At 30.2% G+C, this 57,671-nt stretch carries 56 protein-coding genes and 1 tRNA gene (2 of these 57 cut by a window edge); 35 read left to right on the top strand and 22 right to left on the bottom strand.

The window, feature by feature from the left end; genetic code table 11:
• From OIU80_RS08530 to OIU80_RS08510, 5 genes are all read right to left on the bottom strand, one after another.
• Window positions 1–114, bottom strand: the 5' end (the start) of a protein-coding gene (locus OIU80_RS08530; RefSeq protein ID WP_264286608.1) for a DUF6327 family protein. 141 nt of this gene lie to the left of the window's left edge; 114 of the gene's 255 nt are visible here — the first part of the coding sequence; it begins with the start codon at window positions 112–114; the stop codon falls past the left edge of the window.
• 3 nt (window positions 115–117) lie between these two features.
• Window positions 118–468, bottom strand: a complete 351-nt coding sequence (locus OIU80_RS08525; protein ID WP_264286607.1) for a competence protein — start codon at window positions 466–468, stop codon at window positions 118–120.
• A 146-nt stretch (window positions 469–614) separates the two neighbouring features.
• The gene (locus tag OIU80_RS08520) at window positions 615–944 is read right to left on the bottom strand and encodes a YtxH domain-containing protein (protein ID WP_264286606.1); all 330 of its coding nucleotides are present in this window, start codon (window positions 942–944) and stop codon (window positions 615–617) included.
• An 81-nt stretch (window positions 945–1,025) separates the two neighbouring features.
• Window positions 1,026–1,505, bottom strand: coding sequence for a hypothetical protein (locus OIU80_RS08515; protein WP_264286605.1), 480 nt, complete (start codon window positions 1,503–1,505; stop codon window positions 1,026–1,028).
• A 1,455-nt stretch (window positions 1,506–2,960) separates the two neighbouring features.
• Window positions 2,961–5,078, bottom strand: a complete 2,118-nt coding sequence (locus OIU80_RS08510; protein WP_264286604.1) for a glutamine--tRNA ligase/YqeY domain fusion protein — start codon at window positions 5,076–5,078, stop codon at window positions 2,961–2,963.
• 117 nt (window positions 5,079–5,195) lie between these two features.
• Here OIU80_RS08510 and folB point away from each other — a divergent pair, with 117 nt between their 5' ends.
• Both folB and OIU80_RS08500 read left to right on the top strand, forming a co-directional pair.
• A complete protein-coding gene (folB, locus tag OIU80_RS08505) occupies window positions 5,196–5,555 on the top strand; it encodes a dihydroneopterin aldolase (RefSeq protein WP_264286603.1) in 360 nt (119 codons plus the stop codon).
• 104 nt (window positions 5,556–5,659) lie between these two features.
• Window positions 5,660–5,730 (top strand) — tRNA-Cys (locus OIU80_RS08500).
• A gap of 358 nt (window positions 5,731–6,088) precedes the next feature.
• Here OIU80_RS08500 and OIU80_RS08495 read toward each other — a convergent pair.
• From OIU80_RS08495 to rnr, 3 genes are read right to left on the bottom strand one after another with little or no spacing between them, the layout of a single operon-like run.
• Window positions 6,089–6,766, bottom strand: coding sequence for a LysE family translocator (locus OIU80_RS08495; RefSeq protein WP_264286602.1), 678 nt, complete (start codon window positions 6,764–6,766; stop codon window positions 6,089–6,091).
• Between the two features lie 17 nt (window positions 6,767–6,783).
• Window positions 6,784–7,452 (bottom strand): head GIN domain-containing protein, encoded by a 669-nt coding sequence (locus tag OIU80_RS08490; RefSeq protein ID WP_264286601.1) that lies wholly within the window; start codon window positions 7,450–7,452, stop codon window positions 6,784–6,786.
• 26 nt (window positions 7,453–7,478) lie between these two features.
• Window positions 7,479–9,659, bottom strand: coding sequence for a ribonuclease R (gene rnr / locus OIU80_RS08485; RefSeq protein WP_264286600.1), 2,181 nt, complete (start codon window positions 9,657–9,659; stop codon window positions 7,479–7,481).
• Window positions 9,660–9,815: 156 nt separating this feature from the next.
• Between rnr and OIU80_RS08480 the strand changes: the two genes are divergently transcribed.
• Window positions 9,816–10,049 (top strand): putative signal transducing protein, encoded by a 234-nt coding sequence (locus tag OIU80_RS08480; protein WP_035628923.1) that lies wholly within the window; start codon window positions 9,816–9,818, stop codon window positions 10,047–10,049.
• Between the two features lie 765 nt (window positions 10,050–10,814).
• A complete protein-coding gene (rpiB, locus tag OIU80_RS08475; protein ID WP_264286599.1) occupies window positions 10,815–11,246 on the top strand; it encodes a ribose 5-phosphate isomerase B in 432 nt (143 codons plus the stop codon).
• Window positions 11,247–11,943: 697 nt separating this feature from the next.
• Here the strand turns inward: rpiB and OIU80_RS08470 are convergent.
• Window positions 11,944–12,255 carry a DUF1294 domain-containing protein gene (locus OIU80_RS08470; protein ID WP_264286598.1) on the bottom strand — a complete coding sequence of 104 codons (312 nt, stop codon included), beginning with the start codon at window positions 12,253–12,255 and terminating at the stop codon, window positions 11,944–11,946.
• A gap of 116 nt (window positions 12,256–12,371) precedes the next feature.
• Here OIU80_RS08470 and OIU80_RS08465 point away from each other — a divergent pair, with 116 nt between their 5' ends.
• Window positions 12,372–14,495 (top strand): Tex family protein, encoded by a 2,124-nt coding sequence (locus OIU80_RS08465; protein ID WP_264286597.1) that lies wholly within the window; start codon window positions 12,372–12,374, stop codon window positions 14,493–14,495.
• A gap of 74 nt (window positions 14,496–14,569) precedes the next feature.
• On the opposite strand, the gene tatA is transcribed toward OIU80_RS08465, so the two are convergent.
• Complete coding sequence (tatA, locus tag OIU80_RS08460) at window positions 14,570–14,755, bottom strand: twin-arginine translocase TatA/TatE family subunit (RefSeq protein ID WP_129540358.1); 186 nt, start codon at window positions 14,753–14,755, stop codon at window positions 14,570–14,572.
• 209 nt (window positions 14,756–14,964) lie between these two features.
• Here tatA and OIU80_RS08455 point away from each other — a divergent pair, with 209 nt between their 5' ends.
• From OIU80_RS08455 to OIU80_RS08430, 6 genes are all read left to right on the top strand, one after another.
• Complete coding sequence (locus OIU80_RS08455) at window positions 14,965–15,483, top strand: alpha-crystallin domain-containing protein (protein ID WP_264286596.1); 519 nt, start codon at window positions 14,965–14,967, stop codon at window positions 15,481–15,483.
• 3 nt (window positions 15,484–15,486) lie between these two features.
• Entirely contained in the window at window positions 15,487–16,974 is a 1,488-nt protein-coding gene (locus tag OIU80_RS08450) for a GH3 auxin-responsive promoter family protein (RefSeq protein ID WP_264286595.1), read from the top strand.
• Window positions 16,975–17,004: 30 nt separating this feature from the next.
• Window positions 17,005–18,684, top strand: a complete 1,680-nt coding sequence (locus OIU80_RS08445) for a DUF6909 family protein (protein ID WP_264286594.1) — start codon at window positions 17,005–17,007, stop codon at window positions 18,682–18,684.
• Window positions 18,685–18,828: 144 nt separating this feature from the next.
• A complete protein-coding gene (locus OIU80_RS08440) occupies window positions 18,829–19,812 on the top strand; it encodes a UDP-glucuronic acid decarboxylase family protein (protein ID WP_264286593.1) in 984 nt (327 codons plus the stop codon).
• Between the two features lie 51 nt (window positions 19,813–19,863).
• Window positions 19,864–21,165: an exopolysaccharide biosynthesis polyprenyl glycosylphosphotransferase gene (locus OIU80_RS08435; protein WP_319004964.1), complete on the top strand. Its 1,302-nt coding sequence runs from the start codon at window positions 19,864–19,866 to the stop codon at window positions 21,163–21,165.
• Window positions 21,165–21,929, top strand: a complete 765-nt coding sequence (locus OIU80_RS08430; protein ID WP_264286591.1) for a glycosyltransferase family 2 protein — start codon at window positions 21,165–21,167, stop codon at window positions 21,927–21,929. The genes OIU80_RS08435 and OIU80_RS08430 overlap by 1 nt, the downstream gene beginning before the upstream one ends.
• A 40-nt stretch (window positions 21,930–21,969) precedes the next feature.
• Here OIU80_RS08430 and OIU80_RS08425 read toward each other — a convergent pair whose 3' ends face one another.
• On the bottom strand, window positions 21,970–22,500 hold the full coding sequence (locus OIU80_RS08425; protein ID WP_264286590.1) for an ORF6N domain-containing protein: 531 nt from the start codon (window positions 22,498–22,500) through the stop codon (window positions 21,970–21,972).
• Window positions 22,501–22,541: 41 nt separating this feature from the next.
• Window positions 22,542–23,852, bottom strand: coding sequence for a phenylacetate--CoA ligase family protein (locus tag OIU80_RS08420; protein WP_264286589.1), 1,311 nt, complete (start codon window positions 23,850–23,852; stop codon window positions 22,542–22,544).
• A 133-nt stretch (window positions 23,853–23,985) separates the two neighbouring features.
• Here OIU80_RS08420 and purD point away from each other — a divergent pair, with 133 nt between their 5' ends.
• Complete coding sequence (gene purD / locus OIU80_RS08415; protein ID WP_264286588.1) at window positions 23,986–25,260, top strand: phosphoribosylamine--glycine ligase; 1,275 nt, start codon at window positions 23,986–23,988, stop codon at window positions 25,258–25,260.
• Here the strand turns inward: purD and OIU80_RS08410 are convergent.
• Window positions 25,252–25,482, bottom strand: coding sequence for a DUF6341 family protein (locus OIU80_RS08410; RefSeq protein ID WP_264286587.1), 231 nt, complete (start codon window positions 25,480–25,482; stop codon window positions 25,252–25,254). The genes purD and OIU80_RS08410 overlap by 9 nt on opposite strands.
• A 143-nt stretch (window positions 25,483–25,625) precedes the next feature.
• Between OIU80_RS08410 and OIU80_RS08405 the strand changes: the two genes are divergently transcribed.
• On the top strand, window positions 25,626–26,555 hold the full coding sequence (locus tag OIU80_RS08405; protein ID WP_264286586.1) for a DUF6427 family protein: 930 nt from the start codon (window positions 25,626–25,628) through the stop codon (window positions 26,553–26,555).
• On the opposite strand, the gene upp is transcribed toward OIU80_RS08405, so the two are convergent.
• Window positions 26,550–27,203: a uracil phosphoribosyltransferase gene (gene upp / locus OIU80_RS08400; RefSeq protein WP_129540368.1), complete on the bottom strand. Its 654-nt coding sequence runs from the start codon at window positions 27,201–27,203 to the stop codon at window positions 26,550–26,552. The genes OIU80_RS08405 and upp overlap by 6 nt on opposite strands.
• A 112-nt stretch (window positions 27,204–27,315) precedes the next feature.
• Between upp and OIU80_RS08395 the strand changes: the two genes are divergently transcribed.
• The gene (locus OIU80_RS08395) at window positions 27,316–27,921 is read left to right on the top strand and encodes a DUF4254 domain-containing protein (protein ID WP_264286585.1); all 606 of its coding nucleotides are present in this window, start codon (window positions 27,316–27,318) and stop codon (window positions 27,919–27,921) included.
• A gap of 39 nt (window positions 27,922–27,960) precedes the next feature.
• Window positions 27,961–28,968 (top strand): glycosyltransferase family 9 protein, encoded by a 1,008-nt coding sequence (locus OIU80_RS08390; protein WP_264286584.1) that lies wholly within the window; start codon window positions 27,961–27,963, stop codon window positions 28,966–28,968.
• 155 nt (window positions 28,969–29,123) lie between these two features.
• Here the strand turns inward: OIU80_RS08390 and OIU80_RS08385 are convergent, their stop codons facing one another.
• Window positions 29,124–30,176: a ferredoxin--NADP reductase gene (locus tag OIU80_RS08385; protein ID WP_264286583.1), complete on the bottom strand. Its 1,053-nt coding sequence runs from the start codon at window positions 30,174–30,176 to the stop codon at window positions 29,124–29,126.
• A 124-nt stretch (window positions 30,177–30,300) separates the two neighbouring features.
• Between OIU80_RS08385 and OIU80_RS08380 the strand changes: the two genes are divergently transcribed.
• The 12 genes from OIU80_RS08380 (at window position 30,301) to atpG (ending at window position 41,469) form a co-directional block, all read left to right on the top strand.
• Window positions 30,301–31,770, top strand: coding sequence for a DUF5687 family protein (locus tag OIU80_RS08380; RefSeq protein ID WP_264286582.1), 1,470 nt, complete (start codon window positions 30,301–30,303; stop codon window positions 31,768–31,770).
• 95 nt (window positions 31,771–31,865) lie between these two features.
• Window positions 31,866–32,561 carry an ABC transporter ATP-binding protein gene (locus OIU80_RS08375; RefSeq protein WP_264286581.1) on the top strand — a complete coding sequence of 232 codons (696 nt, stop codon included), beginning with the start codon at window positions 31,866–31,868 and terminating at the stop codon, window positions 32,559–32,561.
• Window positions 32,562–32,648: 87 nt separating this feature from the next.
• The gene (gene porW / locus OIU80_RS08370; RefSeq protein WP_264286580.1) at window positions 32,649–35,267 is read left to right on the top strand and encodes a type IX secretion system periplasmic lipoprotein PorW/SprE; all 2,619 of its coding nucleotides are present in this window, start codon (window positions 32,649–32,651) and stop codon (window positions 35,265–35,267) included.
• A 2-nt stretch (window positions 35,268–35,269) separates the two neighbouring features.
• Complete coding sequence (locus OIU80_RS08365) at window positions 35,270–35,662, top strand: bactofilin family protein (protein WP_264286579.1); 393 nt, start codon at window positions 35,270–35,272, stop codon at window positions 35,660–35,662.
• Complete coding sequence (locus OIU80_RS08360; protein ID WP_264286578.1) at window positions 35,640–35,867, top strand: AtpZ/AtpI family protein; 228 nt, start codon at window positions 35,640–35,642, stop codon at window positions 35,865–35,867. Before OIU80_RS08365 ends, OIU80_RS08360 begins: the two co-directional genes overlap by 23 nt.
• The gene (locus tag OIU80_RS08355; RefSeq protein ID WP_264286577.1) at window positions 35,867–36,250 is read left to right on the top strand and encodes a hypothetical protein; all 384 of its coding nucleotides are present in this window, start codon (window positions 35,867–35,869) and stop codon (window positions 36,248–36,250) included. Before OIU80_RS08360 ends, OIU80_RS08355 begins: the two co-directional genes overlap by 1 nt.
• Window positions 36,251–36,383: 133 nt before the next feature.
• Window positions 36,384–37,544: a F0F1 ATP synthase subunit A gene (gene atpB / locus OIU80_RS08350; RefSeq protein ID WP_264286576.1), complete on the top strand. Its 1,161-nt coding sequence runs from the start codon at window positions 36,384–36,386 to the stop codon at window positions 37,542–37,544.
• 40 nt (window positions 37,545–37,584) lie between these two features.
• On the top strand, window positions 37,585–37,788 hold the full coding sequence (gene atpE / locus OIU80_RS08345) for an ATP synthase F0 subunit C (protein ID WP_039113322.1): 204 nt from the start codon (window positions 37,585–37,587) through the stop codon (window positions 37,786–37,788).
• An 82-nt stretch (window positions 37,789–37,870) separates the two neighbouring features.
• Entirely contained in the window at window positions 37,871–38,362 is a 492-nt protein-coding gene (locus OIU80_RS08340; RefSeq protein ID WP_264286575.1) for a F0F1 ATP synthase subunit B, read from the top strand.
• 4 nt (window positions 38,363–38,366) lie between these two features.
• Window positions 38,367–38,900, top strand: coding sequence for an ATP synthase F1 subunit delta (gene atpH / locus OIU80_RS08335; protein ID WP_264286574.1), 534 nt, complete (start codon window positions 38,367–38,369; stop codon window positions 38,898–38,900).
• 39 nt (window positions 38,901–38,939) lie between these two features.
• Entirely contained in the window at window positions 38,940–40,517 is a 1,578-nt protein-coding gene (gene atpA, locus OIU80_RS08330) for a F0F1 ATP synthase subunit alpha (RefSeq protein WP_195737574.1), read from the top strand.
• 91 nt (window positions 40,518–40,608) lie between these two features.
• Window positions 40,609–41,469 (top strand): ATP synthase F1 subunit gamma, encoded by an 861-nt coding sequence (gene atpG, locus OIU80_RS08325; RefSeq protein WP_264286573.1) that lies wholly within the window; start codon window positions 40,609–40,611, stop codon window positions 41,467–41,469.
• 130 nt (window positions 41,470–41,599) lie between these two features.
• Here the strand turns inward: atpG and OIU80_RS08320 are convergent, their stop codons facing one another.
• The 7 genes from OIU80_RS08320 to OIU80_RS08290 all read right to left on the bottom strand — a co-directional run bounded on the left by OIU80_RS08320 (window position 41,600) and on the right by OIU80_RS08290 (window position 49,066).
• A complete protein-coding gene (locus tag OIU80_RS08320) occupies window positions 41,600–43,747 on the bottom strand; it encodes a peptidase domain-containing ABC transporter (RefSeq protein WP_264286572.1) in 2,148 nt (715 codons plus the stop codon).
• A gap of 129 nt (window positions 43,748–43,876) precedes the next feature.
• The gene (locus OIU80_RS08315; RefSeq protein ID WP_264286571.1) at window positions 43,877–45,019 is read right to left on the bottom strand and encodes an HlyD family secretion protein; all 1,143 of its coding nucleotides are present in this window, start codon (window positions 45,017–45,019) and stop codon (window positions 43,877–43,879) included.
• Window positions 45,020–45,356: 337 nt separating this feature from the next.
• Complete coding sequence (locus tag OIU80_RS08310; RefSeq protein ID WP_264286570.1) at window positions 45,357–45,812, bottom strand: CPBP family intramembrane glutamic endopeptidase; 456 nt, start codon at window positions 45,810–45,812, stop codon at window positions 45,357–45,359.
• 1,622 nt (window positions 45,813–47,434) lie between these two features.
• Window positions 47,435–47,644 (bottom strand): hypothetical protein, encoded by a 210-nt coding sequence (locus tag OIU80_RS08305; protein WP_264286569.1) that lies wholly within the window; start codon window positions 47,642–47,644, stop codon window positions 47,435–47,437.
• 242 nt (window positions 47,645–47,886) lie between these two features.
• Window positions 47,887–48,276 (bottom strand): hypothetical protein, encoded by a 390-nt coding sequence (locus OIU80_RS08300; RefSeq protein ID WP_264286568.1) that lies wholly within the window; start codon window positions 48,274–48,276, stop codon window positions 47,887–47,889.
• A complete protein-coding gene (locus OIU80_RS08295; RefSeq protein ID WP_264286567.1) occupies window positions 48,263–48,847 on the bottom strand; it encodes a hypothetical protein in 585 nt (194 codons plus the stop codon). Before OIU80_RS08295 ends, OIU80_RS08300 begins: the two co-directional genes overlap by 14 nt.
• A 63-nt stretch (window positions 48,848–48,910) precedes the next feature.
• Entirely contained in the window at window positions 48,911–49,066 is a 156-nt protein-coding gene (locus tag OIU80_RS08290; protein ID WP_264286566.1) for a hypothetical protein, read from the bottom strand.
• Between the two features lie 435 nt (window positions 49,067–49,501).
• On the opposite strand from OIU80_RS08290, the gene OIU80_RS08285 reads away from it, so the two are divergent.
• From OIU80_RS08285 to OIU80_RS08255, 8 genes are all read left to right on the top strand, one after another.
• The gene (locus tag OIU80_RS08285) at window positions 49,502–51,223 is read left to right on the top strand and encodes a helix-turn-helix domain-containing protein (protein WP_264286564.1); all 1,722 of its coding nucleotides are present in this window, start codon (window positions 49,502–49,504) and stop codon (window positions 51,221–51,223) included.
• A 355-nt stretch (window positions 51,224–51,578) separates the two neighbouring features.
• Window positions 51,579–53,285: a S8 family peptidase gene (locus tag OIU80_RS08280; RefSeq protein ID WP_264286563.1), complete on the top strand. Its 1,707-nt coding sequence runs from the start codon at window positions 51,579–51,581 to the stop codon at window positions 53,283–53,285.
• Window positions 53,286–53,500: 215 nt separating this feature from the next.
• Window positions 53,501–53,665 (top strand): lantibiotic dehydratase C-terminal domain-containing protein, encoded by a 165-nt coding sequence (locus OIU80_RS20905; RefSeq protein ID WP_404827363.1) that lies wholly within the window; start codon window positions 53,501–53,503, stop codon window positions 53,663–53,665.
• 64 nt (window positions 53,666–53,729) lie between these two features.
• Window positions 53,730–54,173: a GNAT family N-acetyltransferase gene (locus OIU80_RS08275; RefSeq protein WP_264286562.1), complete on the top strand. Its 444-nt coding sequence runs from the start codon at window positions 53,730–53,732 to the stop codon at window positions 54,171–54,173.
• A gap of 99 nt (window positions 54,174–54,272) precedes the next feature.
• Window positions 54,273–55,733 carry a lipopolysaccharide biosynthesis protein gene (locus OIU80_RS08270; protein WP_264286561.1) on the top strand — a complete coding sequence of 487 codons (1,461 nt, stop codon included), beginning with the start codon at window positions 54,273–54,275 and terminating at the stop codon, window positions 55,731–55,733.
• 38 nt (window positions 55,734–55,771) lie between these two features.
• Window positions 55,772–56,206: a dUTP diphosphatase gene (dut, locus tag OIU80_RS08265; protein ID WP_264286560.1), complete on the top strand. Its 435-nt coding sequence runs from the start codon at window positions 55,772–55,774 to the stop codon at window positions 56,204–56,206.
• Window positions 56,207–56,356: 150 nt separating this feature from the next.
• Entirely contained in the window at window positions 56,357–57,373 is a 1,017-nt protein-coding gene (locus OIU80_RS08260) for a sugar phosphate nucleotidyltransferase (protein WP_264286559.1), read from the top strand.
• Between the two features lie 46 nt (window positions 57,374–57,419).
• Window positions 57,420–57,671 carry the 5' portion of a tetratricopeptide repeat protein gene (locus tag OIU80_RS08255; protein WP_264286558.1) on the top strand. 1,098 nt of this gene lie beyond the right edge of the window, so the window shows 252 of its 1,350 coding nt (coding positions 1–252); it begins with the start codon at window positions 57,420–57,422; the stop codon falls past the right edge of the window.

The raw sequence follows: 57,671 nt of genomic DNA, 5'->3' as shown, positions 1-57,671 counted from the left end.
CTTAGTTTTTTGAACACTTAAAACTAACTTTTGATAATTAATTTGTTTCTCAATTTTTAGAATTTCCAGTTCCCTTTCAATTTCAGCGTATGATGAGTATTTTTTAGTTTCCATAATTTATTCATTAAAAAAGATTTCTGAAAATTTCTCTAAAATTGGTCCTTCTACCATTTTATCTTTTATAAATAAAATAAGAATCGTTGCTAGTAAATAGATCCCTCCTACTATAAGAAATCCAAAAGTATAACTGCCTAAAGCGGCACTAATTGCAAAAGCAGCTGCAACTGACCCAAACAACATAACCATGCTAAAGCAAAGTAAAATCAAAATAAACTTTAAAATTACTGTTGTAGATTTCATTGCAACTTTAAAACCCCATAATTTATAATAAGCGAGGTGACTATCAACATAAGATTTCGCCTGATCTTGAATATTTTCGGTATGTTCTTTAAACTCTTCAAAAGCCATAAATAACTATTTTAATTGATTTTGATAAAAAATACAAAGTACACAATGAAATCAATGTATTGTAATTCTTAAAATTAATTAAATTTTTTGAAACAATAACAATTTAAGTTCAATGTGTACTTTGCGAATGCCTAAAAAAAGGCTATTTATTTCTGAAGTTTAGCATTTTGAGTTTTCAAATCAGCTAATTTAGTTTCAAGAAATGAAATTACTTCTTCTGTTTTATAACTCATATTCGAAAGCAAGTTTTCATATGTTCCGTCTAAATCTTCTTTAGCATTTAAAAACTTATCACGTAATCCTTCTGTAGATGTTTCTAATTTATGTTTCAAATTATGTTTAGCATCATCAATTCCGTGTTTAATACGTCCTCTTGTTTTTGACCCTTTATCTGGTGCAAACAAAATTCCAATTCCTGCTCCAATCGCTGCACCTGTAAGAAGTGCCAATATTGTGTTTCCTGTGTTGTTTGACATAACTATAAATTTTAAAAGTTGATAATAAAGATAATCAAATTTATATAGATAAAATCCTATAAATAAATGTTTAATATAATTTTAATATACGTAAGCTATTGCTTGATACTTACCATCTGGCTTTTCTACAATTGTTACAAATGGATATCCATTATCTGCAGACTTAGTTTTGATGCGTCTTTCAGTATGTTCTTTTAATGCCAAAGGAGACTCCCCTTTTGTTTTTGTAGACAATCCTGAAAAATTTTCGACTTCTTTTAGTCCTATAGTTTGACTTGGTTTTAAAACTTTTACCAAACTATAATCTTTTTTGTCAGCCACTACAATTTTAGGAGAAATAGATTCTGATTTAGAACTTGCTTTTTCATTAAGTGAAGAAACGGCATATTTACTAATTGTAAATTGCTCTTGACTTCCATTTAACGAATAGTAAAGAAGATCATTATCTTGTTTTATATAATTAACATCTAATTGTTCTCCGTTATGTTTGATTATTTGATGAGTTTGCGAAAAAGCAAAACTCGTAAATAATATTCCTAGTATTAAAAATTTGATTTTCATAAATACAGCTATTAAGTTTATAATATAAAATTAAGCCTCAATAAAGTATATCATAAGAAATGAAATAAACAATTTTGAAAATAATCAAAAAATCAATTTAGGCGATTTTGATAATCATGAAATAAAATTGAAAAACACTTTAAAGAAAAAGTATTATCAAAACTAAATCACAATCTAAATACGAACGATAAATTAATTTTAAGAATTTCATCCAAAACTATTCCAAAACTAAAATTTGCATCAAGGTCAAATTCTGAAGTTTGAGAAATAATTTTGTAATCATAGCCCACTCCATTTTAATTTTAAAAAGAATAAATTCATTTTAAAAAAATTTACTTAATTGGCTTTTTATAAAAATAACACATTTATAGACATTTTTATGTTAACAAGCCGTTAAACCATCTTAATTAAGACAAAAAATTAAAATAAAGCTCGTTATTCAATCTTTTTTAAGAAACCAATATTAGAGTTATCCAATTTATAAAAACGTCTTAAAAACTACATATAGAAGCTGTTTTTAATCTATAAAAACTATAATAAAACAAAAATCAATAAAAAATATTAATAATAGGTAAAAATACAAATAATTTAATTTCATATAATTAAAACTGATGATTAATTTCCACCCTATTTTACATGATATCTTAATACTTTGTAGAATTCTATTTTTAGAGGAATCGAAATAATCTTAAAATTCCATTTTTAAAAATCAAAAAAGTAAAGTACTCACAAATTAAAAAAATGAATTGTAAATCGGGAAAAATGTATCAAAATGGGAAAGATCTTGTACTTATAAATATTTCAGTGTTAGCAATGGCAAAATCACCTTGAAATCAGGTCTAAAATTAAAATAAAGCACGCTAATCAATCCTTTTTTTAAAACCAATAATTGACTCATCATAATTTAAAAAACACCTTAAAATCAATATATGAAAGCTGTTTTTAATCTAAAAAAACTATATAAATACTAAAAACTATAATTAATTCTAATAATAGATAAAACATAAATTAAACATATTTTATATAACTAAAATTGATAATTAGTTTTCCTCTTATTTTATAAAAATTTATCGCTTAGTAGATTTTATTAAGTTGCAAATAATTTAATAATTCAAGTTTAAAAAAACAAAAAGTAAAATACTCCCAAATCAAAAAATTGGATTCAATTTTGAGTAAAACATACCAAAATTGAAAAGATACTGTACTTATAAACATTTCGATGTTAACAACGATAAGACCACTCTAAAATCAGATCAAAAATTAAAATAAGGAAGTCTAATTAATTATTTTTACAAAAACGACTATTATATTGACTGAATATTAAAAACGTCTTAAAATCAATTTATGAAGGTTAATTTTAATATACTAAAACTATAAAATTATTAATTTCAATAGATATTATAAATAATAAAAAAAGCGCTTATAAAAAACGCTTTTCGATAACTAAAATTGATATTATTTTTTTAACATTTCTTCCAAAAGTTCTTTTTCTCTATCAGAAGCATTTTTTGGAGGATTTGAATTTAATTTTTGAATTTCTTCTTCAAACTGATTTCTAAAATCTATTGTTTCCAAATCTCTTAAATTTAAAAGTGCTTTCGAACGTACATAAGTCGATTCACTTCTTAGTGACATGGTATATAATTTTTTAATTTCATCTTCTTCAAAATCTGAAGATTTCAAACTTGAATATTTAAGAATAAATTGAGCAAATAATAACGAACTTTTATTATTGTTAATATTCTTCTTCAATGAATTTTGTAATAAAGAAAAACTTGAAATAGCGGCTATACTCTCCCCTATTGCATTTTCAATTACCAAACGTTCAGGTTTTGTTTCTACTTTAAAATATTTGTTTATATCTTTTAAAGAATTATTTATACTATTTTCTTCTTTTTTACCTTTTTCTTCCCAAGCATCTTTTAATCCTACTGTCTTATTAAATACTAGTTTTGAAGCAGTTGAATCTTTATCAACAGTAAAATATCCTAAACGTTGAAACTGAAATTTATCTTCATTTTGAGCTGTAGCCAAACTTGGTTCAACAAATCCAGTAACAATTTCTAAAGAATTTGGATTTACAAAATCTAGGAAATTTTTATCTTTATAACTGTCTGGAGCTTCATCTATAAACAAACGATCATACAAACGAACTTCGGCTTCTACTGCATGAGCAATCGAAACCCAATGTAACGTTCCTGATACTTTACGTTGGCTAGCTTCACTTCCACTTCCACTTAAAGAATCTGTATCATAAGTAACATGAATTTCTAAAATATTACCTTCTGAATCTTTTATAACACTTTCTCCTTTAATGATATAAGCATTTTTAAGACGTACTTCTTTTCCTAATGTTAAACGGAAAAACTTAGCAGGAGCTTCTTCTAGAAAGTCTTCTCTTTCTATATATAATTCTCTTGAAAATGGCACTTTTCTAAATCCAGCTGTATCATCTTCTTGGTTATTTTCTGCATCAAGCAACTCTTCTTTTCCTTCAGGATAATTAGTAATTACCAATTTTACTGGATCTAAAACAGCCATTACACGAGGTGCAATTTTATTCAAATCTTCACGAATACAAAACTCTAAAACCGATACACTTATTAAATTATCACGTTTTGCAATACCTGTAGAATTAGCAAAATTACGTAATGAAGCAGCTGTATATCCTCTTCTTCTTAATCCAGAAATAGTTGACATTCTTGGATCATCCCAACCATTAACGTGTTGTTCCTTAACCAATTGTTGTAACTTTCTTTTACTTACAACAGTATGTGAAAGATTACGTCTTGCAAATTCTCTTTGCTTAGGACGTAATTTATTATCATCTATAATTTGGTCTAAAAACCAATCGTATAATTCACGGTGAGGCAAAAATTCAAGTGTACAAAATGAATGTGAAATTTCTTCTAGATAATCACTTTGTCCATGGGCCCAATCGTACATCGGGTATATTTTCCAGGCATCTCCCGTTCTATGATGATGTTTGTGTAAAATTCTATACATGATAGGATCACGCATCAACATATTAGTAGATTTCATGTCTATTTTTGCACGCAAAATATGAGTTCCTGCCTCAAATTCTCCGTTTCTCATTCTTTCAAATAAGTCTAAATTTTCTTCTACTGAACGATTTCTATAGGGACTATCTGTACCTGTAGTTGATGGAGTTCCTTTTTGAATAGCCATTTCTTCTGAAGATTGACTATCAACATAGGCTTTATCTTTTTTAATTAATAAAACTGCCCAATCATATAATTGCTGAAAATAATCGGATGCATAACGTTCTTCTGACCAAGTATAACCCAACCATTCAACATCTTTTTTTATTGCATCAACAAACTCTTGTTCTTCTTTTTCTGGGTTAGTATCATCAAAACGTAAATTTACAGGTGATTGATAATCAAGTCCTAATCCAAAATTTAAAGCAATAGAACTTGCATGGCCAATATGTAAATATCCATTTGGTTCTGGAGGAAAACGAAAATGAAGCTTATCTTTTGATAATCCTGATTTTAAATCTTCTTCTATGATTTGTTCAATAAAATTGAGTGATTTTTCTTCTGATGCCATTATTTATAGTAATTTTAGCAAAGATAAAAAAGTTTATAGTATTCGGTTTACAGTTTACAGTTTTCTTTGGAAACTTATCAGTAAATCTGAAACTTAGAACAAGAAATAAAAATTAAAATGGGAATTATTAAACTAAAAAATATCCGTACTTTTTCTTACCACGGATGTTTAATTGAAGAAGGAAAAATTGGATCTGATTATGAAGTGAATTTAGAAATTCATGCTAATTTAAGAAAATCTGCCGAGTCTGATCATCTTGCCGATACGGTTGATTATGTACATTTGAACAAAATTGTTGAAGAAGAAATGGCTATTAGATCTAAATTATTAGAACATGTTGCCAAAAGAATCATTACAAGGGTTCTTGATGAGATCCCAATGATAACAAAAACAATTGTTGAAGTTTCTAAAATTAACCCTCCTATTGGTGGTGATGTTGAGTCGGTTACAATTAGAATGAAAGAAACTAGAAAATAAAATTTAGAAGGTAAAATTATTTCTTTTTATAAAATTTAAAAATAGTTGGCTTTAAGTTTTTAAAATTTAAAGATTATAGTTACTTTTGCCATCCGTTCAACTACGGCGTCGTGGCCGAGCGGCTAGGCTGGGCTCTGCAAAAGCTCCTACTCCGGTTCGAATCCGGACGATGCCTCTAAAAGAGATACAGAAATGTGTCTCTTTTTTTTGTGCTTTATTTTTCTTCAATATTGTAAGACTGATAAGAGTCGAAGTCTTATATGAATCTGCTATTACCTTTGCAAAATTTTTGAACCAAGACTGTAAGAAACTTTAGTTTTATACAATCTTCTCATTTCGACGAAGGAGAAATCTTAGCAAGAAACTCCGTAATCTTTGTCGAGCTACTCGTAGAGATTTCTCCTTCGTCGAAATAACAAAAATGCACAGACCAACTTTAAACTTGAAATTTTACAAAAAGTTTTAAATGTTTTAAACATAAAAAAACCTCTCGTAATGAGAGGTTTAAAATTATATCTTGTAGTTATTAATAACTACTTTTCTATCTTTTCGAAAGCATGTTTTACCATTTCTTTTTCTTTAGGAAACCATCCTTGAACTATTAAAACAAATCCAAAAATCATTAAAACTATACTAATTCCTTTTTTAATTTTAAGAATATTTGAAGGTGTCATTTTAGATTTTAATTGCTTTGCTAAAACAATTTTTATACAATCTATAATTAAATAAGTTAGTACAACTGTTACAAAAAATGTCATCATTCTTGATGTTTGCATTTCTAATTTTGGTCCAATAGAAATAATTATTGCAACCCAAAAACCGAGTACTCCGATATTGATAACATTTAAGAAAAAACCTTTTACAAATAGGCTTCCATAGTTTCTTTTGATAATATCACGGTCTATTTCTTCGTCGTTTATTTTCGCTTCTTTCTTGAGTTGTATAAACGAAATAATACCGTAAGCCAACATGATTATACCTCCAAAGATAAAAAGGGCTGGTTTATCTTGTAAGCTTTTAATTAATCTATAACTTCCTAAATAAGCAATTGCTATAAAGAAAATATCTCCTAAAATTACACCTAGATCAAAAACTAATGCAGCTCTAAAACCTTTGGTAATACTAGTTTCTAGTAATATAAAAAATACCGGGCCTACCATAAAGCTTAAAAATACTCCCCATGGAATCCCTGCTATAATATCATTTATCATTAAAATACAATTTCGATTTATTCTTTTTCTTCAATCCTACCGCCTAGAACAGTTTTTTGGTTAATTTGTTTTGGTTTACCATAGATGTAAATATAGCCACCAGCATTCACTTTTGCATCAACCAAGGTAGTAGCATAGATTTCGGCATTTCCTCCCGCAGAAACGCTTATTGTCGTTTGTGAGGTATGTAATCCCTTTGCTCTTAAAATTCCTCCTGAACCTAAATTAGCAACTTGATTACTTGCTTCTCCAGATACTTTGATTGTTCCTCCAGAAACTGCTCTTACTTTTGCATTATCAACATCCAAAATTACATTGATTTCTCCTCCTTCTTTAGAATTTAAATCAATTGTTGTTTGTTTGAATGTTTCTTTACTAGAAACTATACTTCCTTCGCTTACATCGATGTTTTCAATACGTTTGTAATACAGTTGTATTGAAATATCATCCCCTGATAAAAGTTTAGGAAATGGCATTCTAAGTTTCAGTTCTCCATTTTTATTAACAACTTCTACTTCACTCTCTCTACTTCCTTTTATAACTATCTTATTTTCTGAGGAATGAATTAGTGTAATACTCAATTTATCGAAAACTTTAACTTTATCAAAATCTCCTAAATTTTTAGTTACCTGACCAAATGATACTTGTACAAATAAAATTGCAACTCCTATTAATAACTTTTTCATGTTTTTCTTTTTTAAATTATTACTTCTTATTCTGCTCTTCTTAAAAAATGAAAATCCAATTGTTTCTTAACTAAATCGGCATTTTTTACTTTAACATAAATCTCATCGCCTAATTGTAATATCTTATCTGAAGTAGCACCTACGAGTGCATATTGTTTTTCATCGAAAGTGTAATAATCATCTTTTATCTCTCTGATTCTTACCATTCCTTCGCATTTATTCGATACTATTTCTACATAAATTCCCCACTCAGTAACTCCTGAAATAACACCCAAGAATTCTTCATCTTTATGATCCTGCATGTATTTAACCTGCATGTACTTAATACTATCACGTTCTGCATTAGTAGCTAATCCTTCCATGTTTGAACAATGTAAACACTTGGTTTCGTATGTTTCTTCATCTACAGATTTTCCTCCATCCAAATAATATTGCAATAATCTATGTACCATTACATCTGGATAACGACGAATTGGTGATGTAAAATGGCTATAGTAATCAAAAGCTAAACCATAATGTCCAATATTATCTGTTGAATATTTGGCTTTACTCATACTTCTAATTGCAAGAGTATCAATTAAATTTTGCTCTTTTTTACCATTAACTTCTTCCATTAAAGCATTTAATGATTTCGATATATCTCCTTTATTTCGGAAATCTATCTTGTAACCAAATTTAGCAATTACCGATTGCATTGCAATTAATTTGTCTTCATTTGGTTCATCGTGAATTCTATAAACAAATGTTTTCTTTTGTTTACCAATGTATTCAGCAACTTTTCTATTTGCCAAAAGCATGAATTCTTCAATTAAATGATTCGCATCTTTTGATACTTTAAAATAAACCCCTTCTGGTTCTCCTTCTGCATTCAAATCAAATTTAACTTCAACTTTATCAAAAGAAATAGCGCCATTAGCCATTCTTTTCTTTCTCAAAATCTTAGCTAATTCATCTAGTTTTAAAGTGGCATTTACAATTTCATCCGAAACAACATACGAACTTCCTGTTATTGAGGTTTCCTCTGGAATTGTATTATCTTTTGTTTCAATGATATATTGTGCTTCTTCATAAGCAAATCGTTGGTCAGAGTATATTACTGTTCTACCAAACCATTGGTTAATAACTTGTGCATTCTCTGATACTTCAAAAACTGCCGAGAAGGTATATTTCTCTTCATTAGGACGTAACGAACAAGCAAAGTTTGATAACACTTCAGGAAGCATTGGTACTACTCTATCTACTAAATATACCGATGTTGCACGTTGATATGCTTCATCATCCAGGATTGTTCCTTCCTCCAGATAATACGAAACATCAGCAATATGAATACCAATTTCGTAGTTTCCGTTTTCTAACTTTTTGAAAGACAAGGCATCATCAAAATCTTTTGCATCTTTTGGATCTATCGTAAACGTAAGCGTATCTCGCATATCACGACGCTTAGCAATTTCACTTTCCTGTATAGATGTATCTATTTTTTGTGCATAAACCTCTACTTCTACAGGGAAATCTGAAGGTAAACCGTATTCAGCCAAAATAGCATGAATTTCAGTATCATGTTCTCCTGGTTTTCCTAAAACTTTAACTACTGATCCAAATGGACTATCGGCACGTTTTGGCCAATCTTCTATCGTAACTAATACAACATCACCATTTTGAGCCTCTCCTATTTTATCCTTAGGAATAAAAATATCGGTGTACATTTTAGGATTTGCTGTAGAAACAAAAGCAAAGTTGTTCTGAATGTCAATAACTCCAACAAAGTCAGTTTTATTTCTTTCTATTACTTCAATTACTTCACCTTCAGGTCGTTTTCCTTTTCTTCTGTTGTAAACGTAAACTTTTACTTTGTCTTTATCTAGTGCACGATTTAAATTATTTGTAGGGATAAAAACATCTTCGGTAAAATCTGGACAAATAAAGTAAGCTGTTTTACGACTTGTCATATCAATCGTACCTTCGTAATAATCCTGACTAACAGCTTTAATTAAATATTTTCCTGGTTCTGATTCTACAATCTTATTTTGAGATGCCAGAATCTTTAAATCTTTTATAATTTGATTGCGACTTTTAGTATCGTCTAATTCTAACTTCGCTCCTATTTGTTTGTAATTAAATGGTTTATTAGCATGTTGCGATAAAATTTTTATAATCTTACTTGAGAAATCTTTCTCATTCTTTATCGGTTTTCTAATTTTCTTACTCATATATCTTTTCTTATAAGGTTTAAAATTACAAAGAAGATATCAGATAATGCTTTTTAGGTTCCATTTTATTAAAAATATAACTTTCAATCACAGCTATCTATTGATTTTCAAAGGTCTTTTCTAATGCTCATTTCGTATCTTTACAAAAAGACCCTTATGCAAAGCTTTAAAACCATTGCTACATTCAATTATCTGCACGAAACAGTCGTTCTAAAACACTTACTAGAACAAGAAGACATTCCATACTACCTAGAGAACGAAATGACCTTATCGGTGGCTCCTTTTTATTCGGCAGCTTTGGGCGGAATCAAACTCAACGTTCACCCAGAGGATTTCGAAAGGGTTCAGGAAATTCTTGACAATCTCAATAATCCACTTTCAATCGTTTAAATTCAAATTCTCAATTTTTTTTTCTTTTCAATTTTTCAAAGTTGTCAACATATATTATATATATAAAAAAGAAAAATTTAAATTTAATTAATTTATGGTTGTTATTATAGTGTGTTAATATGTCATATAAATTTATTTTTAAAAGCATTGAAATGAAGTTTCTCTTAGTTATATAGAGTTATCAACATACTTATATTTAGTTAAAGGATTAGTTTCTAGGAGTTTTTAGATTTTAATTAACATTGGTTAACAACCAAAAATGAATTGGTTTTGTAGATAACTTCATATGTTCATTTTTGTTGAAAATGTACTTTTTGATATTGATAACTTTTCTAAAAATTCTCCAAACTTTATTAGGTTATTAAGTTCCAGTTTTGGATTAGGTTTTTTTATGACACAACCAAAAAAAACTTCTAATTTTCTTTCTGTAGTTATTAACAAAAGATGTTAATTTAAAGTTAACTGAATATCAACGAATTAGCTTTTGCTATTAACAATATAAAATTTTAACAAAAAAGATGTTTATTTTTCATTGATTACTAGATACTTATAGCATTGTTAATAATGTTAATAAGTGTTAAGTTTTTGATATAAAGTGAGTTATATATTAAGCTTTTTCTAATACAAATTTCATCAATAAGTACGAATTAGAAAAACTATGTTTTTAAAAGTTATTAAGGAATAATTTGTGAAAATTAGCGAAATTCGTGGCAACCATTTATTAATTGGTTAAATTTGCAGGACACAACTTAATATAACTTAATAATGAAAATTTCAATAGGAAACGATCACGCAGGACCAGAATATAAAAAAGCAATTGTTGCGATGCTTAAAGCAAAAGGATATGAGGTAACTAACTATGGTACAGATTCTGAGGATTCAGTAGATTATCCAGATTTTGGTCATCCTGTCGCTACAGATATCACTGAAGGTAAGGCTGATTTTGGAATTGTTATTTGCGGAAGCGGAAATGGAATTGCAATGACTGTTAATAAACACCCGAAAGTAAGAGCAGGTTTATGTTGGACTAAAGAAATCGCAGTTTTAACACGTTTGCACAATGATGCTAACATTATTAGTATTCCAGCACGTTTTACATCGATTCCACAAGCTGTAGAAATGGTTGAAGCATTTTTAAATACAGAATTTGAAGGTGGAAGACACCAAAATAGAGTAAATAAGATTGCTTGTCAGTAAAAAAGTCAAAAAAACGGGTGCTACGCACCAATAAAATAGTAAGCCGGGCGGATTTTAAAATTCACCTGGCTTTTTTGTTTAAAAATATTGGATTTAATTGCTTCATAAATAGGTAATTATAGAGTTATTAACAACGTAAAAACAACACTATTTATTAATCGATTCTATATATAAAACTACCCTTTTTAGATTATGATTATCAAGGACAGTTCAACTATTTTATTATAAAATATTATTTAGTTGTTTGATAAATAGTAGATTATAGAGTTATTAACAACATAGAAACAATACTATTTATAATGGATTATATAAACAAAACAGCACTTTTTAGATTGTAATTATCAAGGACAGTTCTACTATGTTGTTATAAAATGAGATTTACTCGTTTTATATCTAAGCAATAACAATGTTAATAATGAATATAATAGAAATGTTAGATTTAATTATTTGATAAATAAGCGTTTGTAGAGTTGTTAACAACGTAAAAACAATACTACTTATAATGGATTATATAAACAAAACAGCACTTTTTTGGATTGTGATTATCAAGGACAGTTCTACTATGTTGTTATAAAATGAGATTTACTCGTTTTATATCTTAGCAATAACAATGTTAATAATGAATATAATAGAAATGTTAGATTTAATTATTTGATAAATAAGCGTTTGTAGAGTTGTTAACAACAATAAAATAATACTATTTATTGTCACTTACCATAAACCAAGCAAGAGTTTCAGCATCACAGTAATAAAAAAATATAAGGAAAGCGATTATTACCTGAAGAAGAACAATACCAGCATATTTCATCATAAAAGAAGGTTTACTCGTTTTATGTCTAAATAGTATCATTGCTAGTAACAAACCCAATGAACCTCCAAGAGCTGTTATTACAAACAGTGTATTTTCGGAAATTCTGCGTTTATGTTTGACAGCCAAATATTTATCGTATCCTGCTAAGATAAAGGCAATAGTATTTACAATAAAAAAATATGGTAATAAAACTTTCATTGGCTTAAATTTAAGAACAAAGATATTATTTTAGCAGAATTATTGATTAATTTGCTGTTTCATTTTAATAAGTAAATTATATCAATTTATAATCAAGAAATTATTTCATTAAAAGCATGACTAATATTCAATTCATTGCGAAGACTGTTCAAACAGCAGCAATAAACATTCAAAACACAGTTAAATTACTAGAGGAAGATTGCACGATTCCGTTTATTTCCAGATATCGAAAAGATACAACTGGAAATCTTGACGAAGTCGTAATAGAACAAATTGCAAAACTTCAGAAAGACTATGAAGTTATTGTAAAACGTAAAGAAGCAGTTTTAAAATCTATAGAAGAACAAAAGTTACTTACTCCAGAATTAAAGCAAAAAATTGAACAAAGTTTTGATTTACAAGAGATAGAAGATTTTTATCTTCCGTTTAAAAAGAAAAAGAAAACAAAAGCTGATGTAGCACGTGAAAATGGGTTAGAACCATTAGCAAAAATCATTATGTCGCAAGGCAATGACGATGTTGATTTTATTTCGACACGATATATTAATGATAATGTTATTAATGAAGAAGCTGCTTTACAAGGAGCTCGTGATATCATTGCTGAATGGATCAACGAAAATATATATGTTCGTAAACAATTACGTAGATTATACCAGCGTAAATCGACAATTGCAACCAAGGTTGTAAAAACAAAAAAAGATGATGAGAATGCGCAAAAATTCAATCAGTATTTCGATTGGTCAGAACCGTTAACAAAAGCACCTTCACACCGATTATTAGCAATGCTTCGTGCTGAAAACGAAGGATTTGTAAAAATGAAAATTGAGGTTGACATTGATGAAGCGTATGATATTATTGATGAACTGGTTATAAAAGGTCAAAATAATACAACACCACATATACAATTAGCGATTGAAGATAGTTATAAACGGTTGTTGAATCCTGCTATAGGAAATGAGACATTACAAGAAGCCAAAGCGAAAGCTGATGCTAATTCTATTCAGGTTTTTGCTAATAATCTAGGACAGTTATTGCTTGCGCCACCATTGGGTGAAAAACGTATTCTGGCTATTGATCCTGGATTTAGAAGTGGTTGTAAAGTGGTTTGTCTAGACGAAAAAGGCGATTTGTTATACAATGAAACCATTTATCCGCACGCACCACAACATGAGGACGCTATGGCGATGAAAAAAATCCGCTCGATGGTAAATTCTTATAAAATTGACGCAATTTCTATTGGTAACGGAACAGCTTCGCGTGAAACGGAATTTTTTATCAAAAAAATCGCATTCGATAAACCAGTTCAGGTTTTTATTGTTTCTGAGGCAGGAGCTTCGGTATATTCGGCATCTAAAATCGCTCGTGATGAGTTTCCTAATTATGATGTTACTGTGCGAGGATCAGTTTCTATAGGAAGACGACTTTCGGATCCGTTGGCCGAATTGGTAAAAATCGATCCAAAAGCTATTGGAGTAGGACAATATCAACATGATGTTGACCAATCAAAATTAAAAGAAGAGCTGGATAATACCGTAATTCGTTGCGTAAACTCGGTAGGTATTAATATTAATACAGCGAGTAAACATTTATTGAGTTATGTTAGTGGAATAGGAGAGAAGCTTGCCGAAAACATTGTACAATATCGTTCTGAAAATGGCCCTTTTGAAGATCGTAAACAATTAAAAAAAGTACCTCGTTTAGGAGATAAGGCCTATCAGCAAGGAGCTGCTTTTATCAGAATAACCAATGCAAAAAACCCGTTGGATAATTCGGCAGTACATCCTGAAGCTTACGGTATAGTAGAGAAAATGGCTAAAGATTTAAAACTAACCGTTAATGATCTTATTGCCAATAAAGAACGTACAGCTTTAATTAAACCAGAGAATTATATCACGCCAGAAATTGGTTTATTGACATTAAAGGATATTATCAAAGAATTAGAAAAACCAGGTTTAGATCCGAGAAAATCAGCTAAGGTTTTTGAATTTGATCCGAATGTAAAAAGCATAAAAGATGTGAAAACAGGGATGATATTACCAGGAATTGTTAATAACATCACCAACTTTGGTTGTTTTGTTGACATCGGTGTTAAAGAAAGCGGTTTGGTTCACATTTCGCAACTTAAAGCAGGTTTTGTAAGCGATGTAAACGAAGTAGTAAAACTACACCAACATGTTGATGTAAAAGTAACTGAGGTTGACGAAGAGAGAAAACGTATTCAGTTAACGATGATATTATAAAACAAGAAATTCCAAATCCCAATAATATTTTATTGGGATTTGGAATTTATAAGACCTATAATTTATTAAATAAATTAAGCCGGTTTATCTTCTTCTTTTTCTTTCTTATCAGCTGGCTGATCATTGTCTTTAGCAGCGTTTTTGAATTCTTTAATTCCACTACCTAAACCTTTCATTAATTCTGGAATTTTTTTACCTCCAAAAAGTAATAAAACAACTGCTAATATAACAAGGATTTCTGTAACACCTAATCTTCCCATGATTGAATAGTTAATTGCCGGAGCAAATTTGTATATAATAAAGGCAAAGGTATACAGAATTAGTTAATATGAATTAGTTTTACTATAAAATATTTATTTTTAATCACGTTAAATATTTTATAAAATGCTATTTTAAAGGCTATCCTATTTATATTTTGACCGTTTTATCAACACTAATTATTATTATATTTGTCAATTAAAGTACCACAATGACCGAGAAAAGACTAAAAAGAATTAAATTCAGAAATAGATTATTTGTCAAAAACCGATTGGTTATTTTGAATGAGGATACATTTGAAGAGATCTTTTCTTTCAAGTTAAATCTTATGAATGTTTTTGTAGTTGCGACACTAGGGGCTATTTTTTTAATATTAATTACCACATTTATAATCGCTTTTACACCATTGCGTGAATTTATACCTGGATATTCATCAACGGAATTAAAAAGAAATGCAACCGAATTGGCTCTAAAATCGGATTCATTAACAGTGGCGTTAAAGAAAAATGAAACTTATATCAAAGCGATTCAAAAAGTGCTAACAGGCCAATTAGAATATGCTAAATTTAATAAGGATTCTATCTTATCAAGTGTTGATGTAAAAGAGGAAGATGTGAATTTAGCCCCATCCAAAGAAGAATTAAAATTGCGTGAGGAAGTGGCAAATGAAGAAAAAAAAGAAAACACTAGTTCTGTAAAAAAGAATAAAAGTGATAAAAAACAAAAATAAAGAATGTCTATAAAATCAGTCGCTGCAAAATTATTTGCCAGCAAAATTTATAATAACACGCAGACTTGGGCTAAAAAACCTGTTGAAACTCAACAGAAAGTTTTTAAGAGTTTAATAAAAGGGGCAAAAGATACTGAGTTTGGAAAAGACCACCATTTTGATAAAATAAAGACGTTTGAAGATTTTAAAAAGCAAGTACCTGTAAGAGATTATGAAGATTTAAAATCGTATATAGATAAAGTACAATTGGGTCAGAATGACATTCTTTGGAAAGGGAAACCACTTTATTTTGCTAAAACATCTGGAACAACTTCGGGAGCGAAATATATTCCGCTGACCAAAGAATCAATGCCTTATCATATTGAAGCTTCCCGAAATGCAATTTTACATTATATACATGAAACTGGAAAAACAGATTTTGTAGATGGAAAAATGATTTTTTTACAAGGAAGTCCAGAATTGATTGAAAAAAATGGAATTAAACTAGGACGTTTATCTGGAATTGCAGCTCATTTTGTACCAAAATATCTTCAAAAGAACCGCATGCCATCTTGGAAAGCCAATTGTATTGAGGATTGGGAAACTAAGATTAATGCAATTGTCGATGAAACAATAGATCAGGATATGACTATTATTTCTGGGATTCCATCTTGGGTACAAATGTACTTTGAACGTTTAGAAGAAAGAAGTGGAAAGAAAGTAGGGGATTTGTTCAAAAACTTTAATCTCTTTATTTACGGCGGAGTTAATTACGAACCTTATCGTGCAAAGTTCGAAAACCTGATAGGAAGAAAAGTAGATAGCATCGAGTTGTTTCCAGCTTCTGAAGGATTCTTTGCTTATCAAGATTCTCAAAAATCTAAAGGAATGCTTTTGTTATTGAACTCAGGAATTTTTTATGAGTTTATAAAAGCAGAGGAGTTTTTTAGTGACAATCCAAAGCGATTAACGATAGGAGAAGTAGAGTTAGGTGTAAATTATGTCTTGATAATATCTACAAATGCTGGGCTTTGGGGGTATAATATTGGAGATACTGTTCAGTTTACTTCTTTATATCCGCATCGTATTATTGTTTCGGGAAGGATAAAACATTATATTTCAGCATTTGGAGAGCATGTTATTGGCAATGAGGTTGAAAATGCAATGAAAGCAGCAATGGAAAACACCAATGTTCGAATTAATGAGTTTACTGTTGCACCACAAATTAATCCGATAGAAGGATTACCCTATCATGAATGGCTTGTAGAATTTGAAAATGAACCAGAAAATATGGCCACTTTTGCAGAAGCAATAGATGATGCCATGCGAAAACAGAATATTTATTACGACGATTTAATAACTGGAAATATTTTGCAGAAAGTGGTAATAACTAAAGTTACTAAAAATGGTTTTCAGGAATATATGAAATCACAAGGAAAATTAGGAGGACAAAATAAAATACCGCGACTGTCTAATAATAGAGATATAGCAGACGCATTAAATAAAGAATAAAGCTTAAAAAGTTTAAAAAATATAATTAGAATGAAAGAATCAAAAAACATTTCGAGATCAAGAGCACAAGAATCATCAGCTGCTATTGAAAAAATGTACATTACAATGCGCCACTTGTTTAACAGAGGTTTTTATAAACCAATGGGAATTTCGGGCGATACATTACGTGAAGCATTATTAGCTTTGCGACCAGAGATTTACGGAAATATTGCCGAAGAAAAAGTAGAGCTTAATGGGCTTTTATATGTTATAGAAAGACTTCCGATAGGAATTGAAGAATGTCGTTATATTAATCTAACTTCAGACGAAGGATATTCTAAATCACATTTTCAAGCAATTGTTCCTCCAAAGAGAAGAAGAAATTGTTACAGAATCGATGAGGAGCAAATGAACGTAGAAATTACGCGAGGACGCTCAGATATTTATGATATTTTGACACACTTGACTTTTATTTTTATTGAATCTCATAAAATTAGAAATAGAGTTCTATTAGATGATGGAGGTGAAGTTTCACGTGACTGGCTTAAGCTGGAACATGCAGTAATGCAAACAAAAAAGTTACCGCTTATAGAGAAAGAAAAGGCAATATCGCATGTTGCAAATATTTTAGGAAGAACATTTGAAGATGTTCTTAATATTTATGATGCTTTTGGTTCTGAAGCGGAACCAGATCGATTTTTGCATATTATTTATTGGTTAGGTAAACTAGCGATTGAAGAAGTTGTTGAAAATAATAAACGAACAATTACATTTAGTCCTATTTTGAGAGAGCGTTTAGGGCATCATATTCACGGAGAAATCTGGGCAACGAACATCAAGGAGGTTTTAAAAGCAAATTCGCTTTTAGACCGTCCTATACATGTTATTAGCGCTAATATGCACAGTGTGATGAATTCTATCTTTGCAACACCGGTTTTAAAAACTAAGTTCAAAGATAAATCTGATTTCTTTATTTATGAAGAATTAAGTAAATCAGGAGCAAATGCAATACGTAAAGATGTTGAAGCAATAGCTTTGAAAAATGGAATGATTTCGTTACCAGATTCTTCAGGAACTAATATCGATGTACAAATTTTTGATACAGCTAAGATTGACTGGTCTAAAACCGCATTTCCTAAAGCTGATTTAGAAGATAAGAAACCAGTAATCATTGTTATGGATTATGCGTTTGGTGAGCAAGCTTACGAAACAATCGATGAATTATTAAAACCATACAAAAAAGATACACTTCTTAACGTAAAATCGGTTTCGATTATGGGTAAAGCAGGGATTCTAGAAGGTGGTAAAGGAGATATAATGATTCCGACAGCACATATAAATGAAGGAACAGCAGATAATTACTTTTTCGAAAATGAATTAACAGGGGCAATGTTTCAAGGAAATGATATTGCAGTTTTTGAAGGGGCAATGGTTACCGTATTAGGAACATCATTACAGAACCGCGATCTATTAAAATTCTTCCATGAATCTACTTGGAGTGTTATTGGTCTTGAAATGGAAGGATCGTATTACCAAAAAGCGATTCAGTCAGCTTCAAAAATCAGAAAAAGTGTTCCACATGATATAAAGGTGAGATATGCTTATTATGCATCAGATAATCCATTAGAAACAGGAAGCACATTGGCTTCTGGAGGATTAGGAACAACAGGAGTTAAGCCAACTTATTTGATTACGATTAAAATCTTAGAGCAGATTTTTAACGTAAAATAATAACATTAGCATACAAAGGCACTTTTGTGCCCTTGATAAAATAAAAATAGATTTGCGATTAATGTTATCGCAAAGATTAGATTACAATATTTTAAAGAATGTAATTGAATTTATAAATTACATTTGGCACATACAAAAAATACAATGAAAAGAATTCTTATTACAGGAGCAGCAGGATTTTTAGGTTCACATCTTTGCGACCGTTTTATAAAAGAAGGTTATTATGTTATCGGAATGGATAATTTAATTACTGGTGATTTAAAAAACATCGAGCATTTATTTAAACTTGAAAGTTTCGAATTTTATCATCATGATATTACAAAATTTGTACATGTTCCTGGAGATTTAGATTATATACTACATTTTGCTTCACCAGCAAGTCCAATAGATTATTTAAAAATTCCTATTCAAACCTTAAAAGTAGGTTCATTAGGAACACATAATTTATTAGGTTTAGCACGTGTAAAAAAAGCAAGAATTTTGATTGCTTCAACATCTGAAGTTTATGGGGATCCTTTGGTACACCCACAAACAGAGGAATATTACGGAAATGTAAATACAATAGGGCCGCGTGGAGTTTATGATGAAGCAAAACGTTTTCAAGAATCTATCACAATGGCTTATCATACTTTTCACGGTGTAGAAACCAGAATAGTGCGTATTTTTAATACTTACGGACCTAGAATGCGACTTAATGATGGCCGAGTAATTCCAGCTTTTATTGGTCAGGCACTTCGAGGAGAAGATTTAACCATTTTTGGAGATGGTATGCAAACCCGCTCATTTTGTTATGTAGATGATCAGGTAGAAGGTATTTTCCGATTGTTACATTCTGATTACGTATATCCAGTAAATATTGGAAATCCAGATGAAATTACTATAAAAGATTTTGCAGAAGAAATTATAAAACTTACAGGAACAAATCAAAAAGTAGTTTACCATCCATTACCGATTAATGATCCATTACAACGACAGCCAGATACTACAAAGGCAAAGCAATTGCTTGGTTGGGAAGCTAAAGTTAATCGTGCAGAGGGAATGAAAATTACATATGATTATTTTAAGTCCCTTTCTAAAGAAGAGCTATCGAAAGAAGAACATAAAGATTTTTCAAATTATATAAGGTAGATGCGAACAAAAACAGGAAGATATTCAGGTTATATTAGGCCTTTCTCATATTTGATAGATTTAATTATCATCAATTTATTTGCGGTTTATATAATTGATTTTCCTGTTCACCAAATCATATTTCCTTTAGCTTTGAGCTTTGCTTGGGTTTCTATTGCTGTACACTTAGGTTTTTATGAGGTATATCGATATACTAAAGTAATTGCAATTTTAAATTGTGCACTTAAGCAATATGTTTTGTTTAGTTTAGTAGTTTTTGCATTAGCTTTTTTTTATTCAAAAAGAATAAGTTTACCTTCAGTAGTTGTATTTATTAGCAGCTCCTTTTTGGTGATATTAACCATTAAATTTTCTATTTATTTTTTCCTAAAAAAATTCAGGGTGCTATATGGAGGTAACTCCAGACGAGTAGTATTAATGGGGAATAGTAAGAGTGTTGCTCCATTGCAAAATTTTTTTACGGATAATTTAGATTATGGTTATAAGCTGATGCATATATTTGATATTGGGAGTGATAAAAAATGTCAAATTAATCAAATGCTAGATTTTGTTTTATTAAATAGAATAGATGAAATGTATTGTTCTATGATTGATTTATCACAACAACAAATGAGGGATCTTATTTATTTTGCAGATAATAATTTGAAGACATTAAAATTTATTCCTGACGATAAGCAAATATTTTTCAGAAATTTTATGTTTGAATATTATGATTATATACCTGTTCTTAAGTTAAGAAATATTCGGCTAGATGATAATTTTAATAAAGCTGTTAAGCGTATTTTTGATGTTGTTTTTTCTACTATAATTATAGTTGGAATACTTTCGTGGTTAATACCAATTATAGGAATTTTAATAAAATCAGAAACAAAAGGGCCAATTTTTTTCAAGCAAAAGAGGAATGGATTGAATAATAAAGAGTTTTATTGCTATAAGTTTCGATCGATGAAATTAAATGATGAAGCACATATAAATCTGGCTTCTAAAAATGATGAAAGAATAACAAAAATTGGTGCATTTATTCGTAAGACGAGTATTGATGAATTGCCACAATTTTTCAATGTTTTAATGGGTAATATGTCAGTAGTAGGACCAAGACCCCATATGTTAAGCGTAACAGAGGTTTATGCGCTTAAAATCAATAAATTTATGGTAAGGCATTTTGTTAAGCCAGGTATTACAGGATTAGCTCAAACGAGTGGGTTTCGTGGCGAAGTAGAATCGGATAAAGATATTATTAACCGAGTTAAATATGATATTTTTTATATGGAAAACTGGTCTATTTTGTTAGATATAAAAATAATTTTTGATACAATTTGCAATACGCTAAAAGGCGATGATAAAGCATATTAATGGATTTAGTTTCTATTTTAATTCCGACGTATAATTGTGAAAAATTCATTGATAAAACCATACAGTCTGTACAAAACCAGAGTTATCCTAACTGGGAAATTATTTTGGTTGACGATGCCTCGACAGATAATACAGTAGCAATAATAAAAGAATTTGCTCAAGCTGATAATCGAATCAAGATCATAGAATTAGAAAACAACTCAGGGAATGGTTTTGCTAGAAATATAGCTTTGAATAAAGCAAATGGAAGGTATATAGCATTTCTAGATGCTGATGATTTATGGTTTCCCCTAAAATTAGAAAAACAAATAAAGTTCTTAAAAGATAAGAATTTGCCTTTTACGTTTAGTTTTTATGAGTGGATTGATGAAGAGGGTAATGTTCTAAACAAAAAGATAGAAGCTCCATTAAACTTAACTTATCAACAATTGTTTTTTTGCAATTATGTAGGGAACTTAACTGCAATTTACGATGTTGAATTTTTCGGAAAAATTACAATCGAAGCTACTCAAAAAAGGCAAGATTGGCGCTTGTGGCTCACAATTTTAAAGCAAATTAAAGAAGCAGAACCAGTTCCAGAATTTTTGGCTTATTATAGGATAAGAAAAGATTCAATTTCATCTTCAAAGTTTAAATTAATCAAACATAATTTTGGCGTTTACAGGCGATTTCATGGATTTAATTTTATGGTTTCCTGTATTCTTATGACCCGATTTCTGTTCACTCAATTGGTTATAAAACCAAAATATATAAAGAGAGTTTAGTATTTCTCTAAGGTCACAATTTGTGACCTTAGAGAATTTATTATTTTTTATATCCAATTTTCACTCTTTCGCTTTCGTCTTCTTTTTTCTCAGTGAGTTCATCTAAATAAGAAAAGACCAATTCAATATTTTTATCATGATTCTCTAATTTCTTTTGAATCTGCAGAATATCTATTTTCATTTCGGTTGTGTCCAGAAGCATTTGTCTTACTTTCGTGAAAATACGCATGATTTGGATATTAGTTTGAATTGCTTTATCACTTTTTAGGACACTTGATAGCATCAAAACACCATGTTCTGTGAAAGCAAAAGGTAAATATTTTAAGTTAAATCCTCTGCCATTCTTCAAGGTCGCAATTTGCGACCTTGAAGAATTATACTCAACTTCAGTTAGTTGAAACATAAAATCTTCGGGAAATCTAGAGATATTTCTTTTTACTTGTTCGTTTAATCGTTTTGTTTCTATTCCATAAAGTAAATCCAGATCGCTATCCAGCATTACTTTTTGATTTCGGATAAAGTAAATTTTGTTAGAAACAGTTTCTTCAGAAAGCAGAGATTGATCGTCCATGAGTTTTAATTAAAAAAAACAAACGTAAGATTTTATCTATATTACAAACAAGATTTAAATTGTTTTAGCTTTCCGCGATTAGTTCTTTCTAAAACTGTTTTTCGGGTAAAAGTGAAGTTTAAATCAGGTTCAAGATAGAGAGCAATTGCAGTTTTAATTTTCTCAATTTGATTTTTATGGAGTTCATTATCACTAACATATTCTATTTCAAAAGAATCTATTTGAGTTTGTTTAATAATAAACTCTTTTACATTTCCGTCGTCTTCGATTATACTTTTGGTCACATAATAAAACGTTAATCCAGGTGATTTTTTACCGCTTGGTAAAACCGCAACATCATTGGTTCTGCCAATAAGTTTTTTAAGAATTGGCTTTTGCGAAGTGCTTTTTTTATCCAAAATTCCGATATCACCTATATCATAACGAATAAACGGATGCGCTTTGTTGAATAAAGAAGTGATTATAATTCTACCTTCAATTCCATTTGGAACAGGTTGATTATTTTCGTCCAGAATTTCGACAAAAAGAGTTTCTGCATTTATTTGCCATTCTTCATTAGGATTTTCAAAAGCAATTAAATCAAGTTCAGATGCTCCGTATTCATTAATAATCAGAATCCCAAATTGTTTTTTTAAAAGGTTTTTATCCGATTCAAAAAGCATTTCAGAAGTAACAAAACAAGCTTTTAAACTAGGACAGATATCTTTTAAGATGATATTCTTCTTTTCTAAAAACTTAGCAAACAAAACAATCGAACTTGTGTAGCCGTTGAGGTAATCGAATTTTTTGATTCGGAATTTTTGTAAAAACCGTTCTAAAACAATATCAGATAAATTAAAAATAGGAAACCGATAACGGTTGCTTAAAAAATCTTTAAAACGTTCTTTTTTGTTTCCAATAAAATCCATCGGAATACCATAAAAACGGGCTTGATACGAAGTATTAAAATTGATTCCGTGCCAACCAAAACGCATACTATTAGAAGCCCAGGTTAAAGCATGACAATATTTATCTTTTGCAAAAACAAAAGGAGTTCCGCTTGATCCAGAGGTTTTGTTGAGGTAAACGTTTTTTATAGAATAACCTTTAGATAGTCTTTCTGAAAGAGGTTTTTGCAAATTCTGTTTGTTCAAAATTGGTAAATCATTCCAGCTTTTGGTATTTATAGAACCAACCAATGCAGCATAAAAAGGATTGTTTTGCAAATGATAAGCAACGATTTCTTCTTTTTTATGCTGAATAAATAGAGCATGCTCTTTTTCAGAAAGCCCCATAATGGTATCCAATTCAGCTTTAGCTTCCTTAATTGGAAATCCATTTATAAGAAGAGAAAGATCAAAAAGTCGAAGCATTTGGAGGATAAATTTTATCAAAAATAATACTTACCAACAACTAAAAATCAAGAACCAACAACTTTTTAAAAATTAATTCTGTTTTAAGGTTAAAAGCAATTATTTTTGCACCACAACTAAATACAACTATACAATGACAATTTTACTATTGGGTTCAGGAGGAAGAGAGCATGCGTTTGCATGGAAAATGATTCAAAGTCCGCTATGCGATAAACTTTTTGTGGCACCAGGAAATGCTGGAACAGCTGGTATTGCTCACAATGTAAACATTAGTCCAACCGATTTTGAAGCAATAAAAACCTTAGTACTTGGGGAAAACATAGGTATGGTTGTCGTTGGACCCGAAGATCCATTGGTAAAAGGGATTTACGATTATTTTAAAAACGACGAAAGTTTAAAACATATTCCGGTTATCGGACCATCAAAATTAGGCGCACAACTTGAAGGAAGTAAAGAGTTTGCTAAAGAGTTTTTGATCAAGCACAATATTCCAACAGCAGCTTATGATAGTTTTACTGCAGAAACTGTAGAAAAAGGATGTGAGTTTCTAGAAACATTGCAACCTCCTTATGTTTTAAAAGCTGATGGTTTGGCAGCAGGTAAAGGAGTTTTGATTATTCAAGATTTAGAAGAAGCTAAAACTGAATTAAGAAACATGTTAGTTCATGAAAAATTTGGTACAGCGAGTTCAAAAGTTGTTATCGAAGAGTTTTTAGATGGTATCGAACTAAGCTGTTTTGTATTAACAGATGGTAAAAGTTATAAAATACTGCCTACAGCAAAAGATTACAAACGTATTGGAGAAGGTGATACAGGATTAAATACAGGCGGAATGGGAGCAGTTTCTCCAGTTCCTTATGTTGATGCTGTTTTAATGGAAAAAATCGAAACACGCATTGTTAAACCAACAATCGAAGGTTTCCAAAAAGACGGAATCGAGTACAAAGGTTTTGTTTTTATTGGATTGATAAATGTTAACAATGAACCAATCGTTATAGAATACAATGTAAGAATGGGTGATCCAGAAACTGAAGTTGTAGTTCCAAGATTAAAAACTGATTTAGTAGAATTGTTCTTAGCTGTTGCTAATGAAAAATTGGATACAATTTCTCTAGAGGTAGATCCAAGAAGCGCTACAACAATTATGGTTGTTTCAGGTGGTTACCCAGAGGATTTTGAAAAAGGAAAAGTAATTTCTGGATTAGAGAATATTTCAGATTCTATTGTTTTCCATGCAGGAACAAAGCTAGAGAATGACAATGTTCTAAGTAATGGAGGAAGAGTTTTGGCAGTGACTTCGTATGGAGACAACTTTCAAGAGGCCATAAAAAAATCTTATCAAAACATAGACAAGCTAAATTTTGATAAGATGTATTTTAGAAAAGATATTGGCTTTGACTTACTTTAAAAAAGAGTGAGCCGTAGTATCTTGATTTTCTGTTCCGGCTGCATCAAAAATGCGTAATTGTTTAATCCAATATACCATTGCAGCTGCACAGATAATCATGAAAATCCAATTAATTGTATTAGCACCAAACCATGATACAAGTTCTAATGAACGTAAAAAATCAAGTGGAGCAAATAAAATGTTTACGAATAAGTACTGTATTCCTTCAAAAAAAGCTGTCATAATTTATAAAATTATTTTGTTATTTATTGTTTTGTAACGCATTGAAGTTATAAATCCCGATAATCAGAATCTTTATTTCAAGTTGTTGGTTTCCTTTTTAAACAAGTATTATATTTACAGTCACAAAAGTATAAAATATCCTTATGATAACAAGTGTTTTTAAAAAATCTACACCATTAAATTATTCTTTGGTCGTAATTTTAATGCTGGTTTTCTTTTTCATCTATCAATTTCAAGATATTTCTTGGACAAAATCGCTTATTTCAGTTTCAGAAAAAATAAGCTTATTGATAGTTGTATTAGGATCGATGTTGGTAACAAATTTTGTGGTCAAGAAAAATGGGCTTAGTAAAGACAACGGTTACACGATATTTTTTTATTTATTGTTAACGTTATTTTTTCCATCAGCGTTTAACAATCCTACTATTTTACTTGCCAATTTTTTTGTACTATTAGCGCTTCGTCGTTTGTTATCATTGCAATCCCTTAAAGCTTCAAAAGAAAAAATATTTGATGCATCATTATGGATTCTATTGGCTTCTTTGTTCCAATTTTGGTGTATTTTATTTCTTATATTAGTATTTATATCAATAATTTTTCACGTTGCGGGTGATTATAGAAACTGGATTTTACCATTTATAGCTCTTTTTACTATAGCTACACTTTTTCTACTGGTATCTTTATTGTTTAATATTGATGTAATAACATTTTTCAAAAATCATGCATTGCTTGATTTTAGAATCAATTATTTCACCAATAACTACCAAAACGGAGCTTTGTCAATATATGTCGCAGTTGCTCTATTCTTAGTAGTTTCGTTGTTATTAACATTATCAAATAGACCATTGTTACTACATTCTTCTTATAAGAAAATTATAGCTTATTTCTTTATAGGAGTTGTTATATTTTTAGTATCTCCTAATAAAAGCAATGATTTGTTATTGTTTACAGTTGCACCTTTGGCTATTATGGGATCAAGTCATATTGAGTTTTCGCAAAATAAACTAAACAATGAAATCGTTTTTGGAGTCTTAATTTTGTGTAGTCTTTTTACCTTTTTCTCTCAACTATAATTTATTTCCATAGGCTAAGTCGCCAGCATCACCTAATCCAGGAACGATATAATTTTTCTCATTTAAGTTACTATCTAAGGCAGCAATCCATAAATGACAAGAATCTGGAAGATGTTTTTCTAGATAAGCAACACCTTCTGGAGCAGCAATTACAACAGCAAGATGCATTTCTTTGGGAGCACCATTTTGTATTAATTTTTCATAAACAGCAACAATAGACTGACCAGTTGCCAGCATTGGGTCAATTAATAAAACGGTTTTATTATTGATACTAGATAAGGCTTGATATTCGACTAAAATAACAAATTCATCATCATTATTAGGATGATGTCTGCATGCCGAAACAAAGCCATTTTCAGCTTCATCAAAGTAGTTTAAAAAACCAATATGTAAAGGTAAACCTGCACGTAAAATAGAACATAAAATGAGTTTGTCATCTATTTCAGTAGTGTTTTTAATACCAAGTGGCGTTTCTATTTCTACGTTTTTATAAGATAGATCTTTGCTTATCTCATAAGCCATAATTTCACCAATCCGCTCAATATTTCTTCGAAAACGCATGCTGTCGTTTTGAACTTTTATATTTCGTATCTGGCCTAAAAAGTGGTTCAATACGCTGTTGTTTTCGGATAAATAATGAATCTGCATGATGGTATTTTTTAATTTATTTTTAAATCTGATTTAAGATAAATAGATTTATGATTTGATATTTTTTTATAAAAGTATAAAAAGTATCTTTGTATCTATAAAAATTAAAGACATGTTTTCAAAATTAGCATATTCTGTATTCGAACAAAGCATCAAAGATTATCATAAATTTGATAATGTTGATCAGCCAATAAACAATCCATATCCTAAAGATAAATTTGAACATTTATTATATTTAAAAAACTGGATAGATACTGTACAATGGCATTTTGAAGATATTATTCGTGATCCAAATATTGATCCAGTAGCTGCACTTGCTCTAAAAAGAAGAATTGACGCTTCTAACCAAGAACGTACTGACATGGTAGAATATATCGATAGTTATTTTTTACAAAAATACAGCCATGTAAAAGTAAAAGACGGAGCTAAAATTAATTCAGAAAGTCCTGCATGGGCATTTGATAGATTATCTATCTTAGCTTTAAAAATTTATCATATGAATGAAGAAGCTACTCGTGCAGAAGCTTCACAAGAGCATAGAGATAAATGTCAGGAAAAACTAAATGTACTTTTAGAACAAAGAAGCGATTTGTCTACAGCAATTGATGATTTGTTAACAGATATTGAAAATGGAGATAAATTCATGAAAGTGTACAAACAAATGAAAATGTACAATGATGATGATTTGAATCCAGTTTTATACCAAAATAAAAAATAATTGGCAGAATTGTCCAATAAAATTAAGCATATAGCCGTCATGAGACTTTCCGCAATGGGAGATGTCGCCATGACGGTTCCTGTTTTACGCGCATTTGTAAAACAGCACCCGGAGGTTCAATTAACGGTAATTTCACGCCCATTTTTCAAACCATTTTTTGATGGCATACCTAACTTAACTTTTTTCGTTTTTGATGATAAAAAGCGTCATAAAGGTTTTATTGGATTGGTGCGTTTATATAAAGATTTAAAAGAATTGCATATTGATGCTTTTGCTGATTTGCATAACGTTTTACGTTCTAAAGTTGTCAGAACTTTTTTCGCTTTAAGCGGAAAGAAAACCGCTTTTGTTGATAAAGCAAGAGAGGCTAAAAAGGCATTAATGCGTGCAGAAAATAAGATCTTTAAGCAATTACCAACGATGTTTGAACGACACGTAAAAGTGTTTGAAGAACTAGGTTTTGCGGTGGATTTATCTAATCTTGAATTTCCTAAAAAAGCAGTTTTAAGTGCTGAAATTACAAACTTGATAGGAGAAAATTATCAAAAACTAATAGGGATTGCACCTTTTGCTCAATACGAATCTAAGGTTTATCCTTTGGATTTAATGCAGGATGTAATTGGTAAATTAGCTGAAAATAAAGAATATACAATCTTACTTTTTGGTGGAGGGAAAAAAGAAATTGAAATTTTAGAATCACTTTCTAAGCCATTTAAAAATGTAATAAATGTAGCAGGAAAAATTAAGTTTCAGCAAGAATTAAAACTGATTAGCAATCTTGATGTAATGCTTTCTATGGATTCAGGAAATGCTCATATTGCTGCAATGCTGGGTGTAAAAGTAATTACACTTTGGGGAGCAACACATCCGTATGCAGGATTCTTACCATTTAATCAAAAACTAGAAGAAGCATTGGTATCAAATAGGACTAAATTCCCTTTATTACCAACTTCGGTGTATGGAAACAAAATAGTTCCTGGTTATGAAGATGTAATGCGAACTATTTCGCCTGATAAAGTAGTATCTAGTATTCAGTCACAGTTGTAATAATTCAGTATTCAGTGGCAGTTTTTAGTATTCAGGGAGTCTTATTGTACATAGAAAACTAAACTTATAAAATAAAAAAAGAGTTTGCATTGCAAACTCTTTTTTTATGGATTTATTTTTATATTCAATAAATGTCTGAATACTGTGACAAAAGACTAAACATCGTCGTAATCTACATAAATAGATTCAGATGTTGGATGTGCTTGACAGGTAAGAATTAATCCGTCTGCGATTTCTTTATCTGTTAAAATCGAGTTCTTTTTCATCTCGGCAGTTCCCGAAGTTACACGAGCAAGACAGCTGCTACAAATTCCGCCTTGGCAAGAATAAGGAGCATCAATTCCTTGCTTTAAAGCAGCATCAAGAATGGTTTGTTTTTGAGACATTTCAAAAGAAACTTCCTCGTCATCAACAAGAACAGTAATTTTTGAATGTCCTTCTAATGAAGTATCAATTTTATTTTCTTGTGTAGAAGAAGTAAAAAGTTCAAATTTTATAGCAGATTCTTTTACATTTTTTTCTTTTAAAATTCCTGAAACCGTATTGATCATTTCTTCAGGACCACATAAATAGAATTTATCAAATTGTAATTCTTTATGCTTGTTGTTCAATACATAATTTACAGCCGATTTATCAATTCTTCCAAATAATGCATTTTCTACTTTAGCTTGACTAAAAACATAGTGTACAAATAAACGGCCTACATATTGTAATTGTAAATCGTGTAATTCTTGATGAAAAATAGTGTCTTCGACAGTTTTGTTTCCGTAAACCAATACAAATGAACTTTTTGGTTCGCTTTTTAAAACTGATTTTAGAATAGAAAGCACGGGAGTTATTCCGCTTCCAGCAACAAATGCAGCATAGTTCTTTTGTCTTTCTGGTTCAGGTTCAAATGTAAATTTACCTTCTGGCTTACCCACTTCAAGGACATCTCCTGCTTTTAGTTTTGTCGTTGCGAATTGAGAAAAAACACCATTTTTTACAGCTTTTACAGCAATTCGTAATTCGCCACTTTCTGGAGAAGAACAAATAGAATAAGCACGACGAAGCTCTTGGTTATCTAGTGTTAATCGTAAATTGATATATTGTCCTGCAACAAAAGTATAGTTTGATTTTAGTTCTTCAGGAACATTAAAAAGTATTGAGACTGCAGCAGCAGTTTCGCGTTTTACTTCTTTTATTATTAGTTTTAGGAATGAAGGCATGATATTATTTTTTTGCAAAAGTAGCAAACAGCTATTAAATGATTGGTATTAAAGAGTAATATTTTATTTTGTTTGTAACGTTTTCTTACATTTACATACTTACCAAGCAAACTAAACCAAAAAAATGATTAAAAAATTTATTTATCTCGAATGGAAAGCCTTTTCTAGGTCGGCATCTTTTGGTGCTAATGTAGCATTGAAAATTATAATAGGTTTTCTGGCAGTTTATTTCTCACTTATTTTCGTAGCAGCTGGAGCAGGAGCTTTTTATGTTCTTAAAAAGATGAACCTGGATCCTTTATTAACTATAAATAAGTTCTTAGTTTATTATTTTTTATTCGATTTGGCGATGAGACTTTTAATGCAAGCCATTCCAGTACTTAATATTAGACCTTTATTAACATTAAGAATTCAAAAGAAAACGATCGTTCATTTTTCACTTGGAAAAACAGCTTTATCATTTTTTAATATTATTCATGCCTTCTTTTTTCTCCCTTTTACAATAGTATTATTACTAGAAGGATACGATATCTTGGGCGTAATTTTTTGGCATTTGGCTATAATAGGATTAATTTACATCAATAATTACCTGAATATTTTATTAAGTAATATCGATAAATTGTTTGTCATTTTTCTTGGAATAATAGCCATTTTGGGAGGATTACAATATTATGATCTTTTTGATATTACAAATTATACCGTTTTGTTTTTTGATGGATTATATGCAATCAAAGGGCTTTTTCTTATTCCGGTTTTGGTCTTGATAGGGTTATATTATGTAACTTTTAATTATTTTAAAAGCAATTTATATCTTGATGCAGGACTTTCGAATAAGCATGATATCGCTAAAACCGAAAATTTAACATGGCTTAATCAATTTGGAACATTGGGAACGTTTCTTAAAAATGATATTAAACTTATAAAGAGAAATAAAAGATCCAAGATGACTATCATGATGAGTATTCTTTTCTTGTTTTATGGTTTTTTATTTTTTTCTGGAGGTGTCAAATCATATAATAGCCCTGTTATGCACATTTTTGCAGGTATCTTTGTTTCAGGTGGTTTTCTGTTTACTTTCGGACAATTTGTACCAAGCTGGGATAGTTCGTATTATCAACTTATGATGACACAAAATATTCCGTACAAAGGATACATTACATCAAAATGGTGGTTAATCGTTATCGCAACAATTGTTTCAACAATAATAGCTTCATTTTATCTTTATTTTGGGTGGCAAGTGTATCTTACAATTGTGGTTGGAGCAATTTATAATATTGGCGTTAATTCACACTTAGTTCTTTTAGGAGGTGCATTTACCAAAACTCCAATCGACTTAACATCTACTAGTGGTGCTTTTGGAGATAAAAAAGCATTCAATGTAAATGCAATGCTGCTTACGCTACCTAAATTATTATTACCAGTGGGATTGTACTGGATTGGTTTCTCTCTTGGAAATCCTAATATCGGATTAGCATTAGTTGCTTTAGCAGGAGTGATAGGTTTTATATTTAGAGACAAGGTTTTTATTCTAATCGAAAAAAGATATAAAATCGAGAAATATAAAACCATAAGTGCGTATAAACAAAAGAGTTAATTCATCAATTTGAAAATCTGTCAATTAGATAATTAATTTCAATTGACGTAATCTAAAATCAATACCGAAGCTTCGGACTAAAATCAAAAATTACAATGATACAAGTAAATCAACTTTCAAAAACATATAACGGAACAACGGTTTTAAAAATAGAAAATTTAGAAATTCCAAAAGGGCAAAGTTTTGGATTGGTAGGAAATAATGGAGCAGGGAAGACTACTTTTTTTAGTTTATTATTAGATTTGATTCAGCCATCTACAGGAAATATAATTAATAATAATATACAAGTAAATAATGATGAAGGTTGGAAAACTTTTACAGGTTCTTTTTTAGACGAAAGTTTTTTGATTGGTTATTTAACTCCAGAAGAGTATTTTTACTTTGTAGGAGATTTACGCAAACAAAATAAAGCCGATGTTGATGCATTGTTATCAAAACACGAAGAGTTTTTTAATGGTGAAATCCTAAAAAACAAAAAATATCTACGTGATTTATCCAAAGGGAATCAAAAAAAAGTAGGAATTATAGCCACGCTTATTGGGAGCCCCGAAGTAATTGTTTTAGACGAACCATTTGCTAACTTAGACCCTACAACAGTAAGTAGATTAAAAAAAATAATTAAAGAACTAGCTGATAATCCGAATGTTACAGTTTTGGTTTCGAGCCATGATTTACAGCATACAGTTGAAGTTTGTGACAGAATAGTTGCTTTGAATAAAGGAGAAATTGTAAAAGATATCCAAACTTCTAAAGAAACACTTCAAGAACTCGAGGCGTTTTTTGCCGTTTAAATATAAATATCTCAAAAAGAAGCGTATTTTTACCAGTCATTATACTAAAAAACTTTTTTAGATGTTAAATGTTAAAAGTGTTTCCCATTGAAAAACAATCGATTTAAATACATTTTTCTGTTCTTATTTATCTCCTTTTTGATAGCTTGTTCTACAAAAAGAGACACGTTTTTGGCAAGAAACTCTCATGCATTAAGTACAAAGTATAATATTTTGTATAATGGGCAAGTGGGTTTTGATAAAGGGATGAAAGCGATAGAAGCTAATTATACCGATAACTTTTGGAAATTACTGCCTGTTGAAAGGATGCAAATTGATGAAGGTAATTCGGATGAAGCTAAAACTAAAAATCCTGATTTTCAACTTGCAGAGACAAAAGCGACCAAGGCGATTCAGAAACACTCGATGAATATTGGTGGACGAGAAAAAAACAGTCAGATAGACGAAGCATATTTAATGCTTGGTCAGGCTCGTTATTATGACCAGAGATTCTTACCTGCTCTAGAAGCATTTAATTACATTTTATATAAATACCCAACAAGTAGTAATATCAATACCGCAAGAATTTGGCGTGAAAAAACCAATATGCGATTAGGTAATGATGAGTTGGTTATAAAAAACATCTATAAATTAATTAAAGGAGTTGCATTAAAAAAACAAGTATATGCCGATGCAAATGCTTTGTTAGCAGAAGCTTTTATTAATTTGGAAGAAAAAGATAGTGCAATTACAAAACTTAAAATTGCAGAAGAGTTTACCAAAAGAAATCCAGAAAGATCTAGATACCGTTTTATTTTAGGACAATTGTATCAGGAAACCAATAAGAGAGATAGTGCGCTTTATTTTTATCAATCAGTAATTGATATGAACCGAAGAGCAGAACGAAAGTATGTAATTAATGCTTATGCAAAAAAGGCTCAGTTATTTGATTATCAAAATGGTGATAGTGAACTTTTTATTAAAACATACAATAAACTAGTTGATGATAGAGAAAACAGACCATTCTTAGATGTAATATTTTATGAAATGGGAGTCTTTTTTGATAAAAAGAAAGATGAAAAATCAGCATTAGAATTTTATAATTCTTCTTTAAAAAGAAAATCTAAGGATCCCTATTTGGTAGCATCCACCTATCGAAACATAGGGAACATGTACTTTAAAAAAGCAAGTTATACACTGGCAGCAAAGTATTACGATAGTACTCTGGTAAAATTAGATTCTAAAACCAGGGAGTATGTTTATATCCAGAAAACTAGAAAAAATTTGGATGATGTAATAAAATATGAAGGTATTGCGAAACGCAATGATAGTATTATAAATGTAGTTGGACTTTCTGATTCAGCCAGAGTAAAATATTTTGGAGATTATATTGCCAAGTTAAAAACTGCCGATGAAGCCAAACGAATTCTTGAAGAAAAACAAAAAGAGAAAATTGCGAATATAGAGCGAAACACAAATGGAGGAGGATTGGAAACAATAACTGCAAAAGGAGCTTTACCAGGGAATCCTGAAAAAAGTGGTGTTCCAAGTCCGCCAACAGGAAATGAGGTTGCGAGTGTTTTCTATTTTTATAATCCATCAACAGTAGCTTATGGTAAATTACAATTCAAAAAACTGTGGGGAAATAGAGAGATAAATAGCAACTGGAGATTACCGTCTAATAAGTCGAATTCAAATTCTGATGATGATAAATCAACAGCTGTTGCTGTAAATGATTCAATAATAGAAGAAGTAATAGTCGAAAAGTATACTACAGATTTTTATTTAAAACAACTTCCAAAGGACAAACAGGCAATAGATAGTATTGTTCAGGAACGAAATTTTTCGTACTACCAATTAGGACTTATTTACAAGGAAAAATTCAAAGAATATGAATTGGCTAGCAATAAGTTAGAGCAATTATTAAAGAATAATCCTGAAGAAAAATTGATTTTGCCATCTATGTATAATCTGTATAAAATTTACGAGATTACAAATCCTGCAAAAGCGGTAGCGATGAAACTGGATATAACTACTCGTTATCCAAATTCACGCTATGCACAAATCATAAACAATAATGGTTTAGATGAGGGAGCAGGAATAAAGGCACCAGAAAAAGAATATCAAAAATGGTATAAATTATTTCAAGAAGAAAAATATGCCGAAGTCTTAAATAATATTGATGACCTTATAAATCAATATTCGGGAGATGAAATAGTTTCTAAATTTGAGTTATTAAAAGCCAATACATTAGGAAAAGCTAAAGGATTAGTTGCGTATAAAAAAGCGATAGAAAATGTAGCAGAGAACTATCCAAATAGTGAAGAGGGTAAAAAAGCACAGGATGTTTTAACCAATCAGATTCCATTTTTGGAGAAACGTGTATTTACAACTGTTGATAACAAAAATTGGAAAATCCTGTATAAAATTGATATTCAGGATGAAAAAGCAAGAAAAACAATTGAGGATATTATTAAAAAATTCTTAGTTGATGAGAACTTCCAAAAGTTAACTTATTCTTTTGATAAATATGATTTGGATTCAGGGTTTGTTACCATTCATGGTATAAAATCAGAGAGTTATGCAAATGATGTTGCCAAAGTGTTAAAAGAAAATAAAAAGTATAATTTGGTAGCCTATCCAGCAGTAATAATATCAAGTGACAATTATAGTATAGTACAAATCAATAAAAATTTAGAAGCCTATTTAGCTCCTAAAACACCTTAAACATGTTTAATAAAGCCCCAAAATTTAGCACAGAAAACCTAGGAAAAACTAATAGAATAGTCGAAGGAACTATAATAACCGGAGATATTACATCGCTAGCCGATTTTAGATTAGATGGAGAATTAATAGGTAATTTTACCTCGAAAGGGAAAATTGTAATTGGTCCAGCAAGTAAAGTCAAGGGAGACATCATTTGCCAGAATGCCGATATTGAAGGAGAATTTACAGGAAAGATTAAAGTTGCTGAGCTTTTAAATGTAAAAGCAACAGCAAAAATTAATGGAGAAGTAACCGTAGGCAAATTATCTGTAGAACCAGGTGCCAACTTCACAGGTACTTGTATAATGTTAACAGATTCTAAAAGTGGAATAAATGGCGGACAAGGAACCAAATGAAAATCAGAGAAATAATAAATGGTTAGTTTTTGTTAACATTCCAATACAGATGGGAGTAATTATATTTTTATTTTCCTATTTGGGTATGTGGTTAGACGAAAAATATTCAAATGGCGGTTCGCTGTGGACAATTATATTGTCTTTATTTTCTGTCTTTCTTGCTCTTTATAATGTCATCCGACAAGTTAAAAATTTAAATAAATAATGAATAAAGTTGTAGATTTTCTTAAGTATTTTGTTCCTTTTTCGATTGTATTGTTAGCCACACAATATTTTATAATGCAATCGTTATCAGATAAATTAGTTTTTTTTTATTCCGTGTGGAGTATTTACATATTTAATATAGTAGCTACTTTTTTAGTGTATCTGTTTTTAATTTATGTGAATAAAATTTTTCCAACTTATACAGGTTTCGCTTTTCTTGGAGCAAGTTTTTTTAGAATGATGGTAGCCATCATTTTCTTGATTCCTTTGATAAAAGCGGGAGTTAAAGATCCAATAATTGATTTGGGAGCATTTTTTATCCCATATTTTTTATTTTTACTTTTTGAAACATATTTTACAGTTCGACTAATAAACAAAAGCTAACCGCTTCATTATTAGATAAATTGATAATTTAAAATGTAATATTAAAAAACATATCCATAAATTTTCAATTTTCAATTTAAAATGTACCTTTGCAAAAAATTTTTGGAACCTAAAATTAGATAAAGATTTAATAATGATATTTTCAAATAAACCAGTTCAGTACTTATTAGTTACATTATTAGCATTTACTTCGTCGATAAATTTCGCCTCTACCACTGTTGATAGTGTTTCTGTTAAACACGAAAACGTTGAAGTAGCAGAAGGAAGCGGTCACGGAGAAAGTGTTGGTCACGAAATAGAAAAAGAATTTAATGCAAGTGAATTGATTAATTCACACATTGGAGATTCTCATGATTTTCATATTGCTGACTGGAATGGTCATGCTATTTCGCTTAATCTACCAGTTATTTTATGGACTAAAAATGGATTAGAGATTTTTTCATCAGAAAAATTTCACCATGATAATACAGGAGAACATGTTGTAGATATTAATGGTCAAAAAGTTGTTCGCTATAAAGAAGTAATTTTTTATGCTGACAAATTTGAGCAAATGACTGCTGAAGAAAGAGGTAACGGAGCTTTTGCTTTTGATGCAAGACCTTTAGATTTTTCTATCACAAAGAATGTTTTTTCAATGTTGATGTCTGCGATTATTTTGTTTTTCTTATTTTTTGCAGTAGCAAGATCATATAAGAAAAATCCAAACGCACCAAAAGGATTGGCTGGATTTTTAGAGCCACTAGTTACATATGTTAGAGACGAGATTGCGATTCCAAATATTGGAACAAAAAAGGCTGGAAAATATATGCCATACCTTTTGACTATCTTTTTCTTTATTTGGATTAATAACCTTATCGGATTGATTCCTTTCTTTCCATTTAGTTCTAACTTAACAGGTAATATCTATTTTACATTTGTAATGGCATTTATTACTTTTATCGTTACAACTTTAAGCGCAAACAAAAATTACTGGGGACATATTTTTAATACACCAGGTGTTCCTGTGTGGTTGGCTCCAATTATGATTCCTGTAGAAATTATAGGAATGCTTACTAAGCCATTTGCATTGATGATTCGTTTATTTGCAAACATCACTGCAGGTCACATTATTATTTTAAGTTTAGTTTCTTTGATTTTCATTTTCAAAACTATTGCTATCGGACCAGTTGCTGGAGCATTCGTATTGTTCATGAGTGTATTAGAAATGTTGGTTGCTGCTTTGCAAGCGTATGTATTTACTTTGCTATCAGCATTATTTATTGGTCAGGCTGTTGAAGAGCACGATCATCATTAATCAGAGTTTTATTAATTATTAACTATATAAATTTATTATTATGGTATTAGCTGGAATCGGAGCTGGATTAGCTGTAATTGGTGCAGGTCTTGGTATTGGAAAAATTGGTGGTTCTGCAATGGACGCTATCGCTCGTCAACCAGAAGCTGCTGGAAAAATCCAGACTGCTATGATTATTGCTGCTGCACTTATTGAAGGTGTTGCACTTTTCGCAGTAGTTGTTGCGTTAATCACAAACGCATAATTAAAATCTAAAACTTCCTGTAGCGGTTGGCTTCAGGAAGTTTTTTTAAAAAAAGACAAACAAATTTTAAATATATAATGTTATGCAATTAACTTCACCAGAAAGTTTAATTTTTTGGACAACAACTATCTTTATTGTTTTCTTCCTTCTAATGGCAAAATTTGCTTGGAAACCTATATTAGGTGCAGTAAAAAGCCGTGAAGAATCTATCAACGAAGCTTTAGCATCTGCAGAAGCAGCTCGTAGAGAAATGCAGAATTTAACTGCTGATAATGAGCGTATCTTAAAAGAAGCTCGTGCTGAACGTGATGCTATGTTAAAAGAAGCTCGCGAAATGAAAGAGCAAATTATAGCTGAATCTAAAAATGAAGCACAAGAGCAAGGACAAAAATTAATTGCCCAAGCTAAAGCAGCTATCGAAAATGAAAAGAATGCAGCTATGGCTGAATTGAAATCACAAGTTTCAACTTTATCATTAAGCATTGCTGAAAAACTATTGAAAGATGAATTATCTAGCAAAGAATCTCAAACTAAATTAGTTGAGAAAATGTTAGATGACGTAAAGTTAAACTAATATTATGGCAAGTACAAGAGCAGCAATTCGTTATGCAAAAGCAATTCTGGACTTAGCAAACTCTAAAGGTGTTGCCGAAGTTGTTAATAACGATATGAAGTCAATTGCTTCAACAATTGATACAAATGCAGAATTGAGTACCTTTATTCAAAGCCCAACTATTAAAGTTGAAGTTAAAGAAAGTGCTCTTTTAGAGGTTTTTGCAACTATAAATGGTGTAACCAAAGGGTTGTTTCATTTATTGTTTGAAAACAAAAGATTCGAAATTCTAGAAGCAATAGCACTAGAATACGTTAAATTATTTGATGAAAATAATGGTGTTGAAGTAGCAAAAGTTACAACAGCAATTCCTATGGATGCTGCTTTAGAAGCTAAAGTTTTAGCTAAAATCGCAACATTATCAGATAAGAAAATTACAATTGAAAATAACGTAGATGCTTCAATTATTGGAGGATTTATTTTAAGAATAGGCGATAAGCAATATAATGCATCTGTTGCAAACAGATTACAAGTATTAAAAAGAGAGTTAAGTAATTAGTTTTATTACACATAAAAGTGTCTAAATAATAAATTTAAGATGGCGGAAATCAAACCTGCTGAAATTTCAGCAATATTAAGAAAGCAAGTAGAAGGTTTTGAATCTGGTGCTACGCTAGAAGAAGTAGGAACAGTACTTCAAGTTGGAGACGGTATTGCTCGTATTTACGGGCTATCGAATGTACAATATGGTGAGTTAGTTGAATTTGAAAACGGACTTGAAGCTATTGTATTGAACCTTGAAGAAGATAATGTTGGTGTGGTACTTTTAGGACCATCAACAGGAATTAAAGAAGGATCAACAGCAAAAAGAACACAACGTATTGCTTCTCTTAAAGTAGGTGAGCAAATGGTAGGACGTGTAGTAAACACTCTTGGTTTTCCAATTGATGGAAAAGGACCAATCGGTGGAACATTATACGAAATGCCTTTAGAAAGAAAAGCACCAGGAGTTATCTTCCGTCAACCAGTAACAGAACCATTACAAACAGGTATTAAAGCTGTTGATGCTATGATTCCAGTTGGACGTGGACAACGTGAGCTTGTAATTGGTGACCGTCAAACAGGAAAATCTACTGTTTGTTTGGATACTATCTTAAACCAAAAAGAATTTTACGATGCAGGAAAACCTGTATTTTGTATATATGTTGCAATTGGGCAAAAAGCTTCAACTGTAGCAGGAATTGCTAAAATGTTAGAAGAAAAAGGTGCAATGGCTTATACAGTTATTGTTGCAGCAAATGCTTCTGACCCAGCTCCAATGCAAGTTTATGCTCCTTTCGCAGGTGCTGCAATTGGAGAATATTTTAGAGATTCAGGTCGTCCAGCACTTATTGTGTATGATGATTTATCTAAACAAGCTGTAGCTTACCGTGAGGTTTCTCTTTTATTAAGAAGACCACCGGGACGTGAAGCATATCCTGGAGACGTTTTCTACTTACACAGTAGATTATTAGAGCGTGCTTGTAAAGTAATTGCAGATAATGGAATTGCTAAAAACATGAACGATTTACCAGATTCACTTAAATCTATCGTAAAAGGTGGTGGTTCATTAACTGCTTTACCAATTATCGAAACTCAAGCTGGTGACGTTTCTGCATATATCCCAACAAACGTAATTTCGATTACAGATGGTCAAATTTTCCTTGATGGAGATTTGTTTAACTCTGGAGTTCGTCCTGCTATCAACGTAGGTATTTCAGTATCTCGTGTTGGAGGTAATGCACAAATTAAATCTATGAAAAAAGTATCAGGTACTTTAAAATTAGATCAAGCGCAATTCCGTGAATTGGAAGCGTTTGCTAAATTTGGTTCTGACTTAGATTCAGTTACTTTAAACGTAATCGAAAAAGGTAAAAGAAACGTTGAAATCTTGAAACAAGGTTTAAATGATCCTTATACTGTAGAAAACCAAGTAGCTATTATTTATGCAGGTTCTAAAAACTTATTAAGAAACGTTCCTGTAAATAAAGTAAAAGAATTTGAAGCAGATTTCTTAGCATACCTTAACAGCAAGCATAAAGATACTCTTAATGCGCTTAAAGCAGGTAAACTAGACGATAACATTACAGATGTTATTGAAAAAGTAGCAAAAGAAATTTCAGCAAAATATAACTAATAAGATAATTGGATAATTAGATAATTTAAAAAACACTTTGGTTTTTTAAATTATCTAATTGACTGATTTTCAAATTTTCTAATTAGAAAAAATGGCAAATTTAAAGGAAATCCGTAATAGAATTACTTCCGTTTCATCTACGATGCAGATTACATCGGCGATGAAAATGGTTTCTGCAGCTAAGCTAAAGAAAGCACAAGATGCAATCACAGCGATGCGTCCTTATGCCGAGAAATTAACGGAATTATTACAAAACCTTTCAGCAACACTAGATGGTGATGTTGGAGGAGATTTTACAACACAACGTGAGGTAAAAAAAGTATTGCTTGTAGCGATAACTTCAAATAGAGGTTTATGTGGTGCATTTAATACGAATGTAATAAAGGAAGCAAAAGCACGTTCTGAATTTTATGCCGGAAAACAGGTTGATATTTTTCCTATAGGTAAAAAAGGAAATGATGTATTAGCTAAAACTCATAAAGTTCACGGTCATCATAATGCAATTTTTGATCATTTGACTTTTGATAACGTTGCTGCAATTGCTGATAATTTAACTGAAAAATTCTTGTCAGGAGAGTACGATAGAATTGAATTGATTTATAATCAGTTTAAAAATGCTGCTACTCAAATTGTTCAAGTAGAACAGTTTTTACCATTAGCTCCAATTAAATCAGATGTACCTGTTTCAACAGGAGATTATATCTTTGAACCTTCGAAAGAAGAAATCGTGTTGACTTTGATTCCTAAATCATTAAAAACACAATTATACAAAGGTATTCGTGATTCATTTGCTTCAGAGCATGGTGCACGTATGACTGCAATGCACAAAGCAACTGATAATGCTACTGAGTTGAGAAATCAATTGAAATTAACTTACAATAAAGCACGTCAAGCTGCCATCACAAACGAAATTTTAGAAATCGTTGGTGGAGCGGAAGCTTTGAAAGGATAAGAAAAATTTTTAATTTTTCAAATCTTAAAATTGCAAAGCTTTGAAAGGATAAGAAAATTGAAAGAATATATAAAGAGCCGACAAGTAATTGTCGGCTCTTTTTTTGTTTTTGATAGTTTGTATAATTGGATTATAACAATCCCTGTTTGTTCCATAAATCAAAGTATTCCCCTTTTTGGACTAATAAATCGATATGATTTCCTGACTCGATAATAGTTCCATTTTTCATTACAAAAATAGTATTAGCATTTGCAATTGTACTTAGTCGATGTGCAATAACAATAACAGTTTTTCCTTGTAATTTGAAATTGTCGATTACTTCTTTTACAGTTCTTTCAGAGTTAGTATCTAGTGATGATGTTGCCTCATCCATTAATAGAACCTCAGGATTCTTATATAAAGCTCTAGCAATTGCAATTCGTTGTTTCTGACCTCCAGAAAGCATTGTGCCATTTTCGCCTATTTGTGTTTCAAAACCGTTTGGTAATTTTTCGACAAATTCAGTTATTCCGAGTTGTTTAGATAAGTCCAAAACATGTTGAATATTTGGAAAAGAATCACCTAAGGCAATGTTTTCGATAATATTTCCGGAAAACAGATTGAGTTGTTGCGGAACTACTCCAACATAATTTCTTAGACTTTGGTAATGGATAAATTGTGTATCATATTCGCCAATGTAAATTTTCCCTTCTTTTATGGGATACAAATTTTGCAACAAGGAGATTAATGTAGTCTTACCGCTTCCGCTTTCACCAACAATAGCAGTTGTTTCATTTTTCTTGAATACGGCATTGAAATTTTTAAATACTTCAACTCGAGAGCCATAACGAAATGAAACATTTTCGAATTTTATGTCCCCTACATTTTCTCTTTGTAGCTCCACTTTATTTTCTGTTTCTTCGCGTTCCAGATCCATTATCTCGAAAAGTCTATCAGCAGCAATCAATGCATTTTGTGCTGTTTTGTTCATGCCGATTAAAGAGGCTACTGGGGAAGTAAAATAACCTATTAAGGCATAAAAAGAAAATAATTCTCCAGGAGTAATTGCTCTGTCTATTACATATCCTGAACCAATCCACATTAAAATAACGGTGAACCCCGAAGCCAAAAATTGGGTAGATGTATTTGCAAAAATTCCATTTAGACCAGATTTATAGCCCGTAAACAATAGTTTTACAAATTTGTTTTCAGTTTTTAAATTGGAATATTCTTCGATTCCAAATTCTTTTACTGTTCTTATATGTGTAATACTTTCGACTAGTTGGGTTTGCAGTTCTGCGGCATTTTCCATGATATTTCGTTCTACTTTCTTATTGAATTTATTCAAAACAAAATAGATTGCTGTATAAAATGGAATTACGAGTAGGATTACCAAAGCCAGTTTCCAATAATAAGTAAACATCAACGCAAAGGAAAAGACAACAATAAAAACGTTTACAATCATTTCAATTGCTACTTCATTTATAAACGAACGTATTTTTACGGCATCATTTATTCGAGAGGTAATTTCTCCTATTTGCATAGTGTCAAAGAAACGCTGTGGTAAATGGAGTAAATGTTTGTAATAGCCGAGTATTAATTTAGCATCAATTAATTGCCCGGTTTTCATTACAAAGATACTTTTTTTGGAACCAATATAAGCCTGTAGTACTATAATCGCAATCATAGATATGCTTAATAGATTGAGTAATTTTCGATTACCATCAACCAAAACATAATCGGTTATTTTTTGAATATAAATAGACATTGCTAATCCCAAAACGGTAAACAGTATTGCACCAATGAGGGCTTGGATTAAAATAGTTTTGTGCGGTTGTACCAAGTGCCAAAACCGTCTTATGGGAGACGTCTTTTCATTATACGTTTTAAAATCATCATTTGGAGCAAAAAGAATCAATACACCAGACCACACTTTTTGGAAGTCATCGAAAGTATAGGTTACCATTTTGCCAAAACCAGGATCCATAACAGTAACTATTGATTTTTCAACTTTATAAATTACCACATAATGATGCAATTGTTCTTTCGTAATTATATGAGCAATAGCAGGAAGCGGGATTTTATCCAAAGAATCTATTCCGCCTTTGACTCCTTTGGCGGTAAAACCCATTTTTTCGGCAGCTTCAATAATCCCTAACACATTAGTACCACGTTTATCGGTATTGGCATATTGGCGGATTCTCGCTATAGGGAGATTAACTTTGAAATGGTTTCCAATAGAAGCCAGACAAGCCGCACCACAATCTTTAATATCATGTTGTTTTATTTTTATAGACATATTTATTGGAATTAGAAATTAACAGTTAGAAATTAGTAATTTTGATATTCTACAAATTAACTTCTTTATGAAAAATGTTAATGTTATTAGTTGCCGTAACTAAAAAATTAAAAGAAACATAAGCAATTGCTAATTACTACTTGCTAATTGTTTAGGGTTAAGCCAATCATCTACTTTATCGAATAATAAATCAAACAAGCTTCTTCTGGTAATGATGTATCGTGTAGTGAGTGTCATTCCTTTTGAAACATTTGTTTTGTAACCCGATTGTAACTGCATCGTTGTTGAATCTAGTGCGCTGCGTACCTTAAAAAAAGCTTGTTCTCCTTGCATAGTAATATTTCGATCAATATCAATTACTTTTCCTTCTAATAAACCCCATTGATTGTAATTAAAGGCATCCAATTGAAATTTTACTTTCTGGCTTTTTTTTATAAGACCAATATCATTTGGGGAAACATTGCTTTCGACAATAAGATGATCTGCTGCCGAAATTGATGCAATAGATTGAGAGGCATTTATGTAAGAACCGACTTGGATACCCGAAAAACTCTCTACAGTTCCAGAAATAGGTGCTAAAACAATATAATTAGTTGATTCGGTATTTATTTTGGCAACAGTTCCGTTTAAGTTTTTTAATCGTTCTTCCAGCTCTCTTTTTTGATTTTCCCAAGTGGCTTTTTGCTGGGTGATGTAGCTTTGTAATGCCTGATTAGCAAAACGCAATTCGTATTCATGTTTTTCGAATTCGGCTTTTGCAATAATATCCTTATTGTATAAGCTTTTATTTCGGTTGAAGTTAATTTGTGCTTGTGCCACTTTGCTTTGCAATTCATCTTTGCGTGCCTGAAATTTGGATAAATCTTCTCGGGCAGTAGATGTGGTTATATATGCTGTTTTATTTTGCAATAGCAATGAAATATCTTTTACCAATGCCGAAACGGAGCCTGATAAGCTATCTTGTGTTTTTTTATCGCTTTCCAGATTTTGCTTGGAGATTTTTATAAGCGTATCACCTTTTTGTACAATAGTATTGTTCTTAAACGACAACCAAGTAACGCGACCGCTTACTATAGTCGAAATAGGAACATTATCGGTAGTACTACGAATAATACCCCGGCTCTGACTACTAATGTCAACTTTAATTATTGGTAACAAAACCAAGAAAACAAGAATTGCCAAAACAAGAACCAGGTATATGGATATATTCTTTGTTTTGTTTTTTGCAATAAGATTTTCGAGGGTGTTTATTGGATCTGAACTGAAGTTCATGATTTAAATTTATTAGTTGGTTTTATCTAAAAAATAGTCTTGTTTTCTTTTGTCAAAACTATGTCAAACAATGTATTGAAAGCAAATGGTCGTTATCGAGATTCGGGAATCCCGATATTGTTTTCAGGAATTATAATACAATTGTACTTGCAAATAGTACTGTATATCAATTAAGGAATAGAGTTGTAATAGTTTACACCTAATAGGTTTTAAAAACAGATAAGATTATTGGGATATTGCCTTAAGAAAAACGCGATACCAGTTTAGTTTTACTTCAAAAACATGAAAAGATTGAGAATATCTTTAATCGAAAAGTTGTAAATAAAAGTAGAGGAGATTAAACTACAAATAAATAACCATATAAGTTATATGCTGAATGCAATAAGACGGTTAGAATAAAAAAAAGGCGTGTTTCATTTTTTGTATCTATGTAATATTTATTTAGTATAATGCCCGCAATAAAGGACATTACAATATAGATGGGGTGGTAGAAGTGTGCTAATGAAAAGAGTAAACTAGGGATCGTTATTTTTAAAAAATAACTTCTAACTTTTAATTTTTCTAATATTTCATTTGGTGTAAATTGAAAAATTAAGGTTTCAAGAATAGGTGCTAAAATTACAACAATAACAAATTTCCCTAAACCTGAAAAGTTTTTTAATCCATTTTCAGATTCATTAGAATAATTAAAATATGTATCATTAATCCAATTGAATAAATAGCCGTTTAAAATGGCAACAATTAAATAACTAAAAAACGTAATTAGCTTAGAGTAAATACTTTTATTTTTCATTTTTATATTTTGTAATTACAGAATCAAGAAAACAGAACTATTATTAGTTTTGTTTTTACTAATACGGTTTTCTGGAGTATTTATTGGGATCAGAACTGAAGTTCATAAAATAATTACGTATTAAGTGTTTTTATTATGAAAATCAAAGAATTGGATACGGAGTGAATTAGTGTTACATACAAAAATGCAGACAACCAATTATCTTTACACCTCTATATTTCATTATAATAAAAAGCAGTATAAAGCTTTTTCACACTGCTTTTATAACACAATAATCTCTTATAAACGGTTAAAATAAAGCATTTAAAATTCTATAAAGTAAAATACCAACTAGAATAGAAAGTGTTATTTTAATTAACTTTTTTATGTTTAGTTTCATTTAAAAGGGATCTTTAGTTTATTATATGTGACCGTGAACACCATATTGAGCATCAGATTCTATTGCATTTCCAATTACTGCTGCCATATCGCCTAACCAAGAAAAAAACGTCTAGTTAATTTATCTCCACCAGAAATTGAAATTAATTCCTCTTTTTTTAATTCAATAACATTTATATCTGATATATTCATTTTTGTATTTTTTATCTGTTTCTACCTTCGCTATATGCTTTTTCAAATGCTGCTACATTTCCATCCCAATCTTCTACAATGCTATATATAAAAGATCCTGCAATAGAACTTATAACCCAACCTAAATAGGATTTCCTCCCTCAACGGTTTCCGCTTCCTGAGCATTAAGCTCTACTAAATTTATGATTTTAAATAGTTCGTAAACAATTTTAGTGTTTTTGAATAATTTTTCTTAATTATGTGATGTATCAATTTCCCATTATAGCTTTAATAAAATCATCTTTATCCTTGATGATTTGGAAAAGTATTATTAACAATATAAACAGTAAGAATGTTTTTTTTCGGGTGAAAATTTTTTTTATCATTTTTTATTTTAAAAAAGAATCTATAGCATATCCTAATAAATAAAGAAATAAGGATAACAAGATTACAATTCGGATTCACTTTAATAGTTTTGATGAGGAAGAGATAGTTAATATTTCTCCACAATATTATTTTAACGAGCCAAAGCTTTACCAAAAAACACTCCCTTTTCGAATATATAAATGCTAAACAATATAAAAATTGCTATTGCATATAATAAGATATAATAATTTTTTCTAGTTTTCATTTTGTAATTATTTGTATGTTAGTTATTTATTTATTAGAATGCATAAAAGAACTATAAAACCTAATGCGTATAATTGTAATATGCTTTTCCGCATAATGTTCCCATAAAATAGATAAAAGAGGCAATTATTATGCATACGTAAATAGCCTTTATTAGATTTTTTTCCTTTGTTCCAAATAAAAGAGTTGATATTGACGATTTCTTTTCCATAATTTTTAACATTATTTATTTTTAATTTCCATCAACTTATTTCGCATGATTAGATTTTTTTCTAAAAATAGGAATAATTAAATCAAAAATAAGTAGGGCAACTATAAGAAAGTAAAGAATAGGTTTTTTGTATATAAAGTCTATATGAAAAAATATAATTGACAATCCATAGAGAATAGTAATTACATAAAGAGCGATTCTAATTTTTTTCATTTTATGTAATATTAAGGGTTTAAATAAGTTGATTTTTTTCGTTCTTTTTTTTATCAAAATACAATTTGATAAATAGAAGTGCAATTAGCAATCGGTAACCTCTATAAATCCATTTATCGACATCCCAAAAGAATAATTCATGTGAGTCACGCGTATCAAATAATGAATAAAAGAAGCTTATTGAGAATAACAGACTCAAAACAAGATAAAAGGTTTTTGATAAGTTCATTAAAAATTAATTTTAGGATTGTAGAATGTTTTTTGTTTATTTTAAATTTTAATAATGGAAAACCTCAAATATTCTTTTAGTTCGAGATATAATTTTGCTAATCTGAAAGTGAGGTTTCTATCTTAATTTCAGTCAAAGATATGATTAGATTTTTTTCTAAAATTTGTTGCCAGTTTCTTCATGTCACAATTTATTTAATCTTTTGTTATTTTTAGAATATTGAAAGACTTCGTAAAAGATAATCAATAAGATTCTGTCTTTAATATATTAATTTTTGATTGAATTTCAAATGAATATATTAAAGACATCTTTTCATAAACCTGATATAATTCAAGTATTTTTTTAGATTGCTGTAATTGTTTTGATACATCTTTCTCAAGTGAAAATCTAAAAAATAATAGATCTGCAAAATCTTTAATGTTATCCAAATTAGTGCTTCCAATTATTTCTAATATTTCAGAAGATTCTTTCTCTAAAAGGGATTGTGTAGAAAGATTAAAATTTTTTAAGTTGAATTCATTTATATAGTCGGCAATGTTTTCTATTTCTGATGGTTTTTGCTTTGTCAATGCCATTAAAAAGTCTGAAAATTTTTTAATATTCCTGAGAATTAAGTCTTTATTCGTTTGCATTAGTTTTTTTATAATTAAGATACTTCTTGTATCGGTTAAAATGATAGATAATAATAACAATAAGAGAGACAAAAAAATTAGACATTTTCACAATATTATTTTGATAAAAAATATTATTAGATAAGCTATATAAATTTAAGTAATTTGCTCCTGCTAGTAAATTATTGACACCTATTAAAAAGCTAAAAATTGCAGTGCTAATAAGGAAAATATGTATCGCTGTATTAAAAATTATTTTCAATTTTATTTTTGCATAAAAAAGCTCTAAAAAAGTTATTTTTCTTCCATAATATAAAAGCTCTAAATATTTTTTAAATGTTAGATTAGATTTGGTAATCTTTTTTTCTGCTTCAAAATAAAAAAAGTCAGTTTGTTTTTTTAAAAAAACATATGCGATAATTATTATTATAAGTTCAGATAAAAGTATGGCATTCCATCCATAATGAAAATACCTTACTAATAAATTCATTTCACCAGCTAAACTTCCTCCACCAGATATATAGGTTGTTAAAATATCAAATGCTCTACCGATAATTACAATAATAAAAAGATTTAAATTATTTTTTTTCAAGATTATTTTTTTAAAATTAGAAATAAAAAGAATCCTTGAAAATTTTCAAGGATTCTAAATTTTTTATGGGCGTCCGTATTCATCCATTCCGTTAGAAGATTTGTAAATTTCTCCCCATAAATAAAGTGCCGCAAGCGCTACAGGAACAATCCATCCTCCTTCAACTTCTTGTACTTCTTGAGCATTAAGCTCTACTAAATTTATATTTTCTAAATTCATAATTTTCAAGTTTTTAAAATTAAATATTTTGTATTTGTACTAAATGTATTCTCGAGAAATTTGTTAGTACTTTTTTCATTTTATTGGGATGTGTAAAATTCCCATATTTGCTCTGTTTTTTATAGGGTTACAAAAACAGCTGAATCAGTCCCTCACAATTGGCCAAATTGTAATTCTAGAAAAAGAGTGCATTTCAAGTAACGTCTTACTAAAAAACAGTTTCATTTTCTTTTGTCAAAACTATGGTAAACAACATATTGAAAGCAAATGGTCGTTATCGGGATTCGGGAATCCCGATATTGTTTTCAGGAATTTTGGACTAAAAATAAGATTAATCTGTTGATATTTACTAAATTACAACCAATGCGTTAAATTTAGTTTTTACTGGCTAAATCGTACAAGTTTATTGTTTCTTTGTAAGAAAACTAAATAGTAATGAAGTGCTTTATTAAAAACAGAATGGTTTTATTGTTTTTATTGCCAATAATAGGTTTGGGACAAACTCAAAAAAAAGATTATACAAAACTTTCTTATGATGAGCTAAAGGCTTTGTATTGGAATAATGAGAAAGATCAAACGAAGCAGCTGGAATACGCACGTGCTTATTTGGTAAAGGCTAATAGAGAAAATATTCCTATAAGAAAGGCCAGAGCAAATTATCAATTTGCATTTTTATACTATAAAACAGATGCCAATAAGGCAATTATGTATTTGGATAGTGTGATTAAGTATTCTCAAAATACGGGAGATAAATTTTTTCCTGCTGCAGCTTATTGCGAAAAAGCAGATTTTCTAATAAAAAACTTTAAGTTTAAAGAGGCTTTGATAAATTACAATTTGGCGGAAAAAATAGCGCTTAAAACAAATATTGATTACTATTATATAGTTCGTGAATATATAGGTACAACTAAATCAGAAAATTTAGGAGATTTTAAAGAAGCACTCGATATTTATAAAGAATGTTATCAGTATTATAAGAGTAAAGACGTAACAAGTTCAAAGTACGTTACTTATTATCAAAGTATTATTTTTGGGTTGGCAGATTGCTATAAATCATTGCATAATAAAGATTCGACTACTTATTACAATAAATTAGGTTATAGGGAATCTCATATTACAAAGAATGAAGAAAATAAATACCTTTTTGTTTTAAATGAGGGGGCAAACCAAGTAGAAGGAAAAAATTATAAAGTAGGTTTAGACAGTATCAATAAAGCATTACCCAAAATGATTGAATATAATAATGTTGGTAATGTATTAGCAGGGTATTTTTATTTGGGTAAAGCTTACGAAGGGTTAGGGAGGAAAGGAAAAGCGGCAGAAAATTATATTAAAGTAGACTCTATCTATAAGCTAACAAAAGAAATAAGCACAGAATTTATAGATGGATATTCGTATCTGATTACCTATTATAAAAACTTAGGAGATAAAGAAAATCAATTAAAGTACATAACTACTTATATGACGATAGATAGTACTTTACAGAAAAATTATAGGGAATTAAATAAGTTAGTACATAAGGAATATGATATTCCTCGCTTAATGGCTGATAAAGAAAAACTTATTGCTTCCTTAAATACTGATAAAAGAGCAACCTATTGGGGATTAGGAGTGTTATTTTTAACTACTATTGTTGTGGGTGGTTTTGGAGTCTATCAGTATCAACTTAAAAAAAAATACCGTTCGCGATTTGAAAAAATAATAAAGGAAACTGCCATAATAAGTGATAATGAGACTGAAGTAAGCAAGGAAAAAGAAATTAAAATAGCGGGAACTAAAATTGAAGCTATTGGTATAGCTGAAGAATTAGTAAACCAGATTTTGGGAAAGCTAGATGATTTTGAAAACAAAAAAGGGTACTTAGAATCAAATATTACGGTACAGATGTTATCAACTACATTTGAGACGAATAGTAAGTATGTTTCTAAAATAGTGAATGTATATAAAGGAAAAACATTTACTCAATATATAAACGATTTAAGGATAGAGTATGCAGTTGTACAATTGCAAGAAAATAAAATGCTAAAAAAATATACCATCCAAGCACTTGCTTTGGAGTTTGGTTTTAACAATGCAGAATCCTTTTCGGCTGCTTTTTATAAAAAAACAGGTATCAAACCAACTTATTTTATTAAAGAACTTGATAATGTCGTATAGTAGTAACTACTTTGTTTTCAGTATTTATAATGATTTATTAACTCGTAATTCCTGAATTCCGATAACTCAAATTTATTAGCTTATAATTTTATGTGCAGTACATTATATATTTGTATTTATACTAATTTAAATGATATAGAAAAATGAAAATGAAAAAGAAAAAAAAGAAGTTAATAAATTTGATTTAGAAAGATTTGAAATAGCAAAGTTTAAAAATATAAAGATAATTAAAGGCGGAGGAGGTGGAAATCCTAATATCGATGATCCAATTGATACAAACAAAAATAATGCAGGAGGGCATTCAGGACCTAATTGTTAATAGTATATAATCGTCTATCAAATATCATTATAAAGCATGAAAGTATTTTACAGTATAATTCTTCTTTTTACCTTTTTAATAGGTTGTAAATCTATAAAAGAAACAAATATTCCATTGACAAAATTAGGCTCTAAAAAAGCACTTACCTCATTGGAGTTGCAGACTTGGTATCAAAAGGATTTAAAAGAAGATTCGATACCTGGAATTTCATTAGATAAATGGTATCGCTTAAACAGAAAGAAGCCTAAAAGTAAAAGTATTATTGTTGCTGTGATAGATACTCAAATCGATATAAACCACGAAGATTTGCAAGGACAACTTTGGAGAAACGAAAAAGAAATTCCTAATAATGGAATCGATGATGATCATAACGGTTATATAGACGATATTAACGGATGGAGTTTTACAGGAACCAAAAGCGGAGGTTATGTAGTATGGAATAGATATGAGTACGTACGTATTGTAAAAGAATGGGGACCATTGTTTGCAGGTAAAACGGAATCTCAAATTAATGCTCAGAATTTGTACAAGTACAAAGAATACCATAAAGCGCTAAAGACGTTAGAAGAGAAAAATAAGTATTATAAAAACTGGCTTAAATCATTGAATCATAATGTCGCTATTTATCCACTGGTAAAAGATACTTTAAAACATTTTTTCCCTAAAGAGGATTATACGTATGAACAATTGGATAGTTTGTATAAAAAGTATAAAATAAATGATAAAAGATACAAGCAGAGACGTGATGATAATGATAAAGATTTAGGGGCTTTAATATCTTACATGATGGTTAACTTAGAGGTTAATGAAAAAACCTTAGAAGAAGTACAAGATAAACAAACCCAGTTGGATTCAGTTGTAAATAAAAATCTGAATATTGAATATAATGAGCGCCTTCTTATAGGAGATAATCCCAACGTTTTAGAAAAAGGTTATGGCAATAACAATGTGAGTAATAATAGAGAGGGGCACCGCTCTATTCAAGATCACTGTACCAAAATGGCAGGAATTATTGGGGCGAATAGAGAAAATAATATAGGGATAAAAGGAATTGTGCAAAATGTTAAAATTATGCCTCTCAATATTTCTCCATCAGGAGATGATCATGATAAGGATATTACCATGGCAATACGGTATGCAGTAGATAATGGGGCAAAAATAATTAATATGTCTTTTAGTAAAAGATTCTCTTTACATAAAGAATGGGTTATAGAAGCGTTTAAATATGCAGAAGAACACGATGTATTATTAGTTCGTAGCGCAGGTAATGAAGCACTTGATATTGACAAAAATATATATTATCCAAATGATATTAATCTTGATGACTCTAAAGAATTTTGCTCTAATTTTATCACTGTAGGGGCTGTTACCCATAAAGTAGATAGTACTTTTGTATCTGATTTTTCTAACTATGGTAAAGATAATGTTGATTTGTTTGCTCCGGGAGAGGAAATATATACCACAACCTCAAGGAATAGCTATGAATCAGATTCAGGGACTTCGATGTCGGTTCCAATGTTTTGTGGAACAGCAGCTTTAATTTGGTTGTATTATCCAAAACTCACAGTTCAGGAAGTGAAGCAAATTATTTTAGATTCAGGAACGGCTTATAATCTTGAGGTTATTGTTCCAGGAACGAAAGATAAAAAAGTTCTTTTTTCGGAATTATCTAAATCTGGTAAAGTATTAAATGTTTATGGTGCTATGGAACTAGCAGAAAAAGTGAGTAAAAAGAAATTCTAGTGTTTATGAAATACTAGAATGTTGATTTTTTTAAATAAACATCAAAAACAAAAAATCAATTTTGGAGTAACTATGACTTTATAATAGAGAAAAAAATACAAGAGTGTATTTTTTCTCATTTTGATTCCAATTCGGACAATATTCTAGTTAAATTTTTGATAGTGATTGAGCTTTTAAAAATGAAGCAATTAATATAGTTTCTTTTGTGAATAGTAGTGTTATCGATTTCTTTGTCCAGTTTTTTAATGAGTCACATACACATGATGGTAAATAGGCAATATACATCAAAACAAAGAATGTATGAACTACTAATTTACGATCATTTATATCGGTATTATAAAACAATAGCCCATCAACAATCAGCTCCTATTGAGTTCTGAATATAACAACCTTAAGTATTAATCGGTTTTTTTGATTAATTTTGGCTTCTATTTTTATATTACTATGCAATTTATAATCAAAGAACTTACTACAATTGCCGAAATGGTTGCTCAAATTGATACCATGCAGTATTTATATCCTAATTTGGGTTTGGATAAATATGAACAATATCTTTCGGAAATGGTTCCTCATAATTATACTCAAATTGCTGTTTTTGAAAACGATGTTTGTTTAGGAATTACGGGTTGCTGGTCTTCTACGAAATTGTGGTCGGGAAAATATCTTGAGATTGATAATTTTGTCGTGCATCCTGATCATCGTTCAAAAGGAATTGGAAAATTGTTGACAGATTATATTGAGAAAAAAGCACTTGATTTAGGGTGTTCTAATATTGTTTTAGATGCTTTTACTTCTAATTTTGCAGCTCATCGTTTCTATTATAATCAAGGTTATGGCCCAAAGGGGTTTCATTTTGTAAAAATATTAGATGAAAATAAGCTGACTTAATATAAAAGAGCACAACATTTTCTTATTGAATCAACAAAAACGATATTAAACAAAAGAATTAGTTATTTTTGTTTTATAAATTTTATCACTACAATTATTTTGGGATTATATAAAAATCTTTTTAAACAGACAGCTATTTACGGGCTTGCAACTGTACTGCCTCGAATGCTGAGTTTTTTATTAGTACGACTATACACAGGCATTTTGCCAACTGCCGAATATGGAGAAGTTTCTATTGTGTTGTCGTGGATGGTTTTCTTTAACGTAGTTCTTTCTTACGGAATGGAAACGGCCTTTTTTAGGTTTTATAATTCTGAACCAGATAAGAAAAATGTAATTGCTACTTCTACAATTTCTATTTTTTGGTCCTCAATTATTTTTCTTTTTGCGGCATTAATTTTTAGAAACACACTCGCGACTCTTGCTGAAGTCGATGTACAGTTTGTTACCTATTCTGTTTGGATTTTAGTTTTGGATGCCTTGGTTTTAGTGCCATTTTCTAAACTTCGCGCCAATCAGCGTCCAATGGTTTATGCAGCAATAAAGATTGGAAATGTAATAGTTAATCTTGTTCTGAATATTTTCTTCTTGATGTACTTACCGACGCTTGCAGCAGAAAATCCTAACTCAGTTTGGGATAATTTATATGTTGAAAATTTCCAGATAGCTTATATTTTCATTGCAAACCTGCTTGCGAGTTTAGCTACTTTTATAGTATTATCTCCAAATTATCTTTCGCTTGGACGAAAATTTGATCCTATACTATGGAAAAAAATGATGAAGTATGGCTTACCAATTTTGGTGGCAGGACTTGCTTTTGCGGTTAATGAACATTTCGATAAAATCTTGTTGGGTTATTTATTACCAGAAAATATTGCAAAGTCAGAGGTTGGAGCTTATTCCGCATGTTATAAATTGGGATTGTTTATGGTGTTATTCGCCACAGCATTTAGATTAGGAATTGAGCCTTTCTTTTTTAGTCATGCCAAAAATGAAAATGCGCCTCAAACGTATGCCGTAATTACAAAGTATTTTGTGATTTTAGGCTCTTTGATTTTGTTGGGTGTAATTGTTTTTGCAGATATTTTAAAATTACTTCTATTAGAGAATAAAAGTTATTGGGAAGCTATGAAAGTGGTTCCATTGATCATTCTGGCTAACTTTTTCTTAGGCATTTACAATAATTTGTCGGTTTGGTATAAGCTAACAGATAAAACAAAAATCGGTGCTTATATATCGATAGTTGGAGCAATATTAACCTTAGTCCTAAACTATTTACTGATTCCAAAGTACAGTTACTACGGATCGGCAATTGCAACGATTTCTGCATACGGAAGCATGATGCTTATTTCATATATTTTAGGAAACAAGTATTATCCTATACCTTACGATATGAAGAAAATCGGATCCTATTTAGGAATTTCGATTGTATTCTCGATTATTTCTTTTTATGGATTCAGGGAAAACTACTTTGTGGGTATTCCTTTATTTCTTCTGTTTATTTACTTCGTTTACCATAACGAAAAGGATACAATAAAGGGAATACTTAGTAAAAAATAACAATTTTAAAATTTACAATTAGCTTTAAAAATATAACAATGACGATTAATATTATCAACAAATCACAACACGCTTTACCTAACTACGAAACAATAGCTTCGGCAGGAATGGATTTACGTGCTAATTTATCTGAGCCAATAACATTAAACCCTTTAGAAAGAACAATCGTTAAAACGGGACTTTTTATTGAATTACCAATTGGCTACGAAGCACAAGTGCGACCAAGAAGTGGATTGGCAGCTAAAAAAGGAGTAACAGTATTAAACTCTCCAGGAACTGTAGATGCTGATTATAGAGGTGAGATAGGAGTAATTTTAGTAAATTTATCCAATGAAGCTTTTGTGATTGAAAATGGAGAAAGAATTGCGCAACTTATTATTGCCAAGCATGAAAGAGCCGAATGGGTTGAAGTTAACGAACTTTCTGAAACTTCAAGAGGAGAAGGTGGTTTTGGTAGTACAGGAGTGAAGTAGTTATCAGTTGCAGTTTTAAGTAATCAGTTTATATATTGTGTAATTGAATAACTAATGTAATTCACTTTACACTCTTAAAATTAAATGAATATAGCTTAGCGAACTTTGCGTAAAACCTTTGTGAACTTTGCGGTAAATAAAAAATAAAAGATGAAAATAATCGTTCCAATGGCGGGTCGTGGATCTAGACTAAGACCACATACTTTAACAATTCCTAAACCATTAATTCCTGTTGCAGGAAAATCAATTGTGCATCGATTGGTGGAGGATATAGCGAAAATACTTAAAGAACCCATTGAAGAGGTAGCATTTATATTAGGAGACGAAGCTTTTTTTGGCGAAGATGTTGTATCAAGCTTACAAGAATTAGCACAAAGTTTGGGGGCTAAAGCATCTATATATCGTCAAGATTTGCCATTAGGTACAGGGCATGCAATTATGTGTGCCAAAGAATCTTTATCAGGACCAGCAGTAATTGCTTATGCAGATACTTTAATTAGAGCAGATTTTGAGTTAGATCCAGAAGCTGATGCAGTAATTTGGGTAAAACAAGTAGAGCAGCCAGAAGCGTTTGGAGTAGTTAAGTTAAATGCTAATAATGAAATCACAGAATTGGTCGAGAAGCCAAAAGAGTTTGTAAGTGATTTAGCAGTTATTGGAATATACTACTTTAAGGAAATAGAGATTCTTAAAAAGGAGCTACAAATAGTTTTAGATAATAACATTCAAAACGGTGGTGAATATCAAATTAATGATGGTATTAAAGCCATGATGGCCAACGGAAAAGTTTTTAAAACGGGTAGCGTTGACGAATGGATGGATTGTGGTAATAAAGATGTTACTGTTGAAACCAACTCTAGAATGTTAGGATTTTTGCATAATGATGGAGAACATTTAGTTGATTATGATGTGAAATTGGAAAATACTACAATTATTCCGCCCTGTTATATTGGTGAAAATGTAGTATTGAAAAATGCAACTGTAGGTCCAAATGTATCTTTAGGAAAAGGATGCCATGTAATAGATAGCACGATTAAAAATAGTTTGGTGCAAACCTATACTCAAATAAAAAATGCTGATTTAGATAATGCGATGATAGGAAACCACGTTAGTTATGACGGTAAGTTTACAAGTATTAGCATTGGTGATTATTCGGTTTTAGAATAAATAAAAAGTTTAAAAGGGTTCGTTTTTACTTAAATCAATAATAAAAATGAAAAAAAGAGTTTTAATAATTGTATTCATGGCATTGGTTGGGAATCAGGCTTCGATAATGGCTCAAACAGAGCCTGAAGATATTGCTATGGCTACCAATGAATTTCAGGACTCTTTTTATGAATCGTTATTACAAAAAGGCATCGAAAATTATGATAAAGCAATTACTGCTTTACAAAAGTGTGAGAAGCTTCAACCTAATGATGCAACAGTTTATTTTGAATTGGGTAAAAACTATCTGTCTTTAAAA

Origin of the sequence: Flavobacterium frigoritolerans (genome assembly GCF_025847275.1) — a bacterium.
Taxonomy (GTDB): Bacteria; Bacteroidota; Bacteroidia; order Flavobacteriales; family Flavobacteriaceae; genus Flavobacterium; species Flavobacterium frigoritolerans.
Note: the sequence above shows the minus strand (reverse complement) of the source record. Positions and strands in the feature narration are given on the sequence as shown.

Excerpts from the sequence above, each read along its gene's own strand:
- OIU80_RS08470 (WP_264286598.1), bottom strand. The coding sequence starts at position 12,255 with ATGAAAGTTTTATTACCATATTTTTTTATTGTAAATACTATTGCCTTT.
- OIU80_RS08300 (WP_264286568.1), bottom strand. The coding sequence starts at position 48,276 with ATGCAAACGAATAAAGACTTAATTCTCAGGAATATTAAAAAATTTTCA.
- OIU80_RS08310 (WP_264286570.1), bottom strand. The coding sequence starts at position 45,812 with ATGAAAAATAAAAGTATTTACTCTAAGCTAATTACGTTTTTTAGTTAT.
- OIU80_RS08445 (WP_264286594.1), top strand. The coding sequence starts at position 17,005 with ATGAAAGAATCAAAAAACATTTCGAGATCAAGAGCACAAGAATCATCA.
- atpG (WP_264286573.1), top strand. The coding sequence starts at position 40,609 with ATGGCAAATTTAAAGGAAATCCGTAATAGAATTACTTCCGTTTCATCT.
- OIU80_RS08320 (WP_264286572.1), bottom strand. The coding sequence starts at position 43,747 with ATGTCTATAAAAATAAAACAACATGATATTAAAGATTGTGGTGCGGCT.
- OIU80_RS08285 (WP_264286564.1), top strand. The coding sequence starts at position 49,502 with ATGAAGTGCTTTATTAAAAACAGAATGGTTTTATTGTTTTTATTGCCA.
- OIU80_RS08360 (WP_264286578.1), top strand. The coding sequence starts at position 35,640 with ATGGCGGACAAGGAACCAAATGAAAATCAGAGAAATAATAAATGGTTA.
- OIU80_RS08280 (WP_264286563.1), top strand. The coding sequence starts at position 51,579 with ATGAAAGTATTTTACAGTATAATTCTTCTTTTTACCTTTTTAATAGGT.
- atpE (WP_039113322.1), top strand. The coding sequence starts at position 37,585 with ATGGTATTAGCTGGAATCGGAGCTGGATTAGCTGTAATTGGTGCAGGT.
- rpiB (WP_264286599.1), top strand. The coding sequence starts at position 10,815 with ATGAAAATTTCAATAGGAAACGATCACGCAGGACCAGAATATAAAAAA.
- OIU80_RS08380 (WP_264286582.1), top strand. The coding sequence starts at position 30,301 with ATGATTAAAAAATTTATTTATCTCGAATGGAAAGCCTTTTCTAGGTCG.
- rnr (WP_264286600.1), bottom strand. The coding sequence starts at position 9,659 with ATGAGTAAGAAAATTAGAAAACCGATAAAGAATGAGAAAGATTTCTCA.
- OIU80_RS08450 (WP_264286595.1), top strand. The coding sequence starts at position 15,487 with ATGTCTATAAAATCAGTCGCTGCAAAATTATTTGCCAGCAAAATTTAT.
- OIU80_RS08275 (WP_264286562.1), top strand. The coding sequence starts at position 53,730 with ATGCAATTTATAATCAAAGAACTTACTACAATTGCCGAAATGGTTGCT.
- OIU80_RS08495 (WP_264286602.1), bottom strand. The coding sequence starts at position 6,766 with ATGATAAATGATATTATAGCAGGGATTCCATGGGGAGTATTTTTAAGC.
- OIU80_RS08490 (WP_264286601.1), bottom strand. The coding sequence starts at position 7,452 with ATGAAAAAGTTATTAATAGGAGTTGCAATTTTATTTGTACAAGTATCA.
- OIU80_RS08525 (WP_264286607.1), bottom strand. The coding sequence starts at position 468 with ATGGCTTTTGAAGAGTTTAAAGAACATACCGAAAATATTCAAGATCAG.
- OIU80_RS08305 (WP_264286569.1), bottom strand. The coding sequence starts at position 47,644 with ATGAACTTATCAAAAACCTTTTATCTTGTTTTGAGTCTGTTATTCTCA.
- tatA (WP_129540358.1), bottom strand. The coding sequence starts at position 14,755 with ATGGGAAGATTAGGTGTTACAGAAATCCTTGTTATATTAGCAGTTGTT.
- OIU80_RS08410 (WP_264286587.1), bottom strand. The coding sequence starts at position 25,482 with ATGACAGCTTTTTTTGAAGGAATACAGTACTTATTCGTAAACATTTTA.
- OIU80_RS08260 (WP_264286559.1), top strand. The coding sequence starts at position 56,357 with ATGAAAATAATCGTTCCAATGGCGGGTCGTGGATCTAGACTAAGACCA.
- OIU80_RS08340 (WP_264286575.1), top strand. The coding sequence starts at position 37,871 with ATGCAATTAACTTCACCAGAAAGTTTAATTTTTTGGACAACAACTATC.
- OIU80_RS08315 (WP_264286571.1), bottom strand. The coding sequence starts at position 45,019 with ATGAACTTCAGTTCAGATCCAATAAACACCCTCGAAAATCTTATTGCA.
- OIU80_RS08405 (WP_264286586.1), top strand. The coding sequence starts at position 25,626 with ATGATAACAAGTGTTTTTAAAAAATCTACACCATTAAATTATTCTTTG.
- dut (WP_264286560.1), top strand. The coding sequence starts at position 55,772 with ATGACGATTAATATTATCAACAAATCACAACACGCTTTACCTAACTAC.
- folB (WP_264286603.1), top strand. The coding sequence starts at position 5,196 with ATGGGAATTATTAAACTAAAAAATATCCGTACTTTTTCTTACCACGGA.
- OIU80_RS08390 (WP_264286584.1), top strand. The coding sequence starts at position 27,961 with ATGAGACTTTCCGCAATGGGAGATGTCGCCATGACGGTTCCTGTTTTA.
- atpA (WP_195737574.1), top strand. The coding sequence starts at position 38,940 with ATGGCGGAAATCAAACCTGCTGAAATTTCAGCAATATTAAGAAAGCAA.
- OIU80_RS08480 (WP_035628923.1), top strand. The coding sequence starts at position 9,816 with ATGCAAAGCTTTAAAACCATTGCTACATTCAATTATCTGCACGAAACA.
- OIU80_RS08510 (WP_264286604.1), bottom strand. The coding sequence starts at position 5,078 with ATGGCATCAGAAGAAAAATCACTCAATTTTATTGAACAAATCATAGAA.
- atpB (WP_264286576.1), top strand. The coding sequence starts at position 36,384 with ATGATATTTTCAAATAAACCAGTTCAGTACTTATTAGTTACATTATTA.
- OIU80_RS08395 (WP_264286585.1), top strand. The coding sequence starts at position 27,316 with ATGTTTTCAAAATTAGCATATTCTGTATTCGAACAAAGCATCAAAGAT.
- OIU80_RS08375 (WP_264286581.1), top strand. The coding sequence starts at position 31,866 with ATGATACAAGTAAATCAACTTTCAAAAACATATAACGGAACAACGGTT.
- OIU80_RS08385 (WP_264286583.1), bottom strand. The coding sequence starts at position 30,176 with ATGCCTTCATTCCTAAAACTAATAATAAAAGAAGTAAAACGCGAAACT.
- OIU80_RS08520 (WP_264286606.1), bottom strand. The coding sequence starts at position 944 with ATGTCAAACAACACAGGAAACACAATATTGGCACTTCTTACAGGTGCA.
- OIU80_RS08420 (WP_264286589.1), bottom strand. The coding sequence starts at position 23,852 with ATGCTTCGACTTTTTGATCTTTCTCTTCTTATAAATGGATTTCCAATT.
- atpH (WP_264286574.1), top strand. The coding sequence starts at position 38,367 with ATGGCAAGTACAAGAGCAGCAATTCGTTATGCAAAAGCAATTCTGGAC.
- OIU80_RS08440 (WP_264286593.1), top strand. The coding sequence starts at position 18,829 with ATGAAAAGAATTCTTATTACAGGAGCAGCAGGATTTTTAGGTTCACAT.
- OIU80_RS08365 (WP_264286579.1), top strand. The coding sequence starts at position 35,270 with ATGTTTAATAAAGCCCCAAAATTTAGCACAGAAAACCTAGGAAAAACT.
- purD (WP_264286588.1), top strand. The coding sequence starts at position 23,986 with ATGACAATTTTACTATTGGGTTCAGGAGGAAGAGAGCATGCGTTTGCA.
- OIU80_RS08425 (WP_264286590.1), bottom strand. The coding sequence starts at position 22,500 with ATGGACGATCAATCTCTGCTTTCTGAAGAAACTGTTTCTAACAAAATT.
- OIU80_RS08430 (WP_264286591.1), top strand. The coding sequence starts at position 21,165 with ATGGATTTAGTTTCTATTTTAATTCCGACGTATAATTGTGAAAAATTC.
- OIU80_RS08455 (WP_264286596.1), top strand. The coding sequence starts at position 14,965 with ATGACCGAGAAAAGACTAAAAAGAATTAAATTCAGAAATAGATTATTT.
- OIU80_RS08465 (WP_264286597.1), top strand. The coding sequence starts at position 12,372 with ATGACTAATATTCAATTCATTGCGAAGACTGTTCAAACAGCAGCAATA.
- OIU80_RS08515 (WP_264286605.1), bottom strand. The coding sequence starts at position 1,505 with ATGAAAATCAAATTTTTAATACTAGGAATATTATTTACGAGTTTTGCT.
- OIU80_RS08355 (WP_264286577.1), top strand. The coding sequence starts at position 35,867 with ATGAATAAAGTTGTAGATTTTCTTAAGTATTTTGTTCCTTTTTCGATT.
- OIU80_RS08290 (WP_264286566.1), bottom strand. The coding sequence starts at position 49,066 with ATGAATTTAGAAAATATAAATTTAGTAGAGCTTAATGCTCAAGAAGTA.
- upp (WP_129540368.1), bottom strand. The coding sequence starts at position 27,203 with ATGCAGATTCATTATTTATCCGAAAACAACAGCGTATTGAACCACTTT.